This window comes from Vibrio methylphosphonaticus, assembly GCF_023634655.1.
GTDB lineage: Bacteria > Pseudomonadota > Gammaproteobacteria > Enterobacterales > Vibrionaceae > Vibrio > Vibrio methylphosphonaticus.
Map to the genome: position 1 here is coordinate 1 of NZ_JAMKMS010000006.1, position 57,671 is coordinate 57,671.

53 protein-coding genes (1 of these 53 running past the window's edge) are annotated in these 57,671 nt (G+C 44.7%); 33 read left to right on the forward strand and 20 right to left on the reverse strand.

The window, feature by feature from the left end:
• Positions 1-433: 433 nt before the first annotated feature.
• Positions 434-892, reverse strand: a complete 459-nt coding sequence (locus M9196_RS08440; protein ID WP_250617099.1) for an META domain-containing protein — start codon at positions 890-892, stop codon at positions 434-436.
• Positions 893-1,103: 211 nt separating this feature from the next.
• Here M9196_RS08440 and M9196_RS08445 point away from each other — a divergent pair, with 211 nt between their 5' ends.
• The 3 genes from M9196_RS08445 (at position 1,104) to M9196_RS08455 (ending at position 3,611) form a co-directional block, all read left to right on the forward strand.
• Positions 1,104-1,355 (forward strand): DUF1289 domain-containing protein, encoded by a 252-nt coding sequence (locus M9196_RS08445; RefSeq protein ID WP_250617100.1) that lies wholly within the window; start codon positions 1,104-1,106, stop codon positions 1,353-1,355.
• A 340-nt stretch (positions 1,356-1,695) separates the two neighbouring features.
• A complete protein-coding gene (locus M9196_RS08450) occupies positions 1,696-2,658 on the forward strand; it encodes a response regulator (protein WP_250617101.1) in 963 nt (320 codons plus the stop codon).
• Between the two features lie 5 nt (positions 2,659-2,663).
• On the forward strand, positions 2,664-3,611 hold the full coding sequence (locus M9196_RS08455; RefSeq protein ID WP_250617345.1) for a diguanylate cyclase: 948 nt from the start codon (positions 2,664-2,666) through the stop codon (positions 3,609-3,611).
• 138 nt (positions 3,612-3,749) lie between these two features.
• Here the strand turns inward: M9196_RS08455 and M9196_RS08460 are convergent, their stop codons facing one another.
• The 3 genes from M9196_RS08460 to M9196_RS08470 all read right to left on the reverse strand — a co-directional run bounded on the left by M9196_RS08460 (position 3,750) and on the right by M9196_RS08470 (position 7,697).
• Complete coding sequence (locus M9196_RS08460; protein WP_250617102.1) at positions 3,750-4,943, reverse strand: MFS transporter; 1,194 nt, start codon at positions 4,941-4,943, stop codon at positions 3,750-3,752.
• A gap of 164 nt (positions 4,944-5,107) precedes the next feature.
• Positions 5,108-6,247: an acyl-CoA desaturase gene (locus M9196_RS08465; RefSeq protein ID WP_250617103.1), complete on the reverse strand. Its 1,140-nt coding sequence runs from the start codon at positions 6,245-6,247 to the stop codon at positions 5,108-5,110.
• 316 nt (positions 6,248-6,563) lie between these two features.
• Complete coding sequence (locus M9196_RS08470; RefSeq protein ID WP_250617104.1) at positions 6,564-7,697, reverse strand: HD-GYP domain-containing protein; 1,134 nt, start codon at positions 7,695-7,697, stop codon at positions 6,564-6,566.
• A gap of 231 nt (positions 7,698-7,928) precedes the next feature.
• On the opposite strand from M9196_RS08470, the gene M9196_RS08475 reads away from it, so the two are divergent.
• The 4 genes from M9196_RS08475 to M9196_RS08490 all read left to right on the forward strand — a co-directional run bounded on the left by M9196_RS08475 (position 7,929) and on the right by M9196_RS08490 (position 11,567).
• Positions 7,929-9,020, forward strand: a complete 1,092-nt coding sequence (locus M9196_RS08475; RefSeq protein ID WP_250617105.1) for a PfkB family carbohydrate kinase — start codon at positions 7,929-7,931, stop codon at positions 9,018-9,020.
• A complete protein-coding gene (locus tag M9196_RS08480; RefSeq protein WP_250617106.1) occupies positions 9,014-9,931 on the forward strand; it encodes a pseudouridine-5'-phosphate glycosidase in 918 nt (305 codons plus the stop codon). The genes M9196_RS08475 and M9196_RS08480 overlap by 7 nt, the downstream gene beginning before the upstream one ends.
• 119 nt (positions 9,932-10,050) lie before the next feature.
• Entirely contained in the window at positions 10,051-10,701 is a 651-nt protein-coding gene (locus M9196_RS08485) for an HAD family hydrolase (protein ID WP_250617107.1), read from the forward strand.
• A 104-nt stretch (positions 10,702-10,805) separates the two neighbouring features.
• Complete coding sequence (locus tag M9196_RS08490) at positions 10,806-11,567, forward strand: DeoR/GlpR family transcriptional regulator (RefSeq protein ID WP_250617108.1); 762 nt, start codon at positions 10,806-10,808, stop codon at positions 11,565-11,567.
• Positions 11,568-12,038: 471 nt separating this feature from the next.
• Here the strand turns inward: M9196_RS08490 and glpK are convergent, their stop codons facing one another.
• On the reverse strand, positions 12,039-13,529 hold the full coding sequence (gene glpK / locus M9196_RS08495) for a glycerol kinase GlpK (protein WP_250617109.1): 1,491 nt from the start codon (positions 13,527-13,529) through the stop codon (positions 12,039-12,041).
• A 416-nt stretch (positions 13,530-13,945) separates the two neighbouring features.
• On the opposite strand from glpK, the gene glpD reads away from it, so the two are divergent.
• Complete coding sequence (gene glpD, locus M9196_RS08500; protein WP_250617110.1) at positions 13,946-15,475, forward strand: glycerol-3-phosphate dehydrogenase; 1,530 nt, start codon at positions 13,946-13,948, stop codon at positions 15,473-15,475.
• A 98-nt stretch (positions 15,476-15,573) separates the two neighbouring features.
• Here the strand turns inward: glpD and M9196_RS08505 are convergent, their stop codons facing one another.
• Entirely contained in the window at positions 15,574-17,286 is a 1,713-nt protein-coding gene (locus M9196_RS08505) for an alkaline phosphatase family protein (RefSeq protein WP_250617111.1), read from the reverse strand.
• 361 nt (positions 17,287-17,647) lie between these two features.
• Positions 17,648-18,520, reverse strand: a complete 873-nt coding sequence (locus M9196_RS08510; RefSeq protein ID WP_250617112.1) for a DMT family transporter — start codon at positions 18,518-18,520, stop codon at positions 17,648-17,650.
• 256 nt (positions 18,521-18,776) lie between these two features.
• Between M9196_RS08510 and M9196_RS08515 the strand changes: the two genes are divergently transcribed.
• The 11 genes from M9196_RS08515 (at position 18,777) to M9196_RS08565 (ending at position 27,741) form a co-directional block, all read left to right on the forward strand.
• Entirely contained in the window at positions 18,777-19,109 is a 333-nt protein-coding gene (locus M9196_RS08515; RefSeq protein ID WP_250617113.1) for an STAS domain-containing protein, read from the forward strand.
• A gap of 119 nt (positions 19,110-19,228) precedes the next feature.
• The gene (tyrR, locus tag M9196_RS08520) at positions 19,229-20,770 is read left to right on the forward strand and encodes a transcriptional regulator TyrR (protein ID WP_250617114.1); all 1,542 of its coding nucleotides are present in this window, start codon (positions 19,229-19,231) and stop codon (positions 20,768-20,770) included.
• Between the two features lie 124 nt (positions 20,771-20,894).
• Entirely contained in the window at positions 20,895-21,473 is a 579-nt protein-coding gene (rimJ, locus tag M9196_RS08525; protein WP_250617115.1) for a ribosomal protein S5-alanine N-acetyltransferase, read from the forward strand.
• Positions 21,474-21,508: 35 nt separating this feature from the next.
• A complete protein-coding gene (locus M9196_RS08530) occupies positions 21,509-22,096 on the forward strand; it encodes an HD domain-containing protein (RefSeq protein WP_250617116.1) in 588 nt (195 codons plus the stop codon).
• Between the two features lie 8 nt (positions 22,097-22,104).
• A complete protein-coding gene (locus M9196_RS08535; protein WP_250617117.1) occupies positions 22,105-22,578 on the forward strand; it encodes a DUF2947 domain-containing protein in 474 nt (157 codons plus the stop codon).
• 236 nt (positions 22,579-22,814) lie between these two features.
• Positions 22,815-24,233, forward strand: a complete 1,419-nt coding sequence (locus M9196_RS08540; RefSeq protein ID WP_250617118.1) for an SLC13 family permease — start codon at positions 22,815-22,817, stop codon at positions 24,231-24,233.
• A 5-nt stretch (positions 24,234-24,238) separates the two neighbouring features.
• The gene (locus M9196_RS08545) at positions 24,239-25,564 is read left to right on the forward strand and encodes an ATP-binding protein (protein ID WP_250617119.1); all 1,326 of its coding nucleotides are present in this window, start codon (positions 24,239-24,241) and stop codon (positions 25,562-25,564) included.
• Positions 25,551-26,033: a response regulator gene (locus M9196_RS08550; protein WP_250617120.1), complete on the forward strand. Its 483-nt coding sequence runs from the start codon at positions 25,551-25,553 to the stop codon at positions 26,031-26,033. The genes M9196_RS08545 and M9196_RS08550 overlap by 14 nt, the downstream gene beginning before the upstream one ends.
• A gap of 263 nt (positions 26,034-26,296) precedes the next feature.
• Positions 26,297-26,764 carry an OsmC family protein gene (locus tag M9196_RS08555; RefSeq protein WP_250617121.1) on the forward strand — a complete coding sequence of 156 codons (468 nt, stop codon included), beginning with the start codon at positions 26,297-26,299 and terminating at the stop codon, positions 26,762-26,764.
• 155 nt (positions 26,765-26,919) lie between these two features.
• On the forward strand, positions 26,920-27,321 hold the full coding sequence (locus tag M9196_RS08560) for a GFA family protein (protein WP_250617122.1): 402 nt from the start codon (positions 26,920-26,922) through the stop codon (positions 27,319-27,321).
• An 18-nt stretch (positions 27,322-27,339) separates the two neighbouring features.
• Complete coding sequence (locus tag M9196_RS08565) at positions 27,340-27,741, forward strand: DUF1801 domain-containing protein (protein WP_284677136.1); 402 nt, start codon at positions 27,340-27,342, stop codon at positions 27,739-27,741.
• A gap of 82 nt (positions 27,742-27,823) precedes the next feature.
• On the opposite strand, the gene M9196_RS08570 is transcribed toward M9196_RS08565, so the two are convergent.
• The gene (locus M9196_RS08570; RefSeq protein WP_250617124.1) at positions 27,824-29,134 is read right to left on the reverse strand and encodes a DUF1501 domain-containing protein; all 1,311 of its coding nucleotides are present in this window, start codon (positions 29,132-29,134) and stop codon (positions 27,824-27,826) included.
• On the reverse strand, positions 29,131-30,801 hold the full coding sequence (locus tag M9196_RS08575) for a DUF1800 domain-containing protein (protein WP_250617125.1): 1,671 nt from the start codon (positions 30,799-30,801) through the stop codon (positions 29,131-29,133). Before M9196_RS08575 ends, M9196_RS08570 begins: the two co-directional genes overlap by 4 nt.
• A gap of 285 nt (positions 30,802-31,086) precedes the next feature.
• Here M9196_RS08575 and M9196_RS08580 point away from each other — a divergent pair, with 285 nt between their 5' ends.
• The 3 genes from M9196_RS08580 to trhO all read left to right on the forward strand — a co-directional run bounded on the left by M9196_RS08580 (position 31,087) and on the right by trhO (position 33,503).
• Positions 31,087-31,752: an HAD family hydrolase gene (locus tag M9196_RS08580; RefSeq protein ID WP_250617126.1), complete on the forward strand. Its 666-nt coding sequence runs from the start codon at positions 31,087-31,089 to the stop codon at positions 31,750-31,752.
• A gap of 2 nt (positions 31,753-31,754) precedes the next feature.
• Positions 31,755-32,366 (forward strand): LysE family translocator, encoded by a 612-nt coding sequence (locus M9196_RS08585; protein ID WP_250617127.1) that lies wholly within the window; start codon positions 31,755-31,757, stop codon positions 32,364-32,366.
• Between the two features lie 156 nt (positions 32,367-32,522).
• Positions 32,523-33,503 (forward strand): oxygen-dependent tRNA uridine(34) hydroxylase TrhO, encoded by a 981-nt coding sequence (gene trhO, locus M9196_RS08590; RefSeq protein WP_250617128.1) that lies wholly within the window; start codon positions 32,523-32,525, stop codon positions 33,501-33,503.
• 151 nt (positions 33,504-33,654) lie between these two features.
• On the opposite strand, the gene M9196_RS08595 is transcribed toward trhO, so the two are convergent.
• The 9 genes from M9196_RS08595 to M9196_RS08635 form a co-directional block, all read right to left on the reverse strand.
• Positions 33,655-34,779 carry an AI-2E family transporter gene (locus M9196_RS08595; protein WP_250617129.1) on the reverse strand — a complete coding sequence of 375 codons (1,125 nt, stop codon included), beginning with the start codon at positions 34,777-34,779 and terminating at the stop codon, positions 33,655-33,657.
• Positions 34,772-35,464 carry a potassium channel family protein gene (locus tag M9196_RS08600; protein ID WP_250617130.1) on the reverse strand — a complete coding sequence of 231 codons (693 nt, stop codon included), beginning with the start codon at positions 35,462-35,464 and terminating at the stop codon, positions 34,772-34,774. Before M9196_RS08600 ends, M9196_RS08595 begins: the two co-directional genes overlap by 8 nt.
• A gap of 3 nt (positions 35,465-35,467) precedes the next feature.
• Entirely contained in the window at positions 35,468-36,376 is a 909-nt protein-coding gene (locus M9196_RS08605; protein ID WP_250617131.1) for an HlyD family secretion protein, read from the reverse strand.
• Positions 36,377-36,388: 12 nt separating this feature from the next.
• Entirely contained in the window at positions 36,389-36,592 is a 204-nt protein-coding gene (locus M9196_RS08610; protein WP_250617132.1) for a DUF1656 domain-containing protein, read from the reverse strand.
• Positions 36,592-38,283, reverse strand: a complete 1,692-nt coding sequence (locus tag M9196_RS08615) for a TolC family protein (protein WP_250617133.1) — start codon at positions 38,281-38,283, stop codon at positions 36,592-36,594. The genes M9196_RS08610 and M9196_RS08615 overlap by 1 nt, the downstream gene beginning before the upstream one ends.
• A 10-nt stretch (positions 38,284-38,293) precedes the next feature.
• Entirely contained in the window at positions 38,294-40,525 is a 2,232-nt protein-coding gene (locus tag M9196_RS08620; protein WP_250617346.1) for an FUSC family protein, read from the reverse strand.
• 309 nt (positions 40,526-40,834) lie between these two features.
• Positions 40,835-42,205 carry an L-cystine transporter gene (locus tag M9196_RS08625; RefSeq protein WP_250617134.1) on the reverse strand — a complete coding sequence of 457 codons (1,371 nt, stop codon included), beginning with the start codon at positions 42,203-42,205 and terminating at the stop codon, positions 40,835-40,837.
• 160 nt (positions 42,206-42,365) lie between these two features.
• Positions 42,366-43,049 carry a Rossmann-fold NAD(P)-binding domain-containing protein gene (locus M9196_RS08630; protein WP_250617135.1) on the reverse strand — a complete coding sequence of 228 codons (684 nt, stop codon included), beginning with the start codon at positions 43,047-43,049 and terminating at the stop codon, positions 42,366-42,368.
• 119 nt (positions 43,050-43,168) lie between these two features.
• Positions 43,169-44,056 carry a sigma-70 family RNA polymerase sigma factor gene (locus M9196_RS08635; RefSeq protein WP_250617136.1) on the reverse strand — a complete coding sequence of 296 codons (888 nt, stop codon included), beginning with the start codon at positions 44,054-44,056 and terminating at the stop codon, positions 43,169-43,171.
• A gap of 399 nt (positions 44,057-44,455) precedes the next feature.
• On the opposite strand from M9196_RS08635, the gene M9196_RS08640 reads away from it, so the two are divergent.
• The 9 genes from M9196_RS08640 to btuD all read left to right on the forward strand — a co-directional run bounded on the left by M9196_RS08640 (position 44,456) and on the right by btuD (position 52,937).
• A complete protein-coding gene (locus M9196_RS08640) occupies positions 44,456-44,740 on the forward strand; it encodes a hypothetical protein (protein ID WP_250617137.1) in 285 nt (94 codons plus the stop codon).
• Positions 44,741-44,954: 214 nt separating this feature from the next.
• Complete coding sequence (gene cobT, locus M9196_RS08645) at positions 44,955-45,983, forward strand: nicotinate-nucleotide--dimethylbenzimidazole phosphoribosyltransferase (RefSeq protein ID WP_250617138.1); 1,029 nt, start codon at positions 44,955-44,957, stop codon at positions 45,981-45,983.
• Between the two features lie 107 nt (positions 45,984-46,090).
• On the forward strand, positions 46,091-46,846 hold the full coding sequence (locus M9196_RS08650) for an adenosylcobinamide-GDP ribazoletransferase (RefSeq protein WP_250617347.1): 756 nt from the start codon (positions 46,091-46,093) through the stop codon (positions 46,844-46,846).
• A gap of 15 nt (positions 46,847-46,861) precedes the next feature.
• Positions 46,862-47,446, forward strand: a complete 585-nt coding sequence (cobU, locus tag M9196_RS08655) for a bifunctional adenosylcobinamide kinase/adenosylcobinamide-phosphate guanylyltransferase (RefSeq protein ID WP_250617139.1) — start codon at positions 46,862-46,864, stop codon at positions 47,444-47,446.
• A 23-nt stretch (positions 47,447-47,469) separates the two neighbouring features.
• Positions 47,470-48,087 (forward strand): histidine phosphatase family protein, encoded by a 618-nt coding sequence (locus M9196_RS08660; protein ID WP_250617140.1) that lies wholly within the window; start codon positions 47,470-47,472, stop codon positions 48,085-48,087.
• A complete protein-coding gene (locus tag M9196_RS08665) occupies positions 48,080-49,876 on the forward strand; it encodes a M3 family oligoendopeptidase (RefSeq protein WP_250617141.1) in 1,797 nt (598 codons plus the stop codon). The genes M9196_RS08660 and M9196_RS08665 overlap by 8 nt, the downstream gene beginning before the upstream one ends.
• A gap of 250 nt (positions 49,877-50,126) precedes the next feature.
• Complete coding sequence (locus tag M9196_RS08670) at positions 50,127-51,155, forward strand: succinylglutamate desuccinylase (RefSeq protein ID WP_250617142.1); 1,029 nt, start codon at positions 50,127-50,129, stop codon at positions 51,153-51,155.
• A gap of 44 nt (positions 51,156-51,199) precedes the next feature.
• Positions 51,200-52,198, forward strand: coding sequence for a vitamin B12 ABC transporter permease BtuC (btuC, locus tag M9196_RS08675; protein WP_250617143.1), 999 nt, complete (start codon positions 51,200-51,202; stop codon positions 52,196-52,198).
• Positions 52,182-52,937, forward strand: coding sequence for a vitamin B12 ABC transporter ATP-binding protein BtuD (btuD, locus tag M9196_RS08680; RefSeq protein ID WP_250617144.1), 756 nt, complete (start codon positions 52,182-52,184; stop codon positions 52,935-52,937). The genes btuC and btuD overlap by 17 nt, the downstream gene beginning before the upstream one ends.
• Positions 52,938-53,243: 306 nt before the next feature.
• Here btuD and M9196_RS08685 read toward each other — a convergent pair whose 3' ends face one another.
• Complete coding sequence (locus tag M9196_RS08685) at positions 53,244-54,356, reverse strand: OmpP1/FadL family transporter (protein WP_250617145.1); 1,113 nt, start codon at positions 54,354-54,356, stop codon at positions 53,244-53,246.
• 84 nt (positions 54,357-54,440) lie between these two features.
• The gene (locus tag M9196_RS08690) at positions 54,441-55,772 is read right to left on the reverse strand and encodes a DUF1254 domain-containing protein (RefSeq protein ID WP_406707657.1); all 1,332 of its coding nucleotides are present in this window, start codon (positions 55,770-55,772) and stop codon (positions 54,441-54,443) included.
• Between the two features lie 294 nt (positions 55,773-56,066).
• On the opposite strand from M9196_RS08690, the gene M9196_RS08695 reads away from it, so the two are divergent.
• A complete protein-coding gene (locus tag M9196_RS08695) occupies positions 56,067-57,218 on the forward strand; it encodes an anaerobic sulfatase maturase (protein ID WP_250617147.1) in 1,152 nt (383 codons plus the stop codon).
• 17 nt (positions 57,219-57,235) lie between these two features.
• Positions 57,236-57,671, forward strand: the 5' portion of a protein-coding gene (locus M9196_RS08700; protein WP_250617148.1) for a LysR family transcriptional regulator. It continues 461 nt past the right edge of the window; 436 of the gene's 897 nt are visible here — the first part of the coding sequence; its start codon is at positions 57,236-57,238; its stop codon lies beyond the right edge, outside the window.

Sequence of the window (57,671 nt, forward strand, 5' to 3'; positions counted from 1 at the left end):
AAGGCCATTGCAGCGTTATATCTAAACATCAAGTCCCTGAAGAAGGTGCAACTAGAACCCTCTGCAACACTCAGGTTTAAAGTGTAAAGGTGACCAGTAGCCATTATGGTCAAGGCGAAACATTCAGCGAGTAGAGGTTTATTTAGCGTATCGTCGCAACGACTCCTTGTTTAAACTTAAATACGAAGCGCACCATGCCGCACCGCAATAAGGACTTAAGCGAAAGCTTGGCAGTCCCTGCTTTATCGAAATATGGAGAACAACGATGAAGCCAACCCTGATCATACCCCTTTCTTTCTATTGACAGCATGAAGTGCGCCCTTGGATAAAGTGTCAGGTGTTGCAAATGAGGATCTTTACACGGGATTGCAGAAGGGTAATGTTGCAGAAAACGGCACCTGTTAAAGGTACCGTTTTTTGTTATCCCGGGTGATTAGTTTACCCAATCTTTCAATTCAAATGTTAGCGTATGCTCGCTACCTTTGAGCTCTAGGCTGTCTTTTGTCAGATGGATCTCACTCCAATCGGATAGTGCTTTTGACATCGTCATTTCAACGTTCATTGCATTATCACCACACATCTTCATGGTCATGCCCATTTTTTCGATGCGGAACTGACCGTCTTTGAGTTCACCTTGCCCAAAGAAGTTGTTACAACCAGCGCTGCCGTTTGCCGTCATTTTTTCGCCGATTTCTAGGCGAGGTTGCTGACCTTGTTCGTCGAGTTGAATTGCCTTGCCATCAATCTGAACTAGGTTCCAGTTGTGGTGTTGAAGATCTTGAGCGGTTACGGTTGCCATTGTTTCCTCTGCACTGTTATTTGCAGCAGTACATGCGGTGAGTAATACAGGTACGGCGATAGCAGCCAATAGCGTCTTTGAAAAAATCTTCATAGTATATGTCTCCAACTAAATGAAATTATTGATAAGTATAATTAATAAAACACTGTTTTTTGTCAGGTGTGCGTTATGTTTGAGTATAGTGTTTTTTTGATGTGACCGATAATTTACAATCGAATTATCGGTAAGAATAAGCCAATTGTATTAATTTGAGACTATTCTTACTAAATTGAATTCGAAAGTAACCTTTAAGGATAGGGCAGCGATGGAGCAATTAGAGTTTTTTAATGTCCCCAGTCCGTGTGTGGGAGTGTGCTCTGTTGATACTAAAGGCTATTGCCAAGGCTGTATGAGAAAAAGAGAAGAGCGGTTTAATTGGTTATCGTTTACCCCCACACAGCAGTTACATATTATCAAGCTATGTCGTCAGCGTTACCGTAGAAAAATGGCAAACGGCAAACTAGGAGGGGATGTCGAGCAAACTGCACCGCTGAGTCCACAGCAAGATCTATTCTAGTGTTTGCTACCCACCTATCAACTTACATAATATAGCGTCTGAATTGTATATTATTTGAACTGCATATTGTTTGAGTTGCATATTGCTTGAAAGGCATAGTGTCTGTGAATAACATGGTGCCTGACACCCTCTAATCCCCCATTTTATATTGACTATTTTGATTCGTCTGCCTATTGACTGGCGGTAGACGACAAGCACGATGATATTTTGGAGAGTCAGTGATTAAATAATAAGCGTACGAAAGCACAAAACTGTGATATTAGTTCATTAATTGTCTGGCTACCTACTTAGAATTCTGGTTATATAGTGGAGGACGGTTATGTAAAATGCGAATAGATTCATGCGGATACTTATTTGTGACGATTCTTCTGTGGCTAGAAAGAGCCTAGAAAGAAGCATCGTAGCACCAGAAAACAGCCATATTATTTTTGCAGAAGACGGGTATCAAGCAATTGATATTCTTAGAGAAGGCAATATCGACCTCATGTTTTTGGATTTAACTATGCCAAAAATGGATGGCTTCGAAGTGCTGTCTATAATGAAGCATGAATCTATAACCACAAATACTGTGGTGATATCTGGTGATATTCAGCAAAAAGCTCAAGAACGTTGTTATCAACTCGGAGCTTACGCATTCATCGAAAAGCCACTTCAGAAAGGCATCGTCGAGCCGCTATTTCATGATCTAGGACTGCAATTTCGCCTTCCAAAGCACCTCAAGCAAGCTTTTACCATCAAACAAAGTGTCGAGCGCTTTCGTGAAACAGCGAATATCGCGTTAGGTAAAGGGGCTGCGATTATTGCTCAGCAACTAAAAGAGTTCATTCAATTACCGGTTCCTACTGTCGGTGATCTCTCTTTTGGCGAGGTAACGATGATGATTGAAGATAATTTAAGTCGAGCTAACAATTATACAGTGGCACAACGATTCGTTGGTGGAGGCATGCATGGCGAGGCGCTCATTTGTATTACTGGAAACGATATTAATCAGATTGGTTTAAGGTTTGGTTTCGAGCAAGGCGAATGTACACGAGATGAACTAGTGGTCAATTTATCAAACGTTCTGGTTTCTTCGTTCTTGGTTTCAATGTCGGAACAGTTAGGCGTTGAGTTTTCACTCCGAGAGCCGTTACGCATCGATCATTTCACGCCGCAGAACTCAATGATGAGTGGCTCTGAGCACATTTTTACCACCGAATACACTTATGACGCCGAAACATTGGACCTAAATTGCTCTGTATTGTTTATGTTTGATCAAGAATCAGTAGGCATTATTCATAGGCAAATGGAGATATTACATTGAAAACTATGACATTGGAGTTGTCGGATTTTCACTGGACGATGCAGCTTATTGATACTCTAGATGCGGGCCTAATTGTGGTGGATAAAGAGCATAAAGTCTGTGCTTGGAACAGTTTTATGCAAAACTATAGTGGTGTGAATGCTGACCAAATTATGGGTAGAAGCTTATTTGAGTATTACCCAAACCTGCCTGAAAAATGGTTAAAGACAAAGCTGAGTTCAACCGAGAAAATGAGAACCCGAGGTTTTTCCAACTGGAAAGATCGGCCGATTATTTTTGAATTTAAAAACTTTTCTCCGGTTTCTCAAGGCCTGTTAAATATGTATCAGAATATGGTGATTACCCCTTTGAAATCACCCACGGGAGAAATTACGCACTTTGCGATTATGCTGCAAGATGTGTCTGAAATCGCCAAAAGTCAGATGTATTTGAAGCGCTCCAACGAGAAGCTAACGGAGCTGGGTCGAGTGGATGGTCTAACGGGGGTATTTAATCGAGCTTATTGGGAATCGTGTGTGACGGAAGTATTTAGTCATGCTAAGACCAAAGGCAACGTCGCGACATTGGTGATGCTCGATATTGATTACTTTAAGCGAGTAAATGACAATTTTGGCCATTCTTTTGGTGATGAAGTCATTAAAGAGACGGCTAACCAATTGACCAAAGCTGCTAGGGGAAACGATGTATGTGGTCGTTATGGTGGTGAAGAATTCGCAGTATTGCTCAATGATACGACTGCTGACCAAGCGTATTATTTTGCAGAGCGATTGAGAAAGCGTATTGAATCACTTGAAATTACCACGGCAGAGGATTCTCTAAAGTACACAATTAGCTTGGGGATCGCGGAATTAGAAACAGGTGATAGTGACCATGTTGAATGGTTAAAAAGAGCTGATAAAGCACTTTATCAATCTAAAGAAGCCGGACGCAACAGAACGAGTATCGCGAGTTAACCGAGCGATGACCTTTACGTAGATACAAGCAACGGCGCTTTAAAAACTTCTCTAAGCTAAACTGACTTCTACTGTGCCTTATCCCTCTCATGTTACTCATATACCTATACCTAGTGTTATTCGCTTAGCTCAATCACGCTAGGCGAAAGGAGACCTAGCGTTTTCTGTTATCGTGTTGTTCCGGTAATGAAAGGCGAATATTACTAGCGTTGCTGCGACTAATACGCCAGTTCCGCTCATCGCTAAGAATGTCATCACGCCATAAATATCCTGCTGATCTAGCTGATATCCCACAATATATGTGCCAATCGAAAACCCAATAGAGACGGCGGCAGCCATGTAACCTTGGCTAGTCGCTGGGCCATAGGGGCTGATTTTGTCGGCAAAGCTGGCGATGGAGATATCATTCCACGCACCGTTGATGATGGAGATGAGAATGAGTGACAACGGGAGTAATGCGGACACATGGCTTTCAAACATGAACCAAATGCTGATGCCAACGAAGGCATTAATAAATACCGTTCCTAGCCAGAGAAATTGACTCCCATGTTTGTCCATCCATTTTCCTGCAGGCGCTAACGCGATTAAGGTAATCAGCGCGGCGGCAGCCATTCCAAATGAAGAGTAGGAAAGCTCTACACTAAAAGCCTGAGCAATAATCACCGGCCCCATCTCGACCATATTGGAACCCACAAACATCGATAGTAAAACACAGGCAACAAAGCCAAACCACAGTAACTTGGAAGGTTCATTGGGCGTCAAGTTTTCAGCGACAGTTTGCCGGGTTGATAGAAGGGGATTCGGCGATTGTAACAGTGTCATTGCAACACAGACGATATCAAACACGAGTAACGTGGCAAGTTGTAATGTGGTGGAAAGAGAAAATAGCTGCAGTAAACCAATTGCGACACCAGCAATGACCACGCCTCCCATTTGGAATTGAAACAGCAATTTGAGTGCATTTGCTTGTTCTTTTGCATCTTGATTAAGGCGCAGAGCAAACGTTGGATTTAGAATGAGCAGTAAATTACTGCCGACACCAATACACAGTGCAACCAGCCAATAGTGCCAATGCGTTTGATGAACAAATAATAGAAAAAACAACGCCAGACAGTGACAGAGCATCGCGCTTAAATGCAATTGACGGTGGAGAGCGTAGCGATCGGCGAGTGCACCTAGTAGCGGAGCAACTAAACCACTTAGTCCCAGAATTAACATGACCTGACCCACTAATACGCCGCTGGAGGTACGGTGTAAAATAAGCGGCGCAAGAACAATGGCGACGCCAATCCATTGGACAATACCCATAGAGGCTTGGCTTGTTAACCACAAAGAGGATCGTTTCATTATTTAGGGATGATGAGTAGGTCGAGCAAGCAGTGTAAAACAAATGACGGCTTGGAGGAGGTCACTGAGCGTCAAGTTATTTGAATGAAATGTATGGATATTCTCGTGGTATTAGGCGGCTGCTTAGACACAGCCACCTAATAATATGGCTAGGATAGTGCTTGTTGCGGGTTATTGACTAGGTGCTGCCACTGTTGTCTTTTCAGCTTAAGGTGGTGCTCAAGCTGCTCCAATTGGATAGCGATGAGAGCTTGTTCATACTTTTCCTTAACGTTTTGTTTCGCGTCTTTTAAGCATTGCTTCTTAAGATCGTCGTACTCTTTTAACTTAGCGACAAGCAAATGAAACTCTTGCTCAATGAGTGCTACGATACGATCAGAATCCGGCAATGAGACCGCTTTAATTTTTGCCAATTGCAGCGTTCGAGCTAATCGAGCTTTCTCTATTTTGTATGCGGAAACGCGCTTAAGATCACTCGTAAGTCCAAACCAAGAACAACTTTTAATCAGCCATTTTGTTGGATCAAATTGCCACCAACGGATGCCGTTTCGGTAGTCGTGTTCGAAGATATGATGAAAATTATGATAGCCCTCACCAAAGGTCAGAAAAGCAAGTATCCCATTGTCTCTCGCTGTATTTTTAGTGGTGTATGGTTGAGAGCCCCAAACGTGTGCCAGCGAGTTAATGAAAAAGGTTGTGTGATGACTTAACACTAGACGCAGGGCACCAACCACCAGCATAAAGCCGAGCAAGTCACCGTAAAATAGACCAAGACCTACGGGGAAGCCCACATTCATAAATAGTGCTAACGGAACATAATGCTTATGTTGCCACATGACCACAGGGTCTTTTTGTATATCACGGCAATTATTGTAATCCGTATACCGAGATGCTTGATACTCTCTTAACATCCAACCGATGTGGGAATACCAAAACCCTCGCTTAGCGGAATAAGGGTCTTTGTCGTTATTGTCTACATGTTTATGGTGAATACGATGATCGGAGGACCAGTGGAGAATACTATTTTGTAAAGCAAACGCCCCTCCGATAGCGAAGATGTAACGCATGACAGGGTGCGCGTTATAGGTCTTATGTGACCATAGGCGATGGTATCCAGCGGTAATCGACATACCACAGAAAATAAAGCTAATCGCCAGCCAAGCCCAATGATGGACTGTGTAGCCATAGGCGATGCCATACCATGTGACGCCAAGTGTTGCCAGTAAGAACGTCCCCAGAAAAATGGTGACGTTTAGCCATATAATTGGAGGTTTAGTTGTCGTGCTCATAAGTTCCTGACCGAGTTGGTTGTCCATTTTAGCTTACGCTTGTACGCTAGAATATCAGCGCACACGTGTAAGTCAAATGGACAATTTCAATTTTGGTGAGCGGAATAAAAAGAGTTGTTACAAAGCGTAAGCCAGTTAGCGTTAGTTACGGGGAAGCTTACGTGCTTAGTCATAAAGCACTTTGGTCTTAAAGAATTAAAGCTGAAGAGAATGGGTCACGTCAGCTTATTCTTTCTTGATTAGAGTGGTGGATTACAATGGTGGATTAGCATGATGTTTTAGCCACACTTTGTCGATTTTGTTGGCTTTGAATGCGTTAGTTGATCAGGTTTTCTTCGGGCGGATGTTGTTGGTAGATGGCTTCAAAGCGCTCGAAATTCGACATGAGAATATCGACTAGCATTGGGTCGAACGCTTTGCCAGATTGCGTTGAGATATACTGCTTCGTTTTGTCGATAGGCCATGCAGGTTTGTAGGCTCGTTTGCTTACTAGCGCATCAAATACATCGGCAATGCTGACGATACGAGCCTCGAGCGGGATAGCCCTGTCAGAGAGTTCTAAGGGGTAACCTTTGCCGTCATAACGTTCATGGTGACAAAGAACGATGTTTTTCAGAAACTCAATTTCGCCACTGGTTGAGTGGACGGCATCAATAGTAGTAAGGACATCATTTATAATATCAACGCCATAATGTACATGTTGGTTCATGATAGATCGTTCTTTGTCGGTAAAGCGCTTTGCGCTAAAAAGAACGTCATCAGGTATGCGGTATTTACCGATGTCATGAAACGGTGCGTAGAGCTCAATCCACTGGATAAAGCGGTGGTCGATCGGTTGTGACGTCGCCAGTAATTCCGCGATGAGCTTGCTGTATAGACCCATCCGGTGCAAATGATCCGCCGTTTCTGGATCCCGCTTATGACTAATGCTTAATGCCAGCTTTAATGCTTTCACTAACATTTGATGTTTATTCTTATCATGACAAAGCAGACTAAAAATCACTTCTTTGACAAACAATAGATCTGAGTGCAATGCACCATTCTCAAAGTAACCAGGTTGAATGGAGTTAAAGAACAGTAATGCCCCTTCTGTTTGATTCAGCTTGATACCGATAGTGAGACTGCTTTTATGCCCAAGAGAGCGCAGTTTTTTAACGCGCTCGTTGTTAGGCAATTCATCTAAGTCCGAGACAATCCGAATCTCCTCATTTTCGATGATTTGCATAAGAGAGAGGCAGGAAGAGGAGGCCATTGAGACCACATCATAACTATCGCCAGTATGCTGAGAATCAATAACGTGAAAGTTCTCTAAGTAATCTGAATGGGTCACCGTAACACACAGGCGTGACAACAACGGGTAGCTGACTTTGAGAGACTCAAATAATTCATCTATGCCGTTGCGGCAGCTGAGCGCTCGGTTTGTTGTTGAGATGCAGTTAGTATAATCCATATGTTTCTTATCAATAGTTTTTATATGGTTATTTAAATAGTAGTCAGCATTACGCTATAAATTCAAGTGATCGACTTCGCACTCAGCCATGTAAAGTCATGAACAGTAAGTTGCATCTTTGACTTGTGATCGCTCTATCAAGGTAATGATATTGATAGTGAAATCGTTTGCTTGGTGTTTTTTTAAACGGTAATGTTGCAAACAGATGTTTGACTATACGGACACATGTTTATGACGGAACGTGAGCAACAGATTCTAGAGTTAATCAAACAAGACCCCATGATTGCCCAGCAAACACTGGCCCAGCAGTTAGGGTTAAGCCGCAGTGCGGTCGCAGGTCATATTATGAATTTGACTCGTAAAGGATATATTCATGGTAAAGGGTATGTGATTGCCCCTGAGCGATTTGTAGCCGTCATAGGCGGTGCCAATATGGATTTGTGCGGTCGCTCCAGCGCCGATCTGATCATGGGCGATTCAAACCCTGGTGCGCTTACATCGAGTGCTGGAGGTGTGGCGAGAAATATCGCCGACAACTTAAGTCGTTTAGGCAGTAAAGTTGAATTTATTGGTGCTGTTGGTGATGATCTTTGGGGTGAACAATTAAAAGACGCGTGTCGACAAGCCGGTATGGGTATTGAGCACCTACTGACAGTAACGGGTAAAGCAACCAGTACTTACCTGTCTATCCATGATCCCGCTGGAGAGTTGCAGCTTGCACTTAATGATATGTCCCTCATTGACGTATTGACAGGCGAGCAGTTAGCCAAACGAGCCAACATTATCAACTGTGCCTCAGCGATTGTTCTGGATGCCAACTTGAGCGAAAGTGCGTTGGACTACCTGTTTCATGCTCACGCTGATAAACCGATCTTTGTTGACCCAGTTTCTAGTGTCAAAGCCACAAAACTTGCCCCTTATCTCCATCATATTCATACCTTAAAGCCCAATCTAACGGAAGCGGAGCTTTTAGCGGGCTATGCACTCTCTCACATAGATGATTTACCAGAGTTGGCAACGCGATTACATGATAAAGGGGTGAGTCACTTACTAATCAGCTTAGGAAGACAGGGCGCTTACTCAAGCTGCGACGGTATTGGTCACTTTATTCCAGCGCAAGACGTTGAAGTACATAATGTGACCGGTGCAGGGGATGCCTTAATGGCCGGCGTGACACACGGATTTATTACCGGCTGGAGTTGGTCACCGAGTGTGAATTTTGCGCTAGGCGCGGCGAGATTAGCACTACAGTCCAATTCGACCATCAATACCATTATGTCAGAAAGAGCGGTAACACGCTTGATTAAGGAAGCTACATGTTAAACACATATTTAGATATATTACCGGAAGTTGCCGACGCATTAGCGAATAATCGACCTGTCGTCGCGCTGGAATCCACTATTATTTCACACGGTATGCCTTACCCTCGCAACGTAGAAACCGCGTTACTTGTGGAGCAAACTATACGAGATTCAGGCGCGACACCAGCAACCATCGCCATTATAGAAGGGCGACTGAAAGTAGGATTAAGTGAAGCGGAAATTACCCACCTTGGTCAAGCGGGTACGGCGGTAACTAAGGTGAGTCGCCGTGATATTCCGTTTATGGTCGCGGGTAAGAAAGACGGTGCAACAACCGTCGCTGCTACTATGATTCTCGCCGAAATGGCAGGCATTAAGGTGTTTGCGACGGGCGGTATTGGTGGGGTACATCGCGGCGCTCAAGAAACGTTTGATATTTCTGCCGATCTTCAAGAGCTTGCCCATACCGATGTTGCTGTGGTTTGCGCGGGTGCAAAATCAATTTTAGATCTGGCACTAACTCGTGAATATCTTGAAACACAGGGCGTTCCGGTGATTGGGTTTCAGACCAGCAGTTTGCCTGCTTTTTATACTCGCGAAAGTGAGCACGGTGTGGACTATCGTCTTGATAGTGCACAGCAAATTGCAATCGCCTTGAAGGCAAAGTGGGCGATGGGGTTAACGGGTGGGGTGGTGGTAGCCAATCCAATACCACAAGAGTTTGCAATGCCTGTTGAACGAATTAATGCAGTCATTGAACAGGCGTTAGCTGAAGCAGATGAGCAAGGGATAGGTGGTAAAGAGTCAACGCCATTTTTATTGGCTCGTGTTTGTGAACTGACTGGCGGAAACAGTTTGGATTCTAATATTCAATTGGTCCTTAATAATGCCAGGTTAGGCGCTGAGATTGCTAAGCAATACTGCCAAAGCTAGCACATGACACGCAGGCAATTCGGAATCAGGTGCTTAGCAAAATGCTGACAGGAGTTGCGGTAGCAATCATCAAATAGTTAAGGCAAAATGCTAGCAATTTCGTTAGTTAAATGAGTCTTATGATGTTTAAAGCCGCAATCTTCGATATGGATGGGTTGTTACTCGATACTGAAAATGTCTGTAAAAAGGTGTTTAGTGACGCTTGTCAAACGCTCGGCGTCCCATTTTTTGAAGAGCTGTATCTTTCGATAATAGGCTGTAATTCAAAAACGATTCGTACTCGCCTGACTGAGGGCTACAAAGATGTGATTGATTATGAATTGATCCATCAAGAGTGGCGTAAAAATTACGATGCCGTGGTACTTCATGAAGCGATTCCTGTTAAAAAGGGTGTCATCGCACTACTTGATTGGTTAACGTCAAAAAACATTCCGCTGGCCGTGGCAACGTCCACGCAGCGTGATGTCGCTGAGGTGAAACTTAAGCTTGCGGGATTAGATCATTATTTTAGTCATATCACTACTGGTTGCGAAGTGACACATGGCAAGCCCCATCCGGAAATTTACCTACTTGCAGCGCAGCGACTAGGTGTGGCGCCTGAGACTTGCTTAGCGTTTGAGGATTCCAATAATGGTGTAAAATCGGCGATGGCGGCTACGATGAAAACCTACCAAATTCTCGATTTAGTAGAGCCTTGTGATGACGTTCGTGCATTGAATCCACACACGCATGACTCATTACTCTCTGTCTACCTTGAGTTATCACAGTGATTCTCAACGGCACTCAAGCGGCTCTTTTAAGAGATGATGAATGCTGAATCTAGATCTCATTTGGGTATATAATTGAATTTATTGGAAAGTAGTGGAGTGATGTTTTGAAGCAAACGCAGCGCCATCGCGAAATTTTAGCGATGCTGACACAAAGCGGTTTTGTTAATACTGAAGAGTTTGTTGACGAGTTTGGGGTTAGCCCACAGACCATTCGTCGTGACTTAAATGATTTAGCTAAACAGGGATTAGTCACGCGTCATCACGGCGGCGCGTCATTGCATTCAAGTACTGAAAACGAAGCCTACTCGACGAGAAAAGTGCATTATCAGGAAGAGAAAACACGCATTGCCGATGCTTTGGTGCGTCGAATTCCTAATGGTTCATCGTTATTTATTGATATTGGTACCACGACAGAGTCAGTCGCTATTGCACTGTTGAACCATCAAGATCTTAAAGTCGTGACCAATAACATCAATGTGGCAAATATTTTACGAGTTAAAGATGATTTCACCGTCATTATTGCGGGTGGTCAGATCCGCAATAAGGATGGCGGTATTATTGGTGAAGCCGCGAAAGAGTTCATCGAACAGTTTCGCCTAGACTTTGGCATTTTGGGTATTTCTGGTATCCATGAAGACGGTAGCTTACTCGACTTTGATTTTTCGGAAGTTCGTATTGCGCAGGCGATCATGGAATGTTCCGGCCAAACATTATTAGCCGCTGATAGCACCAAGTTTAACCGTGGAGCCATGGTGAACTTAGGTCATATTTCTCAGGTTGATACGTTTTTCACTGATGAAAAGCCACCACAAGAACTCATTGATATCATGGAACAAAATGATGTTGATTGGCATGTGTGCGAATAAGCACAGGCTGACTATCTTTGTTTGGCTACTCACGATGTTTAGTTCGTTACCCGCTATGTTTATTTGGATACCCACTATGTTTAGTTCGTTACCAACGATGTTTATTTAATTACCAACGATGTTAATTTAAATACTAAAAATGCCCATTCTAATGCTCACGGTGTGATGCTTTTATATTTAGATACAATTGCTCACTAAATGCCGTAGTTTTGACATCTATTGAGCATGTTATCTGCTGTAGTGAGGAAGAGGGATGTGATGTAATAACCCACGTAAGGAGTTGATGGTCCACTTTCAACTCGCTTACGCATCCAACTTAGACATGGTACTGATTAGACACCGTACTGTTGTTGCCTTGCTGTGATATGCAGCAAGGCTTTTTTTTAGCTACCATTATAACTCTTCTATTCAGTATAACTTTTCTATTTACTTCTAGTCGCGTTAGCTTTTATCAAGGCTAAACGTAGCAGGTTAGGTTTTGGTTCGCCCGATAGCGTCTTCCCAGCCGCGGTAGAGGGTGTCACGTTGCTGACGGTCAATGGCCGGACGGAATACTCGCTCAATCTCTTTTTTATCAGCCAACTCATCTTCGCTTTGCCAAAATCCAGTGGCAAGCCCCGCTAACATGGCAGCGCCTAATGCGGTGGATTCACGCACAACGGGTCGAACGACTTTACTGCCCATAATATCGGCTTGAAACTGCATTAAGAAATCGTTGGCGACTGCGCCGCCATCGACACGGATTTGGGTCAGTTTGATACCCGAGTCTTCTTCCATCGCAAGAAGCACATCGCGGCTTTGATAGGCAATGGATTCTAACGCCGCACGAATGATGTGATTGCGATTCGTGCCGCGAGTGAGTCCGGTTAACGAACCGCGGGCATGTGGGTCCCAATACGGCGCGCCGAGCCCAACAAATGCGGGTACTAAGTATACGCCATTCGTGTCATCGACTTTTTCTGCAAAATACTGCGTGTCTTGTGCATCACGGATTAAACCCAGCTCGTCGCGAAGCCACTGAATGGTTGCCCCACCCATAAAGACGCTGCCCTCTAAGGCGTAGGTCACGCGGTCGCCAACTTGGTAGCCAATCGTAGTAAGCAGGCCGTGCTTAGAAAGCATTGGCGTGTCGCCTGTGTTCATTAATAGGAAACAACCAGTACCATAAGTGTTTTTTACCATACCTTTTTTGAAGCACTGTTGGCCAAACAGTGCTGCTTGTTGGTCGCCAGCAATACCACTGATAGGGATGTCTTCTGTTCCACCGCCAATATGGGCGTAGCCGTATATCTCGCTGCTTGATTTGACTTCAGGAAGCATCGACTTAGGGATGTTAAAAATATCAAGTAGCGTGCTATCCCATTGCAACGTATGAATATTAAATAACATTGTGCGCGACGCGTTACTGACATCAGTGACGTGGGATTTACCGTGAGTGAGTTTCCATACTAACCAGGTATCCACTGTACCAAATAACAATTCACCTTTCTCTGCTCGTTCGCGAGCCCCTTCGACGTTATCGAGTATCCAAGCAATTTTAGAGGCAGAAAAATACGCATCGATGACCAGTCCGGTACGTTGGTTAATGATACTTTCGTGACCGTCTTGCTTGAGTTGGTCACAAAAACTGGCCGTGCGACGACATTGCCAAACAATGGCATTGTAAATGGGTTGGCCGGATTCTTTGTCCCAAACAATGGTCGTTTCACGTTGGTTTGTGATTCCGATAGCGGCCACATCTTCATTTGCGATATCCGCTTGAGCAAGCACTTCGGTCAGTGATGAACGCTGCGTCGCCCATATCTCCATAGGGTCATGCTCGACCCAACCTGGTTGCGGATAGATTTGTGTGAACTCTCTTTGTGCCGAACACACGCTGTTGGCATCGCGATCAAAGATGATCGCTCGTGAGCTGGTGGTCCCTTGGTCTAATGCAACGACGACTTTATTAGGCTTGTTCATACCGTTCTCGTTCTTAGTTTTTAGTTTTTATGAAATTAGGTTCGACTGTTTGCGACTTAATAGAAGCCAGTATCACCCCTTATTGGGTGAATCGGTACCGAGCGTCAAAATCTATATAGGCTTAGCTGATGCCTGTCACTGTGAGAACGTAAATGTTCGTTATCGACCATGTGAGCATTTGATGGAGATATTTTAATAGTTATCATTCTATTTTGCTTTTACCTATCTCGCAAAAATTGCTTGGGAATACGCAATTCTTTATGGCATTAGTATTAACGAAATATGACAAAACACAAGCTGACCATAAAGAATGTAAATAAGCGTACAAAACGCTCGATCTTTTCGATTTCGAACATTATAGTTAACTTAACGAACATTTTCGCGCGTTATTTGGTTTCGGGAAAAGGGTGAGAAAAATGGATTCCTCAACAAAAATGTATGATTTGGTGGTGATTGGCGGCGGGATAAACGGCGTTGCTGTGGCTGCGGACGCCGCAGGTCGTGGATTGAAAGTCGCACTCTATGAAATGAATGATCTTGCCTCTGCGACGTCATCTGCCAGTAGTAAATTGATTCATGGCGGATTGCGCTATTTGGAGCACTATGAGTTTCGTTTAGTGTCAGAAGCGCTTGCTGAGAGAGAAGTGTTATTAAAAAACGCCCCTCATCTTGTTTCCCCTCTTCGTTTTCAGCTTCCTCATCGTGCGCATCTTCGCCCAGCTTGGATGATTCGAGCAGGACTGTTTTTGTATGACACGCTGGGTAAGCGTGTGTCTTTGGCCAGAAGCCACAGTGTGAAATTTGCCGGGGAAGAAAGCCCGTTAAAATCAGAAATGACGGTTGGTTTTGAATACTCAGATTGCGCGGTTGACGATGCTCGGTTAGTGGTCACCAATGCTAAATTGGCGAGGGAGAAAGGCGCAGAGATACACACCCGCTCGAAATGCACTAAAGCACAGAGAAGTAATGATGAGTGGCAAATTGACATTGAACATAGTTTGACAGGAGATGTGTCAAGTGTGCGCTGCAAAGCGCTAGTGAATGCAGCGGGACCTTGGGTTGACCGTTTTTTTGACCGTCAGCTTGATATGGTTTCGCCCCGCAGTATTCGCTTAGTAAAGGGCAGCCATATTGTTGTACCGCGTATGTACAGTGGTGATAAGGCGTTCATTTTACAAAATGAAGATAATCGCATTGTATTTGTCATTCCGTATATGGATCACTACTCGTTAGTGGGAACGACAGATGTTGAATATCAAGGCAATCCAAGCGCGGTAGCGATAGACGATAATGAGATCGCCTATTTGTGCGATGTGGTTAACCAGCACTTTAAGACAACGATCAGTGCCGACGATATTATTACCACGTGGTCAGGCGTGAGACCGTTATGCGACGATGAGTCAGACGACCCTCAGGCGGTGACGCGCGACTACACGATTGAACTCGATGATCCACTCAATGATGCGCCGTTACTGTCCATTTTCGGAGGCAAACTCACTACTTATCGAAAATTGGGGCAAGCGGCAGTCGATAAACTGGCGCCTTTTTTTCCAAAAATGGGACCTGAGTGGACTCGAGGTACAGCGCTACCTGGCGGAAATTTTTCAAATCGCGACAGTTTAGTTGCCGAGGTGATGAACGAATACGCTTGGATGGATGAATCCTTGGTTAAGCGATGGGTGCATGCTTATGGAACGATGATTTATACCTTATTAGAAGGTAAGCAGGCGAAAGATGACTTAGGACAGGGGTTTGGCGCAGGGTTGTATCAAGTTGAAGTTGATTATTTGATCGATGCCGAATGGGCGGTGACCGCTGAGGATATTCTATGGCGCCGTGGCAAGCTAGGCTTGGCGATAGAGCATATTCAACTTAACGCCTTAACAGACTACATGAGTTCTGTGGAGCTAAAACGTGAACGACCATCTTTAAAATCAGTGGGGTGATATTACGGTTTCAGCTGACAGTCATTTTCTACACATACAAAAAGACAAGAATGCCGCTACTAACATAGCGGCATTTTTACCTAGCGACTATCGGTTGTTTACTGAACGTCGACCACTTCAATCAATACGTCACCGGTGGCACCGCTTGGTGTGCTAATACCGAGATAGTTGGACAGCGTCGGCGCGATATCGTAGGGCGTGACCGCTCTGTTCACGGTTTGTGCTTTCAGTTGATTTCCAGCAAAAATCACTGGAACGTGAGTATCGAAACGCCATGGTGAACCGTGGGTTGAAGCAATAGTGAGTCCATCCATATCGTTGATATAGGTTCTTTGGTCAAAAACCAAATAAACATCGCCAGAGCGAGCTGGATGATAGTTGTTTCGAATTAATTGATTCACGCGCGTATTGGCAACTTGATTATTCGCAATATCATCGCTGGTGACTGCGCTGTAAATACCGGTAATGTTTGCGACTTCCTCAGCAACGGCTTTCTGGACCTTAGCTAACTCTACTTTCTTTTCTTTAATCATCTCATGGTCAAGGTAGATGTAGGGCTGGGCATAGAGCTTAATCACATCTTTGTTTAGACCAAATTCAGTTTTTAACCTCGTTTCTAACCCGGACTGCCAAAGCGCCTCTTTCTGGAAATAAAACGGCTGCTTAAGGCCCAATTGGTTTGCCGTTGGCGATGCTTCAGGTACGCCGTGATCGGCAGAGAGGACGATCAAGGTGTTATCCAATCCCACAGACTTGTCGATGGACTCGAACAAGGACGCGAGCGTGCGGTCAAGACGGATCAGGTTGTCTTCTGTTTCTAAGCTTGAAGGGCCGTAGAGGTGAATCACGTAATCGTTTGAAGAAAAACTTACAGCAAGAAAGTCGGTGCTGTTACCTTGTCCTAATTTTTTCTCTGTGATTAAGGTTTTGGCAAAATCGGCTGTAATCTCATCACCGGCAGGGCTGACCGTCAACATGGTTGAATAATATTGGAAGGACGCAGGACCGTAAGGGTGTGGAAAGGTTCTTTGGAAGCCCGCCAATTCGACTTTATGATCTTTATTATGTTCAATGATGGAGTAGGCCTCCTTATCTAAAGACAACTGCCACTTTTTACCGGAGTAGCGTGCAGGCAGCGCTTTGTCGTTCCAGTTCGTGACCCATTCTGGCGTTTCATCATAGTAATAGTCACTCGTCACAAACTCAGATTGGGCTTTGGAAAACCAAAATGCTTTACCAGTATGCCCAGCCAGTGAAATCGCACCTCTATCTTTAACAGAGACCGAATACACTTGTGATTGCCCGCTGCTGGCTATGGTTAGCTCGTCGCTAAATGTTGAAGACAGGATCGGTGCCGGCGAGCGACCATCTCCCTGCGCGGTTTTTTGTGTTGGGTCTATCTCTGTCGCTTTATTGACACCAGAACCTTGTGTCAGCATCGCGTAGTTTGGATCTTCTACGTTATAAACCAAACGGTTTAGGTTTCTATCAAACCAGACATTGCCGACCATACCGTGCACTGAAGGTGGTGCGCCAGTGGCTAGTGAAACATGGCCCACTATGGTTTCGGTATTGGCGTGTTGGTAGTTGGCATTGGTGTAATAAACGCCTTCGTCCATGAGGTAACGAAAGCCGCCTTCTCCAAAGTTGCCTTTGAAGCGTTCTATCAAATCGGCTCTCAGTCCATCAACTGTGATCTGTACCACTAGTTTGGGAGACTGAGCGGCGTGAAGGGTGAAGCTTGCAAGGGCAGTGGTTGCGATGAGAGTGGTGCATTTTGCAAGTCGTAATAAACGTTTATTAGTAGGCATAAGGTTTCCTTTAGAAGGATGCGTTTCACGATGATAATCAAGCCAAGTCACTGATTGTAAGGTCGTGGACCTCTGCTGCTGAAGAGAAGCGAAAGGTGTTGCATCAGTGAATACAATTAAACAGTACTATGTAATTTAGCTTAGGAGAGTTTCGATGATAACGGGAGAATAATAGCCACAGGTTGCGCCGCTCCACTTGATAATTAGATGACATCAATGGTATCTAATTCTACTTGCTTTTAAGTTATATCGATTATGCTCAGCAGAGAGCAGAGAGCAGAGAGCAGAGAGCAGAGAGCAGAGAGCAGAGAGCAGAGGCATTGAAAAGAACGGCACCGCCTCTGGTGCCGCAGAAGATCTACTAGACCACTTTAACTATTCTCATGGCGCTAAGTCGATAGAAAATCAGTGAACCGAGTAGTACCGCACATCCGACAATTTTGTTGAGAGGCATAGGTTCTGAATAAATGATGATACTTAATATCAGCGTCCATATTGGCTCAAGGAGCATGAGCAAAGCGGCATTGGTCGGTTGCGCGAATTTTTGTCCTGTCGTTTGCATCAAGTAACGCAAGCTAGTGGCTAGCACGACGCTTAGAGCGAACCAAGTCCATGTCGTTGGTGAAATAGTCTCAGGCCATGACTCGACACAATATGAAAGGATGAGTCCCAAGCACCCGGCGGAAAAAAGTTGTAGCGTCGTGAGTAGCATGGGTGATAAGCGTGCCGAGTATTTACTGTTTAAATTGAAGTGCACCGCGAGCCCAACCGCCGCGGTTAAAAACCATAGGTGACTCATCTGGGCATGCCACCCGCCATTCCATGAAATCAAAAATAAACCAATGAGCGCAATGGGAAGTGATAACCAAAATGCACGCACGGGTTTATTTCCAAATAGCCCCCAAGCCACCATAGGGACGAATAGCATTGAAAGGCTCATAATAAATGCGCCTTCGCCCAGAGTTTCACTTATCGAGATGGCATGAATCCAACAAAAGATGGAGAACCCGAGTGCGCCACCAACCCCCATAGCACGCAAACTATCTTTGAAGCTGGTTGTTTTAAGGGCGGTTAAACAAAATGGTAATAGGATCAATGATGCCAGCAAAAAACGAAGGCCAATAAAACCAAAAGGAGGGAGCCCCTGTATTGCTTCTTTGGAAAAGACCCAGCCAGCCCCGGCAAGTAGAGTGGTAAAAATGAGTATAAATTCAGCGCGAAAACGGTTAGTCATAACGAAAACATCTTAGTTTTTGTTTATTTTGCGCTAATTAACGCCAAGACTCCATCCTAAATCGTCTAAAAAATGGCAGTTTGGTGATAATCTGACATATTGATTGTATTTGTTTTGGTGGGTGGATCTGTTTCTATTTAAATGCAACTACGGGCGTATATTTAGTAAAAATGCTAAGTGCAACAAGGTGCATTTATTTATTGCTTCTATAATAAGAGAAGTATCCCTTTAGTGATGTGTTGAGTAGGAGTCAGGCATGGCGTTTTTTTTGTATAGTAATGATTCACTCACAGTCATCGAAGTAAAGACCAATCGGTTTGATGCCAAAATGATTCCTCATTTTCGTCAGTACCTTAACCAGTTCGAGCAGCTAGCATCTCAAAAACTACTTATTGATTTAACCGGTGTCATTTTTATGGATAGCAGTGCACTTGGGACGATCATGGCATTACATAAAACCTACGACTTTGGAGAGATGTCTATCATCAGCCAAAGCCCTTCGGTTCTTAACTTATTCAAGTTGACCAAAGTTGACCAACTATTAAATATTTATCGAGATATCGATCATGCCGTGGAGGACATGACTTGATCAATGTGAGTATAAACAAGCCACTTCGTCTTCAAGCTGGGTGGTTTTTGTTGACGTAACAATCGTTGTCATACACACTGACTGTCAACTTTTCGTGACACTTTCAGTAGGAATACCCAGTGCGTTTAGAAGTCTTGTGTGAAGATAGACTCGGATTGACTCGTGAGTTATTGGACATTTTAGCGTCCAGAAGCATTGATTTACGTGGCATCGAAATCGACATTACGGGGATTATTTATCTCAATTGCCCAGATATTGATTTCGATACATTTCGTGACTTAATGGCAGAGATTAGACGAATTTCGGGTGTTAAAGATGTTCGAAAGATACAGTTTATGCCGAGCGAAAGGCATAACACAGAACTGGTTTCCTTACTAACGAACCTCCCATATCCGGTGCTTTCTATTAACTTGAAAGGCTCAGTAGATATGGCGAATCACGCTGCACTAAAACTGCTTGGTAAAAGTGAGCAAGAAGCGATCGCCCAACACATCTCCCATTTATTGCCTAGTTTTCACTTTTCAAAATGGATTGAGGGTGATATCTGCCGCCAGAAACAAGCGATTGTTGTTGATGGTATGGATTATTGGATGGAGATTTTGCCCGTCTATATTACGGGAGAATCTAACGAGACAGTGCTCGCTAGTGCTGTAATGAGTATCCAGCCAAGTAGTACTGTGATTATTTCCGAATCGCTGTCTGACAATAACATTTTGGGCTTTGAGCATTTTGTCGGTGTCTCAAATCGTCATAAAGCGCTCATGAGTCAAGCGAAAAAGTTAGCAATGTTAGATCAACCTTTATTGATTGAAGGCGATACTGGCACGGGTAAAGAAATGTTGGCGAAGGCTTGTCATAGCCGATCAAATCGCGCATCAAATCCATTTTTGGTACTGAGCTGTGCTTCTATGCCTGATGATGTGGCGGAAACAGAGTTGTTTGGCCATGCGCCAGGTTCGTTTAATCACGAGCATGGTCATAAAGGCATTTTTGAGCAAGCGAACGGTGGCACTGTCTTATTGGATGAGATTGGTGAAATGAGCCCCCATCTACAAATTAAGTTATTAAGATTTTTGCAAGATGGCACCTTCAGACGCGTGGGTGAAGAGCATGAAGTACACGTCGATGTACGAATTATTGCATCTACCCGTCACAATCTGGCAGATTTGGCGGAGCAGGGCGCCTTTAGGGAGGATTTGTACTATCGCCTTAACGTACTGACATTGACGATTCCCCCACTGCGTGAGCGAGCTAGCGACATAGCTCCACTTTTGGATCTGTTCATTGCTAAGCACAGCCAAAAGTTGGCGATTGCCAAGCCTCAATGTACGGAAACATTAGTGAAGGATCTGGGCAGCTACCCTTGGCCGGGCAACATGAGGCAGCTCGACAATTCGGTGTTACGAGCGCTGACTCAAATTAGTGGTAGTACATTACAAATTGAAGATTTTAAGTTGCCAAAACTGGAGTCGGTCGCGACAAACGGTGTGAACCTTAACTTAGATGGTTCGCTCGATGACATGATGAAGGAGTACGAGTCGAGAATTCTGGAGAAACTCTATCAGTCATTCCCATCAAGTCGAAAATTAGCTAAACGATTGAATGTGTCACATACATCGATTGCTAATAAACTGCGTGATTACAATATCCGCAAAAATTGATTTGTCAGGCTCAGGATGTCTATAAAATAGCGTAAAGTCGTCAGTGATGTCATTTATGATACTGCGACTTTCGTTGGTAAGGTATTTGATCTCGCCAATTATTGGCAAATATCAGGGAGTTATAATGGAAGATAGCTGCTCGGCAGTGGGAATACACTGCCGTGATGGGAATGTACTGATTCGTACCGCCAAGCCCTCAGATGCATACACAATATCCAACTATTTTCAGGAAAATAAAGCGTTTTTAGCGCCTTGGGAACCTAAACGAGACGATGCTTTTTATCGAGCAGATACTTGGGCAGCAAAGTTGGTTAAGTTAGAAGAGTTACACCGCCTTGGTCTTGCCTATTATTGCTTGATTTTTGATACGGATTCAAAAGAAATGAAGGGTACGATTTCGTTCAGTAACCTTGTCCGCTTTCCACTTCATTCGTGTAATTTAGGTTACTCTTTAGCCAAAGACGCCCAAGGGCATGGGTATATGCGCAAGGCTCTCGCAATGGTGCTCCCCTATATGTTCAATGTGCAAAATATGCATCGTATAGCGGCGAGTTATATGCCCCATAACGAACGAAGCGCCGCGGTACTTAATGCCATGGGGTTTCAAAAGGAAGGTTATGCCAGTGACTATTTGCTGATCAACAATCAGTGGGAAGATCACATCCAAACGGCGTTGATTAACCCCAATTGGAAAGCCAGCTAATATTAGACAGCCAGTCAATATTGGAGAATCAGATCATGAAGCGTCTTGAACAGCAACTCACACTGTTAATGGAATTGGACAAGCTCAAGAGCGTGTTGCGCCGGACTCGAATAAAAAGCTCAGTTGGCCGCTTTGAAAATAGTGCAGAACACAGTTGGCACGTGGCAATGATGGCGCTTTTGTTAGAAGAGCACGCGAATGAACCGATAGATATTGCTGTCGTGGTGAAAATGCTATTGCTGCATGACATGGTGGAAATCGATGCTGGTGATACGTTTGTTTACGATGTGGCTGCGTCATTAGAACAAGAACAAAAAGAGTTATCGGCGGCCAATCGATTGTTCGCTATGTTGCCGCAAGAACAAGGTGAGGCGTTATTTGCAATTTGGCAAGAATTTGAAGCGGCAGAAAGCGCCGAGGCGAAATTTGCCAAGGCGCTGGACCGACTAATACCGATGTTGTTGAACTACCATAATCAAGGTCAGAGCTGGTTAGAAAACGATGTATCGAAAGAACAAGTAATGAAGGTGAACCAGAAGATAGAAAAAGGTTCACAAGTGCTGTGGGATAAAGCACAATCGCTGATAGAAGAAGCCGTAGAGAACGGTTGGTTAAAACACTAGGAGACTGAATGTCGTACACGACTTTGGATGAATACCAAAGAAAATGGATTTTTACTCATCAATCTATGCCTGTACCTGAAAGTGATTGGCCTTTTATTAAGCCGATGACCCAAGCACGTTCAGCACAGTTTTGGAAAGAAAATATCAGCGCACAAAGTCCTGATGCTGAGCGTATGTCCTCTCAGGACTGGCCGACGAAAGACAGCAACTGGCAAGAAAGTGTCGACTGGATGAAAGCTTGGGAAGCCGATGAAAACGCGTTACCAGAAGCGGTAGCAGACTTTATTGATTGGCAAGACGACGTTACGGTGTATTTTTGTTATGAAAAATACAATGTAATTGAAACCAAGTGGTCGATTTTCAAAAAATATTGGAAGAACTTTTTGTTTTACGATGATGGTCCAATTTTATTGGGACGACGTAGGCAAGAGGCGCTATGGTTCTCAACCAAAGGTACCGTTAAACTCGGTCGCCGTAGCTAACGTCAAGGCACTTGCTGCAATACGTGTTAATTGAGGCCTGCAGAAATGCAGGTCTTTTTTGTGCATACAATGGACTTAAGTCACATTCCAAAAAAGTAACGTAATTAAATGCCAGGTCTTTGATCTTAAGCTAAGTATGCTCTTGCATAACAACGTGATACTACTCTCAGTTAATACATTTTGTACTTATAAACAGTAAAAATACTTTGTAGTTATTTCTCAGGACGAGTCATGTTATGCGCCACTACCTCAAATATATAATTCCGATCTTAGTTCCACTGATCGTATTGCTTTTACCTCTCTCTGCCTTTCCTTTCGACGGATTGACCATTATCCAGCAGCGCGTTATCGCGATCTTTTTATTGGCGGCACTGTGCTGGGTGTTTGAACCTATTCCCATCTATGCAACTTCCGTGGTGATTATCGTATTAGAGCTTCTCATGCTATCGAATAAAGGCATGTATTGGTTTCGGGGCGCAGAAGGCGAAGCACATTTTGGTACGTTGTTGCGATATGAAGAAATAATGGCAACATTTGCAAGCCCAATCATTATGCTGTTCCTTGGCGGGTTCTTTCTCGCGATGGCAGCGACGAAATATCGTTTAGACGTTAACTTAGCAAGGGTATTGCTTAAACCGTTTGGTACTGACCCTAAATACGTAATGCTCGGCTTGATGTTGATTACGGGTGTGTTTTCTATGTTTATGTCAAATACAGCAACCACTGCGATGATGCTGTCTATTTTGACGCCGGTAATTGCGTTGTTTGGGCCTAAAGATCCCGGACGTATCGCGTTTGCGTTGTGTATCCCAGTCGCCGCGAATATTGGTGGTATTGGTACGCCTATTGGCACACCCCCAAACGCTATAGCACTCAAATATTTAGTGGGTGAAAACTACATTAGTTTCGGTGAGTGGATGGCATTTGGTGTGCCATTTGTAGTGGTGATGATGGCTCTCGCTTGGGTCTTGATAAATACACTTTATGGCGCTGAGCAGAAAAAAATTGAGCTGGCGATTAAAGGTAAGTTTCTAAAAACGCCAAAAGCCATCATGGTGTACATTACGTTTGCTGGCACTATTATCCTATGGTTGATGGGTTCAACACATGGTATGAACTCTTACACCGTGGCGCTTATTCCGGTAGCGGTGTTCTCTCTTACTGGCATTATCAATAAGGAAGATCTCAAACGTATCTCGTGGGATGTTCTTTGGTTGGTATCTGGCGGGATAGCGCTTGGCTTAGCGTTAGACAAGACAGGGCTGGCCCGATTGGTGGTGCATAGTATTCCTTTCGACGCCTATTCTCCTTATGCCGTGCTATTTGGAGCCGCATTCTTGTGTCTTATCATGGCTAACTTCATGTCGCATACCGCAACAGCAAACTTACTGATGCCGATTATGGCAGCGCTGGGCGCTTCTATGGTGTCGCTGGCCCCACTTGGCGGCGAAATTACCTTGATTCTTGTTGTGACGTTTGCTGCGTCATTGGGTATGTCGTTACCTATTAGTACGCCTCCTAATGCTTTGGCGCATGCGACGGGCAATGTGCAAAGTAATCAAATGGCGAAAGTTGGTGTCATTCTTGGTGTCGTCGGGGTGCTATTAAGTTTCGTGCTCGTATGGTTGCTGCATGCGGTAGGCCACATCGGGTAACCTATATGGATAAGTTGGTAAGACATTATTTTTCTGAAGCCACAAGACAAGTGACGATGATGGCCGGCGATGTAGTACTGCGCCAGCATGGCCATAACGATCGCCTGTACTATGTGCAAAGTGGTGAACTTGAAGGGTTTGATGAACGTGAAGAAGACGGCAACCTGACCAAATTATTTACCGCATCAAGTGGTGCTTTTATTGGCGTACACAGTTTCTTTTCAGGCACGTGGACAGCATCATCAACCGTTAAGGCTAAAACGCTCGTTAAGCTGGCATGGATCGATAAAAACACGCCAGCGATCAGACCAGAAGTGCTAGGCCCGCTCAGCGCGCAATTTATGCCAGTGATTGTCAATGAACTATCTCGGCGTCAGCGACGTGCAACCCAAGAAGCTATCGCCAAAGAAAAGGTGCTACAGCGGCTGCACACCGCTGAGCAGATGACCACGCTAGGACAGCTCGCAGCGGGTATTGCCCATGAACTCAATAACGCGATTGGTGTGGTGAGCAGCAAAACAGATCATTTACAAAGTGAGCTTATTCAGCTACTTGAAGAGGCTCACCCTGAATCGAGCCAATATTTTGACTTAGGTTTGATGCATGGACAGTGGACATCGTCTAGCGAGGCAAGAAAGATCGCCAAGCAGATCGAAAGGACATACAAGCTGGATCGTACACTCGCAAAGCGGCTTGCGAAAGCGCTAGGCAGTGCTTCGTTACCGCAACCATGGCTAGATAGACCAGAACAAGCGATCAAGTACTGGGAGTTGGGGCGAGATCTTCACGATCTTCGACTCGCGGCTCGCCACACTGTCGGCATTGTCAAGTCGGTAAAACAGTTAGGGCGAACAGACAGCGAGCAAGATGAGCTCATTGATATTAACGATACCATTAATAAAGCCCTGTCTTTGCTACAAAGTGATTTACGGCTTGTCTCGGTGAGAATGCGTCCGGCAACCTTGCCGTTAATTAAGGGCGCTTCAACGGAGTATGTGCAGATTTGGAGCAACATTATTAAAAATGCTTGTGATGCTATGCACGCAACGGTTGCACCGGAAATAGAGATTCAAAGCCGTTGGGTGAATCAACGTATTTTAGTCACCATTGCCAATAATGGGCCCGAAATAGATGAATCCATTCGACGAAAAATATTCCAGCCTAACTTCACCACAAAAAAGGGTGGTCTAAGTTTTGGGTTAGGGTTGGGGTTATCGATTGTTAAACGTATTGTGAGTGAGAATAGCGGCACGATTGTGGTGAAAAGCAGTCCAGAACAAACTATTTTCCGAGTCAAATTACCAGTAGGAGAAGCAAATGGAGAAGCTTAATATAATTTGTGTGGATGACCAACGAGAGGTACTGAGTGCCGTTGTTCAGGACTTAGAACGCTTATCTAGCTGGTTAAATATCGAAGATTGTGAGTCTGCTTCTGAGGTGTTAGAGCTGTTAGATGATTTGGACGCTGACGGTGAACATGTCGCGGTTATTATTTCTGACCATGTGATGCCGGGAATGACGGGTGTGGAACTACTGACGAGTATCTCACAAGATAGCCGATTTAAATGGACCAAAAAGGTGCTGTTAACAGGGCAAGCCACACACTCAGACACCATTACCGCCATTAATACCGCGGGGGTAAGCCACTACTTCGAAAAACCATGGAATGCTGATGCGCTAACGGATTGCGTGCGCACGCTAGTGACGCACTACATATTTGACAGCGGCTTGGACTATCAACCTTATCATGAAGAGTTGGATCAGAAGGTTGTTTTAGCTAGGCTGAGTTCATCGTTCTAACGTTAACACCTCGGGTGACGCTGCCGCTTAATGCTCGACATTCATGTCGGGCAATAAGTTTAGTCCTTAGCTCTACTTTGTCTGTTCTAATCTTAATCTCCATTTCATGTTCTTATAGTGAGCAAGCCCTTTACCTGTAGGATATACAACATAGTTACTCCTCTGAATGACCGGTTTTTAAATACCTATCTTCAATAAAAACTAGACACAAGAAGCCTATTGAATACTCTTAGTGATATCTACATCGTAATCAGGAAGGTGACATGTCAGAACATTATGCCGTGGTCAGTTGGACACGAGGCAAGGGTGAAGTTTTCCACGACAACCAGTATAGCCGAGGGCATAGTTGGGAATTTGATGGTGGAGCGATAGTGCCAGCATCGCCATCCCCACACGTGGTTCCGCTACCTCTTTCAATAGAAGAAAATGTTGATCCTGAAGAGGCGTTTATTGCCGCTTTGTCGAGTTGTCATATGCTGGTATTTCTGTCGATCGCTGCGAAGCGCAACTATGTGGTAGACCGCTATACCGATAAAGCGATCGGTACTCTTGGTGAAAATGAAGTGGGAAAACTAGCGGTGACCAAAGTGGTATTGCATCCCCATGTTGAGTTCTCAGGTGAGCGAGTCCCTACCATGGCGCAGTTAGAAAAAATGCACCATTTGTCCCATGAAAATTGTTTTATTGCCAATTCTGTTACGACACTCGTCACAACGGAAATCAAAGAGTAGCCCGCTATTTATTGTCGTTATGCTGGCTGCAATCTTGTTCGGCATCGTCTTCGAGTCTTTCGATGCTTATGAGCGGCAATTAAAATTTTCGTACCGTTTGATACTGAGCTTAACGTTGATTGCTGAGCTCACCGTGTAGAATGAAGGGAATCGTTATGATTAAACGCGTTGGCGACACGATCATTGAAGTGAATCACAAGGCTAGCTGTCATTGTGGTGCCGTTGAACTGGAGTTGTATTTACCCAATGGCATAGAAAAGCCACGACGTTGTGATTGTTCAATTTGTCGAAGGAAAGGGGCGATTGTCGCCTCAGTAAAGTTAGACGGTATTCGTGTACTAAAAGGTCAAGAATCTCTTAAGCTTTACCAATTTAATACCGGTACCGCGAAGCATTATTTTTGTTCCAATTGCGGCATTTATACTCATCATCAAAGACGCTCAGACCCCACAGAATATGGCTATAATGTTGGGTGTTTATTAGGTGTGAATCCTTTCGATTTAGGTGAAGTGGTTATCAGTGATGGTGTTAACCATCCGTCAGATAGAACATTGTGAAAAGAGAATGGGGTGGTGATGGAAGTGATAAGCAAATTTGATGATTATCCAAGCGATATTCGACGATCACTGCTTGATCTAAGATCGCTCATTTTTCAGTGCGCTCTAACATTAGATGTAGGTGACGTTGAAGAAGCGCTTAAGTGGGGTGAACCCAGCTATCGTGTAAAGTGTGGCAGTCCAATTAGGATAGATTGGAAGTTAAAAACGCCACATAACTACTACTTGTATTTTAACTGTAGTACACAACTCGTTGACACATTCCGTGAGCTGTATAGTGACGTGCTTGAGTTTCAAGGCAACAGAGCCATTGTATTATCTGTTGCACAGTCATTCCCTGAAAGGGAACTAAAACACTGCATCGCTTTGGCTATGACCTATCAGAGAATCAAACATTTGCCCTTACTTGGAGCGAGTTGACCATCGTGAGTGAGCGCTTGGCTAGCAATGTCCTTTAGATGGGGAGTGGTAATAATGGCTCCAGTGAATAGTCAGAAGTCACTTATTTTAAGAAGCCTAAATCTTGTACCGAGAAATTGGCTAAATTTGGAAAAATATAGTTCAATGCATTATCACTCTTTACACCCATCCACTTGGCAATAGTCGCACCAATTTGCTCAACGGAAGTGGTGGGGATCATTCGCCCCTTATTGAAATCATTTTCGCCATCAAGGATTAATGATGGCCACTGTCCGTATAGCTGTCCGGCATTTAATGCCCCACCCATTACAAAGTGATTACTTGCCCAACCATGGTCTGTTCCGGCACCATTACTTGCCAAGCGTCGACCAAAATCAGACATTGTCATCGTGGTCACTTTGTCGTCTAGCCCTGATGTCTCCAGCGATTGATTGAACGCGGCAAGTGCCTGACTCAAAGTGCTCATCAAATTTGCATGATCATTTAATTGGTTAGCGTGGGTGTCAAAGCCACCTAGGCCAACAAAATACACTTGTTTCTGATGCCCTAGTTGATCGCTCGATTTGATCAATCGTGCCACTGTGTGTAGTTGTTGACTCACCGAAGTATCTGGAAAATGCGCTTCTTCTGGGACAGACTCTATCGCCGCAGCGAGTTGATCTCGTATTGAAACTGAATCATCTTTCACTTGATCAAATTCACGCCCAAACGCCGTTAACGGGGACAAATTCATTACTTGATCGAAAGCCTTTCGGCGCTGATCGTTTTTTATCGCATTTACTTGAGGTAGTGATGATGCCTTAATTAGGTTAGCACCACGGTCGCTACCATTTAGCAGCTGGGCATAGCCATTAAGACTAAACGTTGGGCTAATTTGCTCGGAATCGCTACTTAGCACGTCCATCATTCGCCCCGCCCACCCTAATGTTGTGGTGCTGCCAGACCAACCACGTTGCCACTCAGCTTGTTGTGAATTATGAGAGAACAAAAAGGGTGGCATCGCGTGCGTTCCGTCCTCCAACCCAGCCTTCGTTGAAGGCTCTATCAACACACCACTGTTTGCAATAGCCACCATTTTTCCATTGTTAAACAGGCTTTGAATGTCAGTCATTGATGGGTGTAAACCCAATGTAAGATCTGACCCCGTAGTTAATGATAAAGGCAACAATGAAGCTTGTGGGATAGCGATATCTGGGCGAGCCGTCATGTACTCATCATAGTGTGCGTTATCATTGGGAATCAACATGTTAAAGCCATCGTTGCCACCAAACAAAAATACACAAACCAGGGCCTTATAGTCGTTATTTGGTAGCGCGTGTGCCGTGCCTGTACCCATCACCGAGACAAGCGGTGTCGAGGCCATCGCCGCTAACAGTTGACGACGTGAAATCATTGGGCTATCTCCTCAATATGGAACTCTTGGCTAGTGACAACAGTATAGAGCGCGTTACGAACCTTTAGACTTTGTTGAGTGTCGCGAAGATCGTCTAATCCTTCTAATACGATGGCTTTCAGTGGCTCACTCATTCTTTGAGAAAGCAGGCGTCGTTCAATTTCCTTAATCAATGCCGAATGGTCATTCGCAATTGCTTCTAAAGGCGCGGTATTGATGACAATGCGCTTCGGGTTATCTTCTCCCTCATAATCGGTTCGGCCAGTTGCAGACCAAAGCTGATTATTGGTGAGTATAAAGTTGTTCCAGCTCAGTATTTCAAATTCGGGTGCAACGTCATTTGCCGCTGAGATTTCGCCATTCGGAGCATAATCGGGCGAGAAAAAGTTGAAGACACTCGGCGAACCAAGCGGAGATTGTCCGTAAGACGAAAACGTGCCAATCGAGTCATGGAAGCGCCCTGATGGATCGGCAGATTTAGCGTCTAAGGCTCGGAAAAAATTTGTCATTGCTATCAATGGCTCTTTCATTTTAACGGGCGAACGCTCACTGCCGCTAAGTGCTTCGCTATCGGTTAAAATCCCACGGATTACTGCGGCAAGATCGCCCCTTACTCCCTCACCATTATCGGCAAACAGCGCACTTACTCGGGCAACATAAGCAGGGGAGGGGTTCGAGGTTACGAGTCTCTGGATAAGATGTTTACTGATCAACGGAGGTGTGTTCGAGTGATTGAGTAACATGTCCATCGCTTGCGCCATATCCTGTTCGGCGGTTTGCCCTTGGGCATACACCTCACCCATGACCACCTTTTCTTCGTCGTCATGATGTTCAGGATAAGCGATCATAGGTATGAACCAATTCCCATCCTTAGACCCCCAATTCGGCTGATTTTTTTCAGCGATGTGCCAACCGGTGAATACGCGAGCTAAGTTTTCTATATCATCTTGCGAGTACGTTGAGATCAATTGCCCTTGGCTATCAAGTTTTTCGGTGCCATCTGGATGTAACTCGTAGAGACCAATGCTAAACAATTGCATCACTTCACGAGCATAGTTTTCATCAGGGTAGCGATTGTTTTCAGGCGCGGCTTTTTGATTTGCCATCATTGATAAGTAATCACCCATCGCGGCATGCAGTGTCACCGATTCAATCAGATCTCGATAATTGCCAAAAGCATGAGTGATGAGCATATCGTAGTAGTCAGTCATCTCTAAGGCTCGACCATTCAAGCTAGCGCCATACCGTGAAATCACGAAAATTTCGCTCAATGCAAATGCGACCCGCTGTCGCAGTTGATCCGGTGCATTCAGGCTCAAGTCCCACCACACGGCCGCGCGATCCGATTGGTTGTATGTGGCGGCATCGCTTTGCAGTTGATATTCTTTCAGGCGAGTAGAGTGCAAGCTTGGGGTCATAGAAAACTGTCTATCTAGCCAAGTCACATAGCCTAAATTGGCTAACTCTTGATAGGAATCCGGTTGAGGACCAAATGTCGAACGGTAGAGAAGGTCATAGCGCTGATCTTGTGTCAAGGGGAGGATAGGAGGCCGCACACCACCATTTTCCGAACCACTGTCACCCTCTCCGCCGCACGCCGATAGTAATGAAAGACCAAGTAATCCTATACTCGATTTGAGGGCACAAGGCTTTAAAATGGATAGCAACTCAGGAACCTTTTTTGCAGACGATGTCGTTGAACACTAACGAAGAACATCATTCACAGCAATATAGCCCGGTATAAATTGTGCGACGGGTTCAAAATCATTAACATTCGTCGTCTTGTTCGTAGGCTACGCAACAATGAACAACATGGAAGCGACTGGCTAATAGGCCTCAAGCTAATGCGTGTTGGCCTTAACGAAGTGCGCTGTTATTTGCATCGTGGACTAATTTTAGTAGTATCAATTTCCCTTATTTTTGTGTGACAGATATATTTTCGAGTGACAGATATGACATTTAACGCCGCAATTTTCGATATGGATGGTTTGCTTCTGGATACTGAGCGAGTGTGTATGAACGCTTTTGAAAAAGCATGCCATACATTAAGCGTAGAATTTTTGAAGCCAGAGTACCTTGCGATCATCGGTCAGAATGCTCAAGGAGTGGAACGTACAATTCGAGCTGGTTATCCTGCTGATCTCGATTATCCGGCCCTGAGGAAAGTCTGGATGGAGTATTATCATGATATAACGCATCATCATGCGATCCCAATAAAGGAAGGGGTACTTGAGCTTCTTGATTGGCTAAAAGCGAATAATATACCGATGGCTGTGGCGACATCCACAGACTTAAGTCTTGCTAAAACAAAACTACAACTCGCTGGATTAGGTGACTATTTCGACAGCGTGACTTGTGGATGTGAGGTGACTCATGGCAAACCAGATCCAGAAATTTACTTACTAGCAGCAAGCAGGCTAAATATAGCGCCAGAATATTGTTTGGGTTTTGAGGACTCGAACAATGGTGTCCGTGCAGGTGTTGCCGCAACTTTACAAATGTATCAAGTTCCCGATCTCGTTTCCCCAACCGATGACGTGATTGCTCTTGGACATGAGATCCTTCCATCGATGGTTGATGTATTGGATCATTTGAAACACCACAAGCAACTCACTTAACCGTGGATTACTTACTCACTGTTGTGTTATTTGCGGTGTCGGCATCCGTTACGCCTGGACCGAATAATATTTTGGTGATGACGTCAGGGGTCAACTTTGGTGTTAAAAAGAGTTTACCCCTGCTCTTTGGCATTTGCGTTGGCTTTACCATGATGCTGTTACTTGTTGGCGTCGGATTTTCGCAACTATTTGAGCGATTCCCTAATCTGCATTTTGTTATCAAATGTATTGGGGTGTTTTACTTATTGTATCTCGCGTATCTGATTGCAAGCTCCTCTTCCTCCATTCATTCTGAGCATCAAAACCAACCTTTATCCTTTATGAAGGGCGCGATATTTCAATGGTTCAATGCTAAAGCATGGGTGGTTGCGACAGGGGCGATTGCTGCGTTTACAACCACAGGATCGAGTTTCCTTGCTCAGAACATCATGATAGCGATAACGTTTTTTGTCGTTTCATTTCCATGTGTCGGCCTATGGTTGGTTTTTGGGTCATTATTGAAAAATATTCTTAATAGTCCGAAGCATCGAAAATGGTTTAATCTCGTCATGTCGGGGCTACTCATACTATCGGTATACCCCATATTTCTGGAGATCACACAGGAAATAACTTAGAACAATGGACAGTTAAACCTTACTCTTCATACTGTTAAATAGCCCTATTTTTGGTTGGTTTTTGTCATACCAATGCTTGGTTATACTTCGCGTCACACTAACAAGCCGATCACGGCACGCTCTGGATTTACGCTCCAGCACGCAGAAGGAAAAACCATGTCTCAATATGTTGTATGTGCGCTTTATAAGTTTGTCACCCTTAAAGACTACCAAGATATTCGTCAGCCGCTCACTGAAATACTCACTGAAAATGCGATTCGCGGAACGCTATTGCTCGCGAGCGAAGGTATTAATGGCACCGTGGCGGGTAAGCGAGAATCAATTGATGAGTTGCTTAACTGGTTTCAACAAGATTCTCGATTGAAGGATGTGGTGTATAAAGAGTCATTTAGTGACACACAGCCGTTTAACCGCACCAAAGTGAAATTGAAAAAAGAAATTGTGACGATGGGGGTGGAAGGGATTGATCCGCTAAATGTCGTTGGTACTTACGTCAAACCTAAAGATTGGAATGAACTGATTTCTGATCCCGACGTATTGCTGGTGGATACTCGCAATGATTATGAAGTGGATATCGGTACGTTTAAAAATGCCGTCAACCCAAACACAGAGACGTTTAGAGAGTTTCCTCAATACGTTGCCGATAACCTGGACCCTACAAAACATAAGAAAGTAGCGATGTTCTGTACCGGTGGTATTCGTTGCGAAAAATCGACAGCGTACATGAAAGAACAAGGCTTCGAAGAGGTCTATCACCTTGAAGGCGGTATTCTCAAGTACCTAGAGGATGTACCTGAACAAGAGAGTATGTGGGAAGGTGACTGCTATGTGTTTGATGGACGAGTTGCTGTAAATCATCAACTAGAAAAAAGTGGCTACGATGTATGTAACGCTTGTCGCTTACCGATGACCGCCGAAGACAAAGAGTCTGAGCATTTTGAGCAAGGTGTGAGTTGTCCTAAATGTGTCGATAAACACAGCGACGAGCAAAAAGCCCGCTTTCGTGAGCGAGAAAAACAAGTTCAACTCTCCAATGCTCGAGGTGAAACCCATGTCGGCGGAGATGCTGCCCAGCTAATAGAGCAACGCAAAAAACAAAAACGAGCGATGAAAGCACAGCAGCGTTCTGGGAAGTAAATTAAGTACAGTATGGTGATATTCGTCATACAGAAAAAGGGAGTAAGACGGTTGTCTTACTCCCTTTTTGTATTTGTAGCGTCCTACTTCTTACTTCTTACTTCTTACTTCCTAGGTAATAGGTAATAGGTAATAGGTAATAGGTAATAGGTTAAGAGGACTCTTGCGAAGATGCACCTTCATTTACTTCAGGTTGACTCTCTTCTTCCACTTCGTAATTAAGCCAGAATAAAAATAATTCATACCAAATCGCGAGTATTATTGCACCTAGGAACAAACCGATAATTCCCGCAAATAGCATACCGCCAATAGCACCAATCAAGATCACTGGCATTGGCACATCGACACCGCGGCCCATTAACATAGGTTTTAGGAAGTTATCAGATAACCCGCCGGCCAATGCCCAGATAGTAAATAACGTTGTACTGGTGCCATCTCCTGTGGAATAGACATAAAAGATGACCGGTGCAACGATGAGCAGGGCAGGTAATTGGGCGATACAAAGTATTAAGGTCGCGAGTGTCAATAGACCAGCAGCTGGAACCTTAAACACAAACATCGCCGCACCGATAATGACCGCCTGAATAAATGCAACGCCAACCACTCCAAGCAACACGCTGCGAATCGTTGCCGCCATTAAGTTCGCCCATTGCTCCGCTTTTTTCCCCACAGCTCTTACCGCAACGGTTTCGAGAGCGCCAGATATTTTTTCTGCATGAGCCATAAAGCCACCCGCGATGGCGAGGGAAATAATAAACATGACTAAACTAGTGAGCGCGCCACCCAAAATAGAGGCGATGGTGCCAAGAAAGCCTTTAATTTCAGGCAAGAATTGCTGAATAGCTTTCTCTAAGTTGGTCGAAAACAGGTTCCAAATGCTGTAGAGCTTGTCGCCAATGACTGGGATATCCGCAACTTTCGCTGTAGGTCCTGGTATTTTGATTTCACCGCTTTGAAGAATGTCCGTTGTGTGAGTAACCCCTTCGTACAAAGAGCCCGAGACGAGCCCGAAAGGCACTACCAGTAAACCAATCCCAATAAGAGCGACGGTAGTAGAGGCTAGACCGCGTTTACCGCCATAAGCTCGCTCAAGCTTTTTGGTTAGCGGCAATAATGCCACAGCGATTATTGCGCCCCACAATACCGGAATGATAAAGGGCTTAATAATGCCGTATGTAAAATTGATCAAGAGAATCAATAACCCGATTCTGATGGCGGACTCAACCATATTGTTGATGAAGAGTTTGCTTTGACGTTGTTCGATTTGTTTATCCATTTTTATGTTCCCTGTGCTCAATGTTGGCACTTACTAAACTTGATACCACGATGGCCATATAAAATACGCCCGTGATTGCTTCTAAATATACGACAACCTGCGCGAATGGGGTATTAGGACTGATGTCGCCATACCCCAACGTTGTTAATGTGACAAAACTAAAATACGCTGCATTTGAAAAATTATTTCCCCAAGTGAGTGATTCCATACCAGTAAATGCATTAGGTGAAAATTCGAGGATCAATAAATAAACGATAGCCCACATTAGCCCAAGTAGCAGAAATAAAGCGATAGAACCTATCACTCTATTTGCATTAACGCTGCCATGAAACAAAACTTGCTTTGCTGTTGATTGAAAAGTAGCGAAGAAGAAAGCGAAGGTCAGCGCTAGCATGGCAAGATCCATTTTTTGAATATTAAGTACGCTTTTTATTATGAGTACAGCAATCCAAATCACGGCAAGAAAAGCCAGAAAGTGAAACCATTTTCGGTCAAACCGAAGACTCGCGAGGCAGACAATAAAGGTCCAAATAATGAAGCCTTGTAATATATGATCGATTACACCTTCACCGACCACCTCTGCCAGGGATGCGCTAATTAATAACGCAATCAAAGATAGGGTAAGATAGAAAAAGTTATTACTGTCGTTAATCTTCTTTATCCGTTGGCCAATTTTTCTTTGCATGGTTTAATCCTGTGCTAAGTTGCGGTGGTCACTTTTACTCTCGCTGTCTTGCATTACCATGACGGATGCACTGAGTCCGAACCGTAATTCAATCCCATCGGGCAACTCGTCTAAGGTAATTTTGACGGGTATTCGTTGCGCTAAACGAATCCATTGAAATACCGGGTTTACGTTAGGAAGCAAGTTGTAACCCACCGTGCCATCGGTTGGAGCAATACCCCAACCAATAGAGTCCACAGTGGCGGAAATGACGGTCTCCGGGTGAGACATAAGCGTCACTCTTGCCTCATTACCAGGGCGAATGTTACTGAGTTGATTTTCTCGAAAGAAGCCAAACACCCAAAAGCTGGTTTTATCGATTAGGGCAACAAGGGGTTGATTCGCTACCGCTTGTGTCCCGTCGCGAATATCTAAGTTTGAAATAAGTCCGTCTACACTGGCGTATACCTTAGTGTAACTGAGGTTGAGTTTTGCTGACCGGACATTCTCTTCAGATGACTTGATGTGCAGTAGTGCTTCCTCATACGCAATCTCACGACGAGTGAGGTCTTTATGTGACACAGCACCTTTATCTTTCTTTCGGATGTCGAGCAGTCGGTCATATTCAATTTTTTTGCCTCTGGCACTGACGATGGCTTTCTGCAGTGCCACTTCGGATTGTGACAGTGTCACCCTGTAGGGTTCGTCATCAATTTCAAACAACAGATCACCTTTGGACACCGATTGGTTGTCTCGTATCGCGACGTGAATGATGGACCCCGATACACGTGGGGCTACCTTGATGACGTTCGCTCTGACCTGACCATCTCGCGTCCAAGGGTTACTAAAATAGTCTTCAAATTTCGTGTACCCGATCCAAACGGCGCAAATGATGACCACGAGGTTCACGATTACAATCATTGTTTTCTTCATAATTAGACTGACCTAAAACCTTAAGTAAAAACTATCAATAGCCACGACATACATCACCAGCACGGCCAAAAACGTCAGGGATGGAAAAGCGACAAAACGAGACAGTTTTGTTTTGTTCAATACAATGACGGTTACCCACGTAGCGACGAGTGCCAAAATGAGAACCGCTAATAGTGGGGAGAAGTAAATGTCTCCCCATGCAAGCTCATGGGGCATTAGGGTTGCTCCTTGGGTTTAGTGGCAGAAGGCTGAGGAGGCTTCTCTTTTGCGGCAGAGGGGGCCTCAGCATTATCCGTTGCAATGGTGTTGTTTACGGACTCTACGGATTGTGTGTTTGAAGGTAGCAGAACGGATTCTTTTGATAACGTATCCCCCCAATCAGAGCGTTGATTCATGGTTTCAATGAGGTCATCAGAAATGAAGGCTTTTCCCGAATTCACTTGCCAACCGCCCCCTAATGATTTGTAGAGCGCAACCACTTGATTGGCCACGTTACCTTTGATTTGTGCGTAGCTGTCTTCGCTGCGAGTCATTTTTTCTAGTGAGCTAAGTAAACGTTCAAAGGAAATTTGACCATTTTCATATTGCGTCATCGAAATATTAAAGGCGCGGATCGATGCATCGACCGATCGTAAACGCAGTCCTTGTTGCTCTTGGTACAATTGGTAAGCATCCAGCGCATTCGTTACTTCCTGCACCGCCTGTAGTACTTTTTTATTGTAGTTGGTTAGGGTCTCTTGAAAGCGTGCATCTTCAAAGCGAACGTTATTTTTAATTCGACCATATTGGAAAATATTCCAGCTAAAGGTTGGGCCGGCTACAAGCATAAGAGAGTCGCTCAAACTTAAGCTGCTACCGGTTGGTGTGGTGCTATTAATACCAATAGAGCCAAATAACGAAAAGCTAGGGTAAAGTGCCGCTTCAGTTATACCAATTTGAGCGCTCTGAGCGTGCGCTTGTAGTTCGGCAACTTGTAAGTCAGGTCGTCTTAACACCAAACTGGCTTCGATGCTCGGTTCAAGCGAAGGTGCTTTTGGAACCATAGAGAGGGCATCACTTTCACGGGCAGAGAGCTTTTTCCCTGTGGATTGAAATTGTTGCTCACCCTTATTGATGATGTCTTCACCCTGATTATGGAGCAAGGGTTCAATTTGCTCAGGTAAAGTGCCGAGCAATACTGCGAGCGCATTCTTAGCCTGTTGCATCGCAATCTTTAAGCTAGGAAGCGCTGCCATTGTAGTGAAAAGCTGATTTTGAGCTTGTTGCACGTCGAGTTCGGTGACATTCCCTGATTCAAATTGAACCCGAGTTATGTTGACCACACGTTGCTGGATTTCAATGTTACGTTGCGATAATAGAATCCGTTCTTGGAACGTCCGAAAGTTGATATAATTACGAGCGACTTCTGATGTTATAGTCACCAGTATATCGTTATAGGAGGCGACGGAGGCGTAATAACTCGCTTGGGCCGACTCAATGCCACGCGCGTATTTTCCCCAGACATCCATTTCCCAGCCAGCATCGAATGTCAGTGCAGCGTTGGTAAAGGATTGGTCGTTTTGATAAGCAAAAGCAAGATTACCCGAGGCAACTTGAGCCTGAGGGTAACGAAGCCCATCCGCAATACCAAGTACTGAGCGGGCTTGCAAAATTCGAAGACCTGCAGCTTCAACATCAAGGTTTTGCTGTGAGGCTCTGGTAATCAGAGTATTGAGCGTGGAATCGTTAAATTGTTGCCACCACATTGCTGTTGCTTGGCTGTCCACACGAACTTGTTCTTGCTCCCATTGAGTTGGCAATACTACCGAGTCATGTTGTTGCTGGAAATCGGGGCCGACTGTGGTGCAGGCTGATAGTAATAGTGTCGTTATAGCCAAACCACAGGAGCGAAGATTAGGTAAATTCATCGTCCTATCCTTAAAATCGATGCTGTTTTAGGTTATCGAATGCCAATGCCTGGCCAGCGTCGTTTACTTGTATTAGCGATTCAAAAATATTGCGCTTCAAATTAAGAAAGACGTAAAAACGAGCGATATCGTTTTGGCTGTAGTCGTCTAAGTTCACCCCTTCAAAAAATGATTCTATAGCAGACTCCGCTTTGTCATATTCATCATGCAGTGATGAGAAAGTGCGCGCTCTCTCTAGGCTATCCTCGTATGAGGTATCAGCATGGTTGGCATGCAACTGAATGAGTCTAGGAATAACCGTATCTTCACTCTCCATCCTTAGCTTAGCGATAAGTGGGTTATCTCTAAGTGTCGTTTGAGCCAATAACAGGTTGTTGGTGTGATCGACTAAGGTTTGGCAAGTTTTGGTGTAAAGACTCAGCGACGATGCCGTATTTTTTGAAAAGTAACTGACGTCGATTTTACTTGCCCACAGTGTCTGTTTCTTGGCGGAAATATTCATAGTTTTGGCATGAAGAGGAATAGCCAATGCGTCGAACCAAGAGCGGGATGGGGATTGCAGGCGAGTAACAAGTTGTAGTTGATGACGAAACAATCGCTCTCGCACAGTCAAAAAAAGATGTTCAGCTTTAGATGAGAACGGAAAGTAGTGAGAAAATACGATCATCATTACGACCAAGTAAAACAGCATCATAATCGTCATGATGATGCCAAAGTGATACGTCATGGTGTTATTGATGCCCAAAGTAAATAGTCCCAACATAAAAAATATTGTTATAGGACCTTTGAATAAGTAAAAACCAACAAAGGTATAGATAAACAAAAACAGAGCCAATTCAAGGCCCAATTCAAGTTGCGGGAGAATGAAAACGTAGGCAGGCACAGAAAAAATAAACCCAAAGGTGAATAGCCCGGCAAGCAGTTTTGGATGTATCGGCATAAACGACAGTAACGACATGAAAATGGTGGAGAAGATCACAAAGCTGTAACCGCCTGGTGGATTGAAAAAAATCCAAATGGCACTTGATACCCAGTAAGAAATAAAGACTTTGATGGCCGTCTTAAAGTTTTCACAGTCCCACCATACAAAGGTGCTTGGAGCAGGTTGCAGTTTTTCTTCAAAGGACACACGTTTGGTGATGGAATCAATACAGCTGATAGTTTCAGCAAGGCGAGAAAGCTGGCGTTGAAGCCGATTCATGGCGTAAGCCAAGGTAAGGGTTGTCGCTTTGTCGAGATGAGCCGCCATATCGAGCTGTTTCTCGTTCAATTGGATCTGAGTTTCTGTGGCTCGATATGATGCTCCATCTTCTCCCCACACATCATGGCAGCGTTGGAAAAGTGAGTCGATAGTTGCTACGAATGCATCATAGTCTTTGATTAAGTGCTGGGTGTTTTCATGGTGAAAGTAGCCATGGGAGACCGTGATTAACAGCTGCGAGATGCTTTTGCTGTAATGGAGGGTGAGTTGCCACTCTGTGAGGTAAGCGGCGACGTCACTGCTTTCTTTGCTAGCGCTAGAAAACCGTTGTTCCAATAGATTTTGTGCGTTGAAGAGCACGGCAACTTGTTCATCAATTGTTGTCTTAATAGCGGCTAAATCTGCGGTATCGCCATCGAATTCGTTGTCATTGATGCCGGTATTTTCTACCTTATGAACGGCCGTTTCGTTTGTGCGATGCGCTCGATTATGCTCGCTAAGAAGCGTGACAACAGAGGTAAAGAGTTGGCGTTGTGCTTGCAGAACGTCTTGAGTTAGCGTTTGAAGGTTTTGTTCGACTTTGTACGGGAACAAATACGTGCCAACTAGGGTATAAATGACGACGCCAAAAACCGTCATGTGAGCTCGGTCGACGCCATAAAGAAATGCGCCGTTGGCATCGCCGCCATTAGATATCATGAGTGTCATAACGCCAGTTAACATAAATAATGTTGGGTCTTTTTGATAGGCGTTACGGAGATAAAAAATTAATGCGACCACGATGGATACGCTGAGCATATACAACAGCCGATCTTGCGCAAACAGTCCAACCAATAACAATCCGATGACCGCTCCAACAACGGTGCCTAAAACACGTAGAGTACCCTTTTCCAACGATTCTCGTTGTCCTCCCGTGCATGCAATAAGCATCACAGTTGTTGCCGCTGTCGAGGCTTGCGGCCAACCCAGTGCAAAGGGAATGAGGTAAGCCAGTGTGAGGCTGACTGCGACTTTAAGCGCAAATAACGTTTTGTTGTTCATCATCCTTGATAACAGTGTTTTCCTTGGTAGCAGGATTAGCCAAATGGGTAGGGTAGATACGGTTTATTGAGAATGGTAAACCGCTTCTCTTAATGGTGAATCTCAATGTTAAAAATATGCTAGTTATACTATGAGAAAGTATAGACAGTATTTCGCTAGGTATCTGAAAATTATTATATTAATTATCGATCTGACTATGGAATAGCGCAGTGTGAAATGGATAAGGCTGGAAAGTGAGCGAGGTGAACGAGCGATGGCAGTGATTGTTAGGATAAGCGGTGCATGAGCACCGCTTAATCGGATATAAAGCTAAGCGTTTGCTTGTTTTAACGCTTTCGCTTCTTTTCTCTTGAGAATACGGCTGGTGATCGTACCTGCCGTCATCGCTCCCGATACATTGAGCGCAGTACGAGCCATATCAATAAGCGGTTCGATAGAAATCAATAACGCGGCAATGGTCACTGGTAGGCCCATCGCAGGAAGTACGATCAATGCAGCGAACGTTGCACCGCCACCGACACCAGCGATACCAAATGAACTAACGGTAATGATAGCGATAAGCGACAAAATGAAGTTGATATCCATTGGATCAATACCAACCGTTGGTGCAACCATTACGGCTAACATCGCAGGATAAATACCCGCACACCCATTTTGACCAATAGTGGCACCAAATGAGGCTGAAAGGTTAGCAATCGCTGGTGGCACGTTGAGCTTAGTCACTTGCGCTTCAACATTAAGTGGAATCGTGGCAGCGGAACTACGAGAAGAGAACGCGAAAGTGAGCACTGGCCAGATCTTTTGGAAGTATTCTTTTGGACTAACGCCAACCAGTGAAACTAACAATCCGTGAACAACAAACATGAGCAGAATCGCAACGTAAGAGGCAACAATAAACCCAAGTAAGCTTAAGATATCACCCGCACTTGATGTCGCCACGACCTTGGCCATTAGAGCCGCGATACCGTAGGGCGTAAGCGCCATAATCATTTTGACCAGTCGCATGACAACCGATTGAGCCGCTTCAACAAACGTGCGAATAGGGGACTCAAGCTCTTCTTTCTCGGCCATAACTTTACGAGCCGCGATACCAGTGAGAACACCAAAAATAACAACCGCAATAATGGAAGTCGAGCGAGAACCGGTAAGGTCAGCAAATGGGTTGGTTGGGATAAAGCTGACGATCATTTGAGGAATGCTTAGATCGGTGACACGGTCGATTCTGTTTTCTAACACCGCGATGCGTGCGGTTTCACGAGCACCTTCTGTCAAACCTTCAGCACTTAAGCCAAACGCTTGAGTAACAGCAATACCGACCACGGCAGAAATAGCGGTGGTAATCAGCAATACAGAAATAGTTAAGCCGCTAATCTTGCCCAGTGACCCGCCTTTTTCAAGCTTCACTACGGCGGCAATCATGGACACGAGCACTAACGGCATGATGACCATTTTTAGTAAGCCTACATAGCCTCGTCCGACGACATTTACCCACTCAAGGGTAGCGGCAATGGCTTCATTACCTTCACCAAATACCAGTTGAAGTGCTAAACCGAAGGCACTACCCAGTACTAGACCAAATAATACTAGGCGTGAAAGTGTGTTCTCTTTTTGTTGTTGTCCATACAAGAAAAAAAGTATGCCCAAAAATACCGCGAGTGAGGCGATAACAGCGACTGACATAATAAGCGTCCTTTATCTATATTTTAGCTTTTATAAAACCCCTTAATGATTGGGGTTTCAGGATTCGAACGCGCTAAGTTACCGATCTAGTGTAATCGTTAACAATAAATAAACGTCATTAGTTAGAGCTAATAGTTATATCAAAAAGAGGGCATCCCTGTTATCGGTTATATTTATCAAGCATGTCACGCATATTTGCAGAATCATAGATAGTACATGGCGTCATATCTTGGTTAATCAAACTGTAAAGCATCGCTTTAGCCACAGACTCTGCCGAGATTGGTGCGAACTTTCTTAAAGGTCCCACCATGAGTGGGTTAATGACCTTGAATAAACTTTGAACAGCCGATTCATCAGGTCGGATGTCTTTTATTCTTCCGGAGAGCGGTCCAGGTCTGACAAAAACAACTCGTTGAAAGCCCATACTATTTATTCGCTTTTCTACCCGACCTTTACATTTAAGGTAGTGGGAGAGCGAACGCGGTGATGCACCAAGGCTAGAAACAACGGCAATGTGCGTAATACCGACCATTCTCATGGTTTGGGCAACATCACACACCAATTCGTAATCAATTTTCTCTAAGGCGGCTTTGCTGCCAGCTTGTTTTACGGTAGTGCCTAGGCAAATAAACCCTAGTGTTGGTGAAGGATAAAGCTTGTCAGAGTCAGTGATGCGCAGTGCACCGTCCAATAGTAATTTGGTTTTATCGGATTGAGTTTCGATTGGTGAACGGCACAGCGCATAAATAGACTGTATATGAGAGGTCTGCTCAAGTAGGGTCAGTAGGTTGCTGCCAACCAAGCCCGATGCACCAGCAATCATTACGTTGAAATGTTGAGCCATAAAAAAGTCCCTAGATAAAAACTATCAGGGACTATAGAAAACATTTCGTGAAGATGCTGTGATTAAAGCTAAAATAGCTCAAAATAATCAGCCAATCAGGTTAAGCCTACCTAAGTGGTCTATTCGACAACTTCTTCTTTTGTGAGATTTTGACGATAGAGCTTTTCTTTTAGTACATCCATCGCGCCTTTTTGAATTTGGCGTACGCGTTCTCGTGTTACACCAACGATTTCGCCCACTTCCTCTAACGTTTTGGGGGTATCATCGAGTAGACCAAAACGATGATAAAGGATGACGCGTTGTTTCTCAGGTAAACTGTCAACTAAACCAAGTAAAGCTTTATTGAGATCTTGGCTAACAATATCGCGCTCTGGAAGTTCGAATACATCATCGTCGTCAATCGTTTGGAAGTGGTCCTTACTATCCCCCTCATCATCCCAGCCATTGTCGAGAGAGAGGGATTGCTCAGATAATTTAAGCAGCTTGCTTACATCTTCAGGTGTGCGCCCGGTACGATTGGCAATATCTGACGATGTTGGTTCGTGTTTGCCTTCTTTTCTTAATTCTCGTTCTGCTTTACTGCATTCTCGAATTTGCTTGGTGACATGTACGGGAACGCGAATCGTGCGTCCTTGGTTCATTATCGCGCGATCGATAGACTGTTGAATCCACCACACAGCATAAGTGGAAAAGCGAAAACCAAGCTCAGGGTCAAATTTATCTACGGCTTGGATCAAGCCTATATTCCCTTCGTTGATGAGGTCATAAAAGTCGACACCTCGACCGTTATAGCGTTTCGCCGTTCGGATGACTAAGCGCAGGTTGGCGTTAATTAAGTTTTGTCGGGAGAGGGCATCGCCTGCGCGTGCTTTTCGGGCAATATGTCGTTCATCTTCTGCGCTGAGTAAGTCGTGATGAGAGACTTCTTTGAAATAGGTGGTACCAATGTTAAATGCATCGTCATTTCGATTTGTTGCTTGGCTATCCTTAGCGTCTATCTTACCCATAGAGAATCCTTTCTTACTGCTTGTTATTATATGAATATCGCTATTGTTTCGTTTTTGTTGCAGCCACTGTACGCTGTACCCTTACGTTACAATAAAGACCAAAAAAATTACAATTAAATATTTATCAAAACAAAAAATTCACACGGTAAATTAATGGTGCAGGGATCTAAATACATCCTATTGATTCTTCTGTTATTATTTTATTCTTCGTTATTGTTGTTTTTTTAGTCTCCGCTGAGTAAATAATGAACAGAACGTCAGCGTTGCGAACAAATTCAAACAAAAAAACATGACATAGATAGGGTTTTGTGAAGACAACGTTGTTACATTAATAAAGTGCATTAGACTTTAGTCAAAATGTGCTCGTTATGGATAATGCTGTTAGAGGTAAATGGGTAAATGAACGAACAACTTCAACAAAAACTGGAAGAGCTCCTTGTGTTGGCAAAGTCACAGGGTATTTCCATTGTCGGGTTGGTTGACGCGCCGAATACGGATCGTTGCCACATCTTTAAATCAATAGAAGCGGATAGCAAAGCAGGGATTCAGAACCTTGACCAAATTATGATGAAGCAAGTGTGTTCTGGGGCAACAGATGGTTGCGGTTCTTGCCATATGGAGTCATCGAAAGTGTCACAAGACAGTCTCGCACTGCTTTTTAGTGAATTGCAGCAACCAAGTTGATTTATCGCGTCGCTTCTATTGCCTCAGCCACATTTCGCTGTTAACAAAAAGTCCTCGTTCATCGAGGACTTTTTGTTAACAGAAACTTATCTATTACCTTGGTTTACCTAGGTTGAACCAGTACACTGTCTGCCACAAAAATATGTTGTTTCGCTCTCGTCTTTAGTGAGATCGCGAAACCAATTCCTATCATATCGATAACAAGAATGGATCTATGTTAGATAAACAGTTTGACGCGCAAATACAACATCGAATCGACCAAAAAACCAAGCCACTCGGTGCGCTCGGTGCGCTAGAAAATGTGGCGTTTCAACTTGCCCAGATCCAAAGTAATCGAACAGGTAAGTTGGCGCAATCAATCTCTATTGATGCTGCGTCTGTAGTTGTGTTTGCAGGAGATCATGGCATTGCTAATCAAGGTGTGAGTATTGCGCCTAGTTCAGTTACGCAGCAAATGGTACTTAACTTTTTAGCCGGTGGCGCTGCAATTAACTGTTTTTGTCGAACCAATAATCTCGCATTTTCTGTTGTCGACTGCGGGATGTTGGCTGCAGTAGAGAGTGCCTCTCAAAACTTAATTGTTAGTCGTGTGGCAGCAGGAACCCATGACTTTTCCGTACAGGCCGCGATGTCGATGGAACAAGTCGCGCAAGGACTTTCTAGCGGCAGTGAAATTGTCACGCGTAAAGTAAAGGCGGGATGTGAACTACTGATCTTTGGTGAGATGGGGATTGGCAATACAAGCTCTGCTTCAGCCTTGTTGTCGAGCATTGCCCATGTGCCAGTGGAACAAAGCGTAGGCTTTGGTACGGGTATTACTCTCGATCAACTGGCTAGAAAGCGTAATTTGGTTCAGCTTGGTATCGAGCGATGCACTGATAAATCCGTCATGGAGATATTGAGTGAAGTCGGCGGCCATGAGATTGCTCATATGGTGGGTGGATTCATTAGTGCAGCAGAGCACAAAATTCCAGTACTGGTTGACGGGTTTATCGTTTCGGTTGCCGCATACATTGCCTCTAAAATGGTTCCAGAAACACGTGATTACATGATTTTTTCTCATCGTTCGGATGAAGGGGCGCATAAACTGGTGTTAGAGCGCATGCAAGCCCGTCCGTTATTGGATCTCTCACTTCGATTAGGTGAAGGAACGGGCGCCGCACTCGCGTATCCACTACTGGCGTGCGCTGTTGAGTTCTATAATCACATGGCGAGTTTTGAAAGTGCCGGAGTCACGGTGTGAGCGAGCAAAGGGACGGCGTAAACGATAAACCGGTCGTCGAGCGTGATGAAGACCCAATCCTAATAAACCCAGATTGTAAGCCCCTTCATCAAGGGTTTCAGTGGTTTGTGCTTCAATGGCAACTGTTTTGTTTAGCATTGAGTTTTTTCTCTCGGCTTCCTGTTCCTGCATCGATGCCTTACTCAACGGAGCGGATGAACCGCTCGGGACGATACTTTGCTTTAGTTGGTCTGCTATTAGGCGTGATCTGCGCGATAGCATTCCAGCTACTTAATATGCTACTGCCGCCATCGGTATCCGTTGTTATGACCATGGTCGTGAGTTTGCTGTTAACCGGTGCCTTTCATGAAGACGGGTTAGCCGACATGGCGGATGGTATTGGCGGTGGAATGACGCTAGATAAGCGTTTAACCATCATGAAGGATAGTCGTTTAGGTACGTATGGCGCGGCTACCTTGATGATGGGGCTACTTCTGAAGTACGTAGTATTAGTTGAATTAACCACCATGACGTTTATGTTCGCGGTATGGGTTGTTGGTTACACCACGAGCCGAGCGGTCGCGGCCTCGTTTATTTCGACAATGCCCTACGTCTCTGATCCGGAAGGCAGTAAAAGCAAGCCCCTTGCTAATACACAGCGCCCGAGTGAGTTACTTTTCCTAACTTGCTGCGGTGTATTACCTGCACTATTTATCGGCGTTGATTTCACAGTGATGGTCATTGCTGTTGCGGTCATGTTCCATTTCCTTTTTCGTCGCTGGTTACTACTTAGAATTGGTGGCTATACAGGGGATTGCTTGGGCGCAGCACAGCAAATTATGGAGTTGCTGATTTATCTATGTTTACTGGTGATGTTAGGATAATAGGCGGTAATTGTTATGCCAATAGAGCTCATTTTAGGTGGCGCACGCTCAGGTAAATCGGGCTTTGCGGAAAACCGGGTTCGAGAAATTGTATCATCGTCTCTTACATTCCAACCTCTTGAGTTGAACGCTCTTACTTCAAAACCGCGCACCATGCATTACGTTGCAACCTCAGAGGCGCTTGATGAAGAGATGCTGCGTCGAATCGAGCATCATAAGCAGCAGCGAGGAGAAGGGTGGATCGAATGGGAGTGTCCGTGTGATCTTGTTTCCCAGCTTAAACAGTTTGATGAAAGTGATGTCGTACTGATTGATTGCCTGACGCTTTGGTTAAACAACGTGATTTATTATCAAGGCCAGTCGTCCAGCAATGCTCGTTTGGAACATGAAATCGAAATGTTAGCGATGGCTCTGCAGCAGAGCTCTGCCCACATTATTTTGGTTTCAAATGAAGTGGGGATGGGAGTGGTACCGATGGGAGAAGTGTCTCGTTTGTTTGTCGATAATGCCGGCAGAATGAATCAAGCTCTGGCACGAATTGCACAGCAAGTCGTATTGGTCGCTGCGGGGCTACCGTTGACATTAAAGTCAGGCAAGTAAGTGAGCGCGGTAGGTGTAGTACAATGATTAATATTTATCTACTGAGGCATGGCAAAGTCACCGGAGAAGCGGCGCTTTATGGTCATACGGATATTGCTGTATCCAGTGAAGAAAATGCCGCTATTGCGTCGAATTTGCATGCTTTATCCCTAAATTTAAAGCAAGTGATAACGTCACCTTTACTCCGCTGTCATGCTGTTGCCCAGCAATTCGCACATCAACAAGCGTTACCGTTAAGCGTGGTGAGTGACCTTAGCGAAATGTACTTTGGAGATGTTGATGGTGTCCCGTTTGATACGATGTCGACACAAGAGTGGCAAAATCTGGAACCATTTTGGGAAAACCCCGCTCAAACATCTTTACCTAATGCCGAATCGCTTTGTGATTTTCATACTCGTGTTGTCCGTGCCTGGGCATCACTTTCAACTCTAAAGCAAGACACCTTAGTGGTGACGCATGGCGGGGTAATTAGAGTGATTCTCGCCCATCTATTAGAGCTTGATTGGAGAAATGCAAAATGGTACTCGACGTTGTCGATCCAAAACGGCTCACTGACACATATTCAAATTAACCCTAAATTTCCAGAGCACGTATTGATTAAAGCGATCGGTACGCCGATAAAAGGACCTAATGATGACTAAAGCTATTTGGGATCTGACGATTGCCTATAGTGGACTAAATGATCCAAAAATAGAGCAAGATATCGTATTAATTCAACGTTCGATTGAGTTACTTGAAAGCTATCAAGATGAGCGAGCGCAAGTCATTGCGATGCAGAACGCCATTCAAACGCAGTCCGCGGCAAGTACGCTGTTGGCTACGGTCAATACCCTAGCGACTTGTGCAGCGTCCACCAATGCCATGAATACTCAAGCGAAGCAGCTTATTGGGCGTATTGCCCAGCTGAGTTCTCAGCTAGAGCAGGCGTTTACCCCATATGAAAATACTCTTGCATTGGCAGATTTTGCTTTTATCGAGCAAGTTTTGGACCATACGGATCCGTGTGTTGCTGGGCAAGGTTTTCAAATAGAGTTATTACAGCGTAAGGCACAAACGCAATTAACGATTGAGCAAGAGCAGTTACTGTCAGCAATGCAAGTGGACGGCAGAGATGCATGGGGAAGGCTTTATGACAACATCACTGGCGCACTCCAAATAACAATTGAATACGGTGACAAGCAAGAGACTATTGGTTTTTCCCAAGCGGCGAGCCTACTTTATGGCAGTGAATTTGCCAAGCAAGAAGCGGTATGGAAAGGCATTCAGGCTGCGATGTCACAACATGCCCATTCCTTCGCTGCCATTTTGAATGCTTTGGCGGGATGGCGACTATCGGAAGCGAAGAAGCGCGCTACCCAACAACCGGAACACTTCTTAGATTCCAGTTTAAGAGAGAACCGTATTCAGCGTGAAACCTTAGACGCGATGTTGTCAGTAGCCAAGGCGAACAAGCACATTGGTCAGCGCGCGGGTCGATTGATGGCAAAGGTTCATGGCTGTAATGCGATGACCCCATGGAACCATCTTGCTGCTATGCCTTCGCTAAGTGATAGTGAGCCGCAAGTCTACACATTTCAAGAGGGCATAGAGGTAATTAAAGCCGCCTTCGCGACCGTTGAGCCAGCGATGGCAGAGTTCGTTCAGACCATGGTTGATAACGGTTGGATTGATGCGCAACCATCTGAGAATCGCCGCTTAGGTGCTTACTGCACTAAATTGGCGGCAACACGTACGCCGCTGGTGTTTATGACGTGGGGGGGCAGTCGATCAGATTTGTTGACCTTAGCTCATGAGCTCGGACATGCCTTCCATAACTGGGTGATGCGAGATTTGCCGCTTTGTCGTACGCGTTATCCGATGACCTTGGCGGAAACCGCCTCTATTTTCGCTGAAAATATTGTTAGAGATTACTTGCTTAGCCATGCGACAAGTCCGGAACAAAAGCTTGAAATGTTATGGGAAGAGCTTTCGTCAGCCTACGCATTGACCATCAACATTCCGGTTCGCTATGAATTCGAAAAAGCGTTTTATCAAGCGCGTGAGCAAAATGAATTGGATGCTGAGCAATTGTGCCAACTTATGTCAGAGACGTGGCAAGCGTGGTATGGAGACTCAATGGAAGGGCAGGATCCTTATTTTTGGGCCAGTAAGCTTCACTTTAGCATCTCTGAGTTAAGCTTTTATAATTACCCATACCTCTTTGGCTATTTGTTCAGCCTTGGTGTATACGCGCAACGATCTGTAAAAGGGGAGGCGTTTTATTCCGATTACGTTTCTTTACTACGAGATACAGGTTCATTTTTAGCTGAAGAGGTGGTATCGCAACATATGGGGCGCGATCTCACTCAGCCTGAATTTTGGCAGGAAAGCATGGCCAGGTTAGAGCAAAAAGTGGATGAGTTTGACGCTTTATTAGTCACTGTTTTGTGATAGAACGTCCATCTTGGGATGGAACCGCAATCTCGTCATAAAGTGGGCACCAATTCGCCATCCACTGAGGCGGGTGTTGAATCAAAATGCGGTTAATTTATTCGATGGGTTGCATTTATGTAGGACAATTTATGTCCAAATCGAAGTAATTCGCTTCGCTAAACGCGATTTACTTCGATAAACGCGATCATCTCCGTATAAATTTGCGCGTTGATTCATTACCATACCGCTGTCAGATAGGGAGCAGCGCATGACGAAATCGTTTTTTCGCCAATCATTTCTTAAAGATACATTAGAAACCCATATTGAGTTTCAAACTAAATCCATGGTGACCGATGCCGGCATCAAAATGGATCTTATTCACCGTGGAATGTTGGAAGTGACACCGTGTTCTGTCAATAAGGACACGAAACATATCATCATCTCTTGTGGTATTCATGGCGACGAGACGGCGCCTATGGAACTCGTCGACAAGATGGTGGAAGACATCGAATCCGGTTTTCTTACTTTGAAATCGAGATGTCTGTTTATTATCGCTCATCCAGAGTCGACAAATAAACACACACGTTACATTGACGAAAACTTAAACAGACTGTTTGATGAGCGCTCGCACCCGATGAACCGCGAAGTGGCCATTGCTAAGCATCTTAAGTCGCAGGTAACGGCGTTTTACCAAGGTACACTAGAGTCACAGCGTTGGCATCTAGACTTGCATTGTGCGATCCGTAAATCGGCGCATTATTCATTTGTGGTGAGTCCTAAAACTCGTCACCCGGTTCGCAGCCAAGCTTTGTTTGATTACGTGGCAAGTGCGCATATCGATGCGACACTACTATCTAATTCACCATCGAGCACATTTAGCTGGTATTCCGCTGAAAATTTTTCCGCTCAAGCTCTCACTATGGAATTGGGACGAGTGGCTAAAATTGGTGAGAATGATCTCGATAAATTACTGGCGTTTGATATCGCAACAAGGGATCTCCTATCGGATGAGACCGCTGAGCATATTGCTAAACCACCGGTGATGTATCGTGTTTCAAGAACCATTGTGCGCCAACAAGAAGATTTTGACTTTTTGTTTGATGAGCAGGTGGCGAACTTTACCGAATTTAAACACGGGGAAGTGTTTGGTCATGATGGCGATAAGCCTCTGATGGCCAAGAACGACAATGAAGCGATTGTCTTTCCAAACCGCAATGTAGAAATTGGTCAGCGTGCGGCATTAATGGTGGTTAAAGTTGCGATTCGCTACGAGGATGACCAACTCATCTACGATTAACAAAAAATAGTGGCGTATTTTGGCGCCACTGTTATTCTCCTCTTATGAAATTCAATCAGTTACTGAATAGAAACCAGAGACGCTGGCGCAATTTGATTATTGCGATGAGTAGCGTCTTAATAGGTTGCGCTTTTCTTCACCTTTCAGTGGGTGAAATATTAATCAATCCATTTTCTCCAAATAGCGCACTTGAGTCACGATTGCTGTATGACTTAAGAATGCCTCGTTTGCTCGCTGCGGCGGCCATTGGTGCGGCGTTGGCACTGTCGGGTGCGGCCTTGCAAGTGTTACTGGGTAATGTGCTTGCTGAGCCGGGCGTGCTGGGTATTTCAGGTGGAGCTAGCCTTGGTATGGTGCTGGTGCTGTTTATCCTTCCGGTGGCAGCGACGCCTTTAGCCTTTATGTTAGCAGGGGTTGGGGGAGCGTTATGTTTTACATTGCTTCTCGTTGGTATGGCACGAGCCATGCGCCTCACCACGACGCGTCTGTTATTGGTGGGCGTTGCACTAGGTATTTTATCGAGTGCTGTAGTCACATGGGCGTTTTATTTTAGCGATGATTTAAGTATCCGTCAGTTGATGTATTGGTTGATGGGCAGCGTGGGTGGTGTCAGCTGGTACCAACATAGTTTGACGTTGATTATGATCCCCGTAGCAGTCTGGTTATGTTTAAAGGGGTCGGTGCTCGATAAGCTAATGGTTGGCGAAGTCCACGCACAGCAATTGGGTGTCGATGTACACCGCATTCGTTGGCAATTGATTCTTGCTGTTTCGCTATTGGTTGGAGGATCGGTGGCATTGGGTGGGGTGATTAGCTTTGTGGGCCTGGTTATCCCACATTTACTTCGTCTCGCATTTGGTACCGAAAACCGTTATTTGCTGCCGTTGTCTGCAGTGTCTGGCGCTGCACTACTTGTGGTTTCGGATATCTTAGCTCGCACTGTACTTGACTCTGCTGAACTGCCAGTAGGCGTCATGACAACAACCCTTGGGGCACCTGTTTTTATTTGGATGTTGGTAAAGAGTCATGATACAGGTTCATAATCTCGCCGTGGGCACTCGTTTACTGCCATTATCAGTGAGCATCCCTCAAGGAAAGCTCACACATGTTATTGGTCCGAATGGCAGCGGTAAGAGTACTTTTTTATCGGCGCTAGCTGGTGTACTGAGTGCTGAAGGGGAGGCGACCATCGATGATGTATCAATGGCGACGCTGTCATTGGCCGATTTATCTTTGGTGCGTGCTTACCTAAACCAGTCATCGCGTCCGGCGTTTAATATGCCCGTCTATCAATATTTATCGCTCTCGGTCCCAAGTTGTGCGACGTCGAGTTCAGCGATTAACGCCGCCGTAGAAGAGATCACGGGGCTGTTAAACTTAACATCGATGCTTACTCGAACCGTTCATCATTTGTCTGGCGGTGAATGGCAGCGAGTGAGATTAGCGGCGTGTTGTCTACAGATTTGGAAGCCTATTAACCCTTTTGCTAAGCTGCTCATCCTTGATGAGCCCTCAGCACCGCTGGATGTTGGACAAGAAAAATACCTGCATGAAATGATCGCACGGATCATCTCGCAAGGCAGTGCCGTTGTTGTCGCTAATCATGATTTAAATGTGACTCTCAAGCGTGCAGAGCACGTTGTTATGCTCAACAATGGTGTATTGGTACAGCAAGGCGATAGCAGCAGTGTATTAACCGAAGAAAACGTAAGCGATGTTTATTCCACCCGTGTACAGCGAGTGACAATCAATAGCCGGGATTACCTACTTTTTGACGAGTGATGCACTACGCCCTTGGGAATTAATGTACGTTGTCGCTTCCCTTGTGTCACTTCCCTATCAAGATATGCATCATCCCCTCAAAAAGGGGATTTTCCACGGCGCATTGAAAACTCGAACTACGAGACTGAGAACCATGAGACTGAGTTGTTACTTTTCAGATATCTACGGCTTTCGGCACTCTTTACTTTGGTTAAGGTGATGAGAATATTACCTTGAGAACACAATGCCAAGTAAGCCGTTACTATTCCATGTGGTTCTATCTAGGTGTTAACAACGCGCCCAATAATTATGCGTTTAGACCTGCGGTCAATAACGCAGAGAGAGTGTGATGAAGTGAACCCTGTTCGTATCGTAACGACCACTCGGTTGGAATAGCCCAGAGTTGGCATCAATCTCTCCGTCGCCAAGATTCTGATACTGGTAACTCAACCCTAAATGTAGGTCATGAGAAACCTTTCGCTCGGCCCCTAAACCGATACGCCATTGCGCATCGAGGGGTAGCAGGACGTCTCGGTTTTGACTGCTAACTGGGCTCGTATCGCCACTGACTCCGCTATAAAGTAGCCAATCATCATAAACATACTCTACGCCGACTCCGACAGAGTAGGTCGTTGAATACTTTTCATCATAGTCTTGCCAGCCTTCCATATTGGTACTAACCAGTAAGTCTAAATTTTGAGTCACTGATTGGCGTACACCCAAGCCTAGGCTTTTAACCCAAGTTAAGTTTGGACTGATTCTTAAGTCGTTATTCGAATCAAATGATAGGTCGTGATCGAACTGGCTTTGATAACGGATACCAAACTGCGTATCTTCGCTTACTTGGTAATTGGCACTTAGCCCGAACCCAGTGGCGAGACTGTCTCCTTTAAGTTCGCGACCTTTCAGGCCTTGCGCTTTTAAGGATGCGTGCTGCAGTATTAACGAGCTCCCCAAGGACAGCTGATCGTTTATTTGGTAGGCGAGTGAAGTCGTTAAATTGAGCGCTGAAATGCTATTCTCGTTGATTAACTCGTAGGGGGTTGCTCCGACACCTTGCGAGTATTTTATTCCAACCCCACCATCCGCGTGAAGGGCAATTCCTGCGACCCATTTATCATTGAGCCTCGATGCGAAAGATAAATGAGGCAGAACTTGTTGGTTGGTTCCCGTTGAAGACGCTGAGTTGTCGTCTCGAACGAAGTTCGATTCAACATTCAGGTATTGCACGCCCAGTATCCAAGCGCTTTCCTCAATCTCCGATAAGTTAGCTGCATTGGTAATGACGGCTGATGCATCGTTGGTGGTGATGTTGCCGGCACCGGCGGTTCCGACACTTTTTGCTGTCGCGATTTGAGATAAATTGAGTCCTCCCGCTTGCACGCAAGGAATCACTGCCCCTGCTAGAAGCAGAGACAGCGTTGTTAGATTAACTTTCAAAAGTGGAGTCTCATGTTAGTGAATGGCATTTGTTATTAGAAAATGCCATTTACTGCTCAATGACACATAGCTTGAGCAATGGAGTTAAAGTTTTTCAACTTGCGGCAGTAAATATTCGCTATTTAGGACCGCTTGAGTTGGCTCATACAAACGCATATGGAGATAAAAATCATCTTGTGGTGCAGGCAGCCAGTTACACGTTGGATCTGTCGGTTCCTTGTGCTGAATACAAACCGTCAATTTCCCGTCTTTTGCGTACTTTAATTCACTTTTTCGATTGGTCGAGATCGAATAGCGTTGGATTGGGTTATCAACCATAAATAGGTTTTCTGCATCGTACATAGTCAACGACCAGAAAGCCTCTGCTGGGGCATCTGCAGGCATGGTCATTCGATATTCATGCTCTCCAGAAAGCTGTTCACCCTTAGCGTCAGTGTAGCGATTTGGATAGAGTGCACGTTCTGGGACGTTTAAACCAGCAGCTCGGAAATTGATGCTTGCACGGCTTAAATAATCAGTACCATAACGTCCACCTTCGAACATCATTGACCAACCATTATTAACATCGCCAATGCTTCTACCTGCGTACTGGATGATTTTCTGCGAAGAAGCTAATGCACGCATGAGCCCTTTCTTTTGATCGTCGGACAGCGTATCTGCGTCAAATGGAGCGGCACCACCAATGCCAATTTGTTGGAATTGGTCAACAATGGCAGCATCTTCAGGGATTGGGTTTTTACGCAGTTCTTTGTCTATTAGCGAATACCACTCGAGTCCTTCTGGTCTGGCCATTGCTGGGATACGGCCTGTCGATTTCTTTAATTCAAGCACACCATGGTCTTCACCGAATTGCGTGAGTGGGTAGCTGAGAAACTGATCATGTACCGCTAGCGCATCGTCAAGATCTTGTTCTCCGAAGACGCCTGTACGCTGAATCAGCCAAACCATTGGGGTTCGTGATTCCACGATACGATCGATGCCTTCTGGAACATCGCCTGACCATCCTTTTTTTACTAACAGTACCTTTGAACCTTGGTCGCCAACATTTTTCACATGTAAGTCTCTGATTGAATCAGAGTAAGCGTCTAAAAGTTGAACGATGTAATAACGATCATCGGTTTGCGGTATATCGATCACCATAGGACCCGATAAATCTAGATCGTAATGCGCTTGCGAATAAAGGGTATCATTGTTGACAGTAGGGACGATTCTATCTTGTGGCCCAGATAGAATACGAGTTTTTCCCATCTTGTTCAGTGGCGCCATCGCGTTGTCCATCGGAGCGTCGACAGAAGTGGTGGTTTGTCTTACTGCCGCAACCGTTAATGGCCCTGCGCCGTAGATAAACGCCTGCACACCAAGATTGTAAGCAAGCTCTTCTTCAGGGTTTATGGTTTGTTGTGCAATGGTTGGCATCGCCATTACACCTGATAAGGAACATACAAGGCTTGTTAGTAGCACGTTTCTCATGGAATACCTTAGATCGTTGGAACGTATGAACTCTCATGATAAAAAGAACTAGGATTAAGGAGTGTAATAGCCGATATTAAGGATATTAATAGTAATGAGTTAATTCTTAATTTGTTGTTTATTAAGGTTATTTTTCTTTAGAAATCAGGCGTAGGCAGCCGTGTGGCTGAGTATCAAGGAGGAGGCTATTGTTTCACCGAATGTGGGTTGTTATTTTGGCGGGAAATTATCGGAGTCAGTATGAACAAACCCACGCATCCATTTAGTTTATTTATTAAAGCGGAAGGCGCTCAATGCAATCTGGATTGCAGCTACTGCTATTATCTCAACAGGCAAGATGGCGAGAAACGATCATCGATGCCCGTTGCCATGATGGAAAAAATTGTAGATGAGCACATCGAATCACAGCCGCTTTCCGGCCAGAATGTTGACTTTATTTGGCATGGTGGTGAGCCGATGCTCCGAGGGTTAGAATTCTATGAAGCTGCGGTGTCTGTGCAGGCGAAAAAAGTGACCAACAAGCGAGTGGTCAATACCATGCAAACCAACGGCACTATGATCAACGAGCGTTGGGCCTCTTTTTTTGCAAAACACAATTTTATGTTGGGCATAAGTATTGACGGACCAAACTTACTCAATGATATTGCTCGTATTGACAAAAATGGCCAATCGTCATTTGAGCGAACAATGCGTGGTATGCGCCATTTAAAAAACAGCGGTGTCGAATTCAATACCTTAACCGTCGTGAATAATAAAACATATCAGCATGCGAAAACGATCTATCAATTTTTGGTTGAGAATGGCAGCGGTTACATGCAATTTCAGCCTTGTATCGACCACGAACTGGATCGGCGAACAGGTCATGACTGGTCATTAAGTGGAGAGCAATGGGGTCAGTTTCTTTGTGACTTGTTTGATGAGTGGGTTGAGTCTGATGTAGGAAAGGTTTATATCCAATTTTTTGAGAACTGTCTCATGGTGCTAATGGGGTATCCGAGCCAAATGTGTCACCATAGCGAAACGTGCGGGCAGCAATTAATGGTAGAGCATGATGGCAATGTTTATAGTTGTGACCATTATGGGTACCAAGATCATCAACTTGGCTCGATTGCAAATGATAAACTTATGGCGATGGCTACTTCCCAAAAGCAAATAGAGTTTGGGACCAGTAAGTATCATGACTTAAACGAAATATGTCGCCGTTGCGATTTTGTACAGCTTTGCCAAGGTGGTTGCCCAAAAAATAGGATTGCTACCACCAAAGATGGGGCTGCGATGAACCATTTGTGCCGAGGTTACGAAATGTTCTTTCATCACGCATTACCAAAGCTTATTCCTATGGTTGGCGCTATGAAAAAGGGATATTCTCCTGCCTATTTCCCGCTTTTCTGAATGATGTGGAGTGTGACATGACCAAAGATCTTAATTTATTGCGGCTAATCCTCGTGTTGAATGAAACCCGTCAAACGGTCAGTGCTGCTAAAGCGCTTAAGGTCAGTCAACCGACGATCAGTGTCATGCTTCGTAAGCTCAGAGAACAATTCGATGATGAGCTTTTTGTCAGAGACAAAACGAGACTAGAACCCACGCCAAAATGTCTTGAGCTCATTGAGGCTTTGCCAACCCTGCTTGAACAGATCGATAACCTTTATATTCCTAATGAAGAATGGACGCTCAATGACTTAAAAGGGGAGGTCGAAATCATGTTGCCTTCGCCGCTCCTTATTCCCGTTGGTGTCCCATTATTAAAAAAGCTCACATTCGAGGCACCACAAGTCACGTTTCAGTGCACGCCTTGGCTTGATAATGGCGCGCAAACCTTGGAAACCAATAGAACCAGCTGGG

Bases quoted from the DNA above. Each gene is read 5' to 3' on its own strand.
- M9196_RS08665 (WP_250617141.1), top strand. From the start codon at position 48,080: ATGACTAAAGCTATTTGGGATCTGACGATTGCCTATAGTGGACTAAAT.
- M9196_RS08570 (WP_250617124.1), bottom strand. From the start codon at position 29,134: ATGATTTCACGTCGTCAACTGTTAGCGGCGATGGCCTCGACACCGCTT.
- M9196_RS08510 (WP_250617112.1), bottom strand. From the start codon at position 18,520: ATGACTAACCGTTTTCGCGCTGAATTTATACTCATTTTTACCACTCTA.
- M9196_RS08630 (WP_250617135.1), bottom strand. From the start codon at position 43,049: ATGGCTCAACATTTCAACGTAATGATTGCTGGTGCATCGGGCTTGGTT.
- M9196_RS08605 (WP_250617131.1), bottom strand. From the start codon at position 36,376: ATGAAGAAAACAATGATTGTAATCGTGAACCTCGTGGTCATCATTTGC.
- M9196_RS08535 (WP_250617117.1), top strand. From the start codon at position 22,105: ATGTCGTACACGACTTTGGATGAATACCAAAGAAAATGGATTTTTACT.
- M9196_RS08475 (WP_250617105.1), top strand. From the start codon at position 7,929: ATGACGGAACGTGAGCAACAGATTCTAGAGTTAATCAAACAAGACCCC.
- btuC (WP_250617143.1), top strand. From the start codon at position 51,200: ATGAAATTCAATCAGTTACTGAATAGAAACCAGAGACGCTGGCGCAAT.
- glpD (WP_250617110.1), top strand. From the start codon at position 13,946: ATGGATTCCTCAACAAAAATGTATGATTTGGTGGTGATTGGCGGCGGG.
- M9196_RS08515 (WP_250617113.1), top strand. From the start codon at position 18,777: ATGGCGTTTTTTTTGTATAGTAATGATTCACTCACAGTCATCGAAGTA.
- M9196_RS08530 (WP_250617116.1), top strand. From the start codon at position 21,509: ATGAAGCGTCTTGAACAGCAACTCACACTGTTAATGGAATTGGACAAG.
- M9196_RS08505 (WP_250617111.1), bottom strand. From the start codon at position 17,286: ATGCCTACTAATAAACGTTTATTACGACTTGCAAAATGCACCACTCTC.
- M9196_RS08440 (WP_250617099.1), bottom strand. From the start codon at position 892: ATGAAGATTTTTTCAAAGACGCTATTGGCTGCTATCGCCGTACCTGTA.
- M9196_RS08595 (WP_250617129.1), bottom strand. From the start codon at position 34,779: ATGGATAAACAAATCGAACAACGTCAAAGCAAACTCTTCATCAACAAT.
- M9196_RS08545 (WP_250617119.1), top strand. From the start codon at position 24,239: ATGGATAAGTTGGTAAGACATTATTTTTCTGAAGCCACAAGACAAGTG.
- trhO (WP_250617128.1), top strand. From the start codon at position 32,523: ATGTCTCAATATGTTGTATGTGCGCTTTATAAGTTTGTCACCCTTAAA.
- M9196_RS08455 (WP_250617345.1), top strand. From the start codon at position 2,664: ATGACATTGGAGTTGTCGGATTTTCACTGGACGATGCAGCTTATTGAT.
- M9196_RS08465 (WP_250617103.1), bottom strand. From the start codon at position 6,247: ATGAGCACGACAACTAAACCTCCAATTATATGGCTAAACGTCACCATT.
- M9196_RS08540 (WP_250617118.1), top strand. From the start codon at position 22,815: ATGCGCCACTACCTCAAATATATAATTCCGATCTTAGTTCCACTGATC.
- M9196_RS08610 (WP_250617132.1), bottom strand. From the start codon at position 36,592: ATGCCCCATGAGCTTGCATGGGGAGACATTTACTTCTCCCCACTATTA.
- M9196_RS08470 (WP_250617104.1), bottom strand. From the start codon at position 7,697: ATGGATTATACTAACTGCATCTCAACAACAAACCGAGCGCTCAGCTGC.
- M9196_RS08690 (WP_406707657.1), bottom strand. From the start codon at position 55,772: ATGCCAACCATTGCACAACAAACCATAAACCCTGAAGAAGAGCTTGCT.
- rimJ (WP_250617115.1), top strand. From the start codon at position 20,895: ATGGAAGATAGCTGCTCGGCAGTGGGAATACACTGCCGTGATGGGAAT.
- M9196_RS08445 (WP_250617100.1), top strand. From the start codon at position 1,104: ATGGAGCAATTAGAGTTTTTTAATGTCCCCAGTCCGTGTGTGGGAGTG.
- M9196_RS08565 (WP_284677136.1), top strand. From the start codon at position 27,340: ATGGAAGTGATAAGCAAATTTGATGATTATCCAAGCGATATTCGACGA.
- cobT (WP_250617138.1), top strand. From the start codon at position 44,955: ATGTTAGATAAACAGTTTGACGCGCAAATACAACATCGAATCGACCAA.
- M9196_RS08620 (WP_250617346.1), bottom strand. From the start codon at position 40,525: ATGAACAACAAAACGTTATTTGCGCTTAAAGTCGCAGTCAGCCTCACA.
- M9196_RS08695 (WP_250617147.1), top strand. From the start codon at position 56,067: ATGAACAAACCCACGCATCCATTTAGTTTATTTATTAAAGCGGAAGGC.
- M9196_RS08600 (WP_250617130.1), bottom strand. From the start codon at position 35,464: ATGCAAAGAAAAATTGGCCAACGGATAAAGAAGATTAACGACAGTAAT.
- M9196_RS08640 (WP_250617137.1), top strand. From the start codon at position 44,456: ATGAACGAACAACTTCAACAAAAACTGGAAGAGCTCCTTGTGTTGGCA.
- btuD (WP_250617144.1), top strand. From the start codon at position 52,182: ATGATACAGGTTCATAATCTCGCCGTGGGCACTCGTTTACTGCCATTA.
- M9196_RS08555 (WP_250617121.1), top strand. From the start codon at position 26,297: ATGTCAGAACATTATGCCGTGGTCAGTTGGACACGAGGCAAGGGTGAA.
- M9196_RS08580 (WP_250617126.1), top strand. From the start codon at position 31,087: ATGACATTTAACGCCGCAATTTTCGATATGGATGGTTTGCTTCTGGAT.
- M9196_RS08450 (WP_250617101.1), top strand. From the start codon at position 1,696: ATGCGGATACTTATTTGTGACGATTCTTCTGTGGCTAGAAAGAGCCTA.
- M9196_RS08560 (WP_250617122.1), top strand. From the start codon at position 26,920: ATGATTAAACGCGTTGGCGACACGATCATTGAAGTGAATCACAAGGCT.
- M9196_RS08485 (WP_250617107.1), top strand. From the start codon at position 10,051: ATGATGTTTAAAGCCGCAATCTTCGATATGGATGGGTTGTTACTCGAT.
- M9196_RS08625 (WP_250617134.1), bottom strand. From the start codon at position 42,205: ATGTCAGTCGCTGTTATCGCCTCACTCGCGGTATTTTTGGGCATACTT.
- cobU (WP_250617139.1), top strand. From the start codon at position 46,862: ATGCCAATAGAGCTCATTTTAGGTGGCGCACGCTCAGGTAAATCGGGC.
- M9196_RS08550 (WP_250617120.1), top strand. From the start codon at position 25,551: ATGGAGAAGCTTAATATAATTTGTGTGGATGACCAACGAGAGGTACTG.
- M9196_RS08670 (WP_250617142.1), top strand. From the start codon at position 50,127: ATGACGAAATCGTTTTTTCGCCAATCATTTCTTAAAGATACATTAGAA.
- M9196_RS08660 (WP_250617140.1), top strand. From the start codon at position 47,470: ATGATTAATATTTATCTACTGAGGCATGGCAAAGTCACCGGAGAAGCG.
- M9196_RS08635 (WP_250617136.1), bottom strand. From the start codon at position 44,056: ATGGGTAAGATAGACGCTAAGGATAGCCAAGCAACAAATCGAAATGAC.
- M9196_RS08480 (WP_250617106.1), top strand. From the start codon at position 9,014: ATGTTAAACACATATTTAGATATATTACCGGAAGTTGCCGACGCATTA.
- glpK (WP_250617109.1), bottom strand. From the start codon at position 13,529: ATGAACAAGCCTAATAAAGTCGTCGTTGCATTAGACCAAGGGACCACC.
- M9196_RS08615 (WP_250617133.1), bottom strand. From the start codon at position 38,283: ATGAATTTACCTAATCTTCGCTCCTGTGGTTTGGCTATAACGACACTA.